Here is a 56,011-nt window from a genome sequence, read left to right on the forward strand (position 1 = left end):
CGCGGGCGCTGGCCGCCGCACCGACCGCACTCGCCCCCGCGCCGGCCCACGGGGCTCGCGCTCTGGCGGGCGCGCTTGCTCTCCTCGGGGCCGCGCCACCAGGCCTGTCGCCGCCACCGGAATCTGCAGGAGATCTCGCGTCACAGGCACGCATCTGGGTGCATGATCCGGAATCTCCTGCATTTCGAGAGTCGTGACGCTCGGACGAGGTGCAGTTCTCTCCACGCTGGTGTGCCCGACGAGGTGCAGCAGCTCTCCACAGCGCTGGCGAGGTCCTTCCACAGTCAAGGTGAATCCGAGAGCTACGGATGCCTCTGTGCGCGAGACTCGCCGCATGAACCCGACCTCTTCACCAGAGCGCGACGATCGCGTCGGCCCTCCGCGACCGCCCACCGGCGTCTCTCCGACGAAACGGGACCGGGTCACTCAACCCTCTCGGCGGTCGGCACGCGCAGCTCGACCCGAAGTCGGCGCGGTGGCGCGCCGTATCCGGGAGAACGGCGGTGCGCTCTCCTACGCGTCGCTCGATGCAGCAGGCGTCTCCCGTCATGACGTCGCGGCGGCGCTCCGTGCCGGCGCGATCGTGCGGGTGCGGAACGGATGGTTCGCGTACCCTGGGGCTCCTCTCGACGTGGTGCGAGCGGCACGCGTCGGCGGCGCGCTCACCGGGGCATCCGTTGCTCGACTGCACGGGCTCTGGCTGCTCGACGATCCTTTGCTGCACGTCCGCGTTCCGTCGTCGAGTGCCCGGCTGCGCGCCCCCGACGACCGTCGGATCTCGCTCGACCGCGGCGAGCACGGCGTCTGCGTGCACTACCGGCCGGACGGTGAGAGTTGTGCACGCGACCCTCTGCCTGTCGCGCTTGCCGAGATGTTCCCGTGCAGCGGACCGGTCGGTGCCATGATCGCACTCGACTCCGCCCTGAACAGCGGTGAACTCACGTCGGCGGGGCTGGCGCAACTTCGTGGGCTCGTCTCGGCAGCGCACAGTCGCCTTGTAGATCGCGCGGACCCTGGGTGCCAGTCGGGTCTTGAGACGATCGCTCGATTGCTGCTTTACCGTCGCCGGGTGGCGCACCGAACCCAAGTGTGGATTCCGGGCGTCGGCTACGTCGATCTCCTGATCGGTGATCGGCTTGTTGTGGAGCTCGACGGCAGGAGCTTCCACGAGGGCGAGGACTTCGAGACCGACCACCGGCGCGACTTCGAGCTCGCCCTGCGCGGGTACGTCGTCGTTCGGATCTCGTACCGCATGATCATCGACGACTGGGAGCAAGTGGAGGCCGGGATCCTCACCCTCCTCGCCCGTGGCGAGCATCGCTGGGGACACCGCGCGAGCGAAGTGACCGCCCCGGGACCGCTCGTAACGTGGAGCTGACGAGCTGGTTGGAAAGCGCAGGAGATATCGCTTCAGAGGCGCGCTAGCCGACCTATGGTGGAGGATCTCCTGCGTTTCGAGGCCCGTTCAGAAGGCAGACGTAACGCCCTGCGATACGCGTTGACCAGGCGGCCGTTCCGCCCTGCGACGACGAGCGGAGCAGGCGGCCGCGCCGCCCGCGACGACGCGCGAGCGGGCAACGTGCCGGCCGCGGCTACGCGCGGAGCCAGGCCGTGGCGTCGCCCGGCAGGCTGCGGCCGGTGAGCGCCTCGCTCGCGACCAGCACGTCGCCGGCGGGCAGCTCCACGGGTTCGGTGCCCGTGTTCGCCACGGCGATGACGTCGCCGTTGCGGAGGGCGAGCACGTCGTCGCGGAATCCGGGCAGCCATTCGACTGCGCCCGAACCGAGGTCGTGCTCACGCCGCCGGCGGAGCAGCGACCGGTAGAGCTCGAGCGTCGAGCCGTCGACGCCGCGCTGGCGGTCGCGGGCGAGTTCGCGCCACTGCGCGGGCTGCGGGAGCCAGGATGCCTCGCTGGGCCCGAAGCCGTAGGACGGCGAGTCGGCCTCCCAGGGGATCGGCACGCGGCATCCGTCTCGTCCGTAGCGCTCGCCGTTCGTGCGGAACCACGTGGGGTCTTCGCGTGCCTCGTCGGGGAGGTCGATGACCTCGGGCAGGCCGAGCTCCTCGCCCTGGTAGAGGTAGGCCGAGCCTGGGAGCGCGAGCATGAGGGTGGTGGCGGCACGTGCGCGGCGCAGCCCAGGCTCGTACGAGGGCAGGCCATTCGATCGGGGGCCGAGCCCGTGGCCCTGTGGGTTCGCCTCGGTGACCGAGAGGCGCGTCGCGTGGCGCACGACGTCGTGGTTCGAGAGCACCCACGTGCTCGGCGCGCCGACTGAGCCGAAGGCGTCGAGCGAGGCGTCGATCACGCCACGGAGGGCCGCGGCATCCCATGGCGTCTCGAGGTAGGCGAAGTTGAACGCCTGGTGCATCTCGTCGGGGCGCACCCAATTGGCCACGCGGGGGAGCGGGTCGACCCACGCCTCGGCAGCGAGGATGCGCTCGCCCGGATACGTGTCGAGGAGCGCACGCCAGTCGCGGTAGATCTCGTGTACGCCGTCTTGGCCCCAGTACGGTGCGAGGTCGCCGGGCTCGGAGCTGATCTCGGGCTCTAGGGGGACGCCGGCGGTCACCGCCGCGCCGCCCATGCTGCCGCCGTCGGCGGGCGGCGTGTAGTCGGGCAGGCCGTCGGCCTTGATCATGCCGTGCGCCACGTCGACGCGGAAGCCGTCGACGCCGCGGTCGAGCCAGAAGCGCAGGATGCCCCGGAACTCCTCGCGAACCTCGTCGTTCGTCCAGTCGAAGTCGGGCTGCGAGCTATCGAAGAGGTGCAGATACCACTGGCCCGGAGTGCCGTCGGCCTCGACGACGCGGGTCCATGCGGGTCCGCCGAAGACCGAGTCCCAGTTGTTCGGCGGCTCGTCGCCGGCGGGGCCGCGCCCGTCGCGGAAGAGGTAGCGCGCCCTTTCGGCGCTGCCGGGCCCGGCGGCGAGCGCCGCCTGGAACCACTCGTGCTCGTCGGACGAGTGGTTCGGCACGAGGTCGATGATCACGCGGATGCCGCGGGCGTGCGCCTCGGCGAGCATCGCGTCGAAGTCGGCGAGCGTGCCGAAGCGAGGGTCGACGTCGCAATAGTCGGCGACGTCGTAGCCGGCGTCGCGCTGGGGGGACGTGAAGAACGGCGAGAGCCAGATGGCGTCGATGCCGAGTTCGTGCAGGTCGTCGAGGCGCGAGGTGATGCCGGCGAGGTCGCCCATGCCATCACCGTTCGCATCGGCGAACGACCGGGGGTAGATCTGGTAGATCGCGGCGGTGCGCCACCAATCGGAAGTCATCTGGAAACTGTACGTCATCTGGACACCGCATGGAAACGCTTGCAGTATCGTGGCGTAACCTGATGGTCACGAACCTGTATCGATACTGCCCTCTTGGTTTGGGGATGGCGGCGCCGCAAGGTATACCTGTAATCGCTTGCATATCGCGAGCACTCCACACGGAAGAACGGCCTTTCGGGCACGGTGCGCGGTTCCACGGGAACCGGAACGGGGAACACAGCTCCCTCACCAGGCGAAGGCGCCGGACTCAAGCACACTGAGAAGGGCACACCAATGAGGGTGAACACGAAGAGCCTCCTCGCTGCCGGGGCCGTCGCGGTTGTCGCGACGCTCGGTCTCGCGAGCTGCGCCGCCGGCGACAGCGGCGACGGCGGCGATGCCGCAAGCAGCACGCTCACGGTCTGGGTCGACGCCGAGCGCGTCGACGCGCTGCAGGGTGCAGCCGACGCATACTCCGAGAAGAACGGCGTCAAGGTCGAGCTCGTCGGCAAGGACAACGCCGACATCAAGGACGACTTCATCCAGCAGGTTCCGACCGGCAAGGGCCCCGACATCACGATGGGCGCCCACGACTGGCTCGGCGAGCTCTCGACGAACGGTGTCGTCGCTCCGATCGAGCTCGGCGACTCGGCGGGCGATTACCTGCCGGTCGCGATCGATGCCTCCACCTACGAGGGCACCGTCTACATGCTTCCGTACGCGGTCGAGAACATCGCGGTGATCCGCAACACCGACCTCGTTCCCGAGGCCGCCACGAGTTACGACGACATGATCGCGAAGGGCCAGGCCGCCGGCCTCACCCAGCCGTTCGTCGTCGAGCAGGGTGCAGAGGGCAACCCCTACCACCTCTACCCGTTCCAGACCGCGTTCGGCGCTCCCGTCTTCGGCACGAACGACGAGGGCTACGACGCCACCGACCTGCAGCTCGGCAGCGCGGGCGGCGAGCAGTTCGCCACGTGGCTCGCCAGCCAGGGCAAGAACGGCACGGGCGTCTTCAACACCGACGTCGACGGTGACATCGCGAAGCAGGCCTTCCTCGACGGCACCGCCGCCTTCTGGCTCACGGGCCCGTGGAACGTGGGCTCGGCCGTCGACGCCGGCCTCAACGTCGCGATCGACAGCGTGCCGAGCCCGACCGCCGAGGTCGCCTCGCCGTTCGCCGGCGTGAAGGGCTTCTTCGTCTCCTCCGAGTCGAAGAACAAGGTCGCCGCGAACGACTTCCTCGTCAACTTCCTCGGCACCGAAGAGGTGCAGCTCGAGCTCTTCAAGGCGGGCAATGTGCTTCCGGCACTCTCGGCCGCCGCTGAGACCGCGTCGAGCGACCCGATCATCGAGGGCTTCGCCGCCGTCGGCGCCGAGGCCGTTCCGATGCCGGCCATCCCGGCCATGGGTTCGGTCTGGCAGTACTGGGGCATCGCCGAGGCCGACATCATCAACGGTGCCGACCCCGTCGCGACGTGGCAGAAGCTGACGGCCGACGTGCAGGCCGCGATCGGCTAACAACGACGAGTCATTCCGGGCCGGATGCCGCACCACGGCGTCCGGCCCGGAGCAGTCACGTTCGACAGGAAGAGCGAGCAGGATGAGCACCACGATCGACGACGAGGTCACCTCGGGGACTCCGAAGAAGCCGACGAAGCGGCAGCGCCAAGCGGCAGGCATCGCCGAAGCGGCATCCGGCGGGGTGAAGATGCTCCTCGTCAAGGTGCTGATGCTCGGCATCGTCGATGCGATCGCCGTCTACGCGATCTTCATCCTCATCACGAGCGACCAGTGGCTCGTGGCCGGCATCGTCGGCGTCGTCACGGCGATCGTGAACTGGATCTACTTCTCGCGCACGAAGCTCCCCGCGAAGTACCTCACCCCGGGCGTCATCTTCCTCGTGATCTTCCAGGTGTTCGTGCTCGTCTACACGGGCTACATCGCCTTCACCAACTACGGCACGGGGCACAACGGCTCGAAGGAGCAAGCGGTCTCGTCGCTCATGAGCTCGGCGCTCGAACGCGTGCCCGACTCGCCGACCTACGAGGTCACCGTCGTCGACCAGTTCGGCGAGCTCGGCCTGCTCGTCACCGATCCCGACGGCGAGGCGAGCGTCGGCACGACCGACTCGCCGCTCACCGAGGTCGACGCCGAGATGGAGGGCGGCAAGGCCGTCGCCGTCGACGGCTGGACGACCCTGAGCTTCGCCGACGTCATCGCCCGCACCGACGAGATCACCGAGCTCGCGGTGCCGTTCTCCGACGACCCGAACGAGGGCGCCATCCGCACGCCCGATGGGTCGAGCGGATACCTCTACCTCTCGAACCTCGAGTACGACGCCGCCGCCGGAACGATGACCGACCTCAGCACGGGCACCGTCTACTCCGACCTCGGCACCGGCGCCTTCACCTCCGACGACGGCGAGCAGTTGTTGCCCGGCTGGCAGATCGTGGTCGGCTTCGACAACTTCGTGCGCGCGGTCACCGACGAGCGACTGGCGGGCCCGCTCCTCTACGTCACGCTCTGGACCTTCGCCTTCGCACTCATCTCGGTCGCGTCGACGTTCTTCCTCGGCCTCTTCCTCGCGATCGTCTTCAACGACCTGCGCATGCGAGGCCGCAAGTACTATCGCGTGCTGATGATCCTCCCGTATGCGGTGCCGTCGTTCCTGTCGGCGCTCGTGTGGGCGGGCATGATGAATGAGAGCTTCGGATTCATCAACCAGGTGCTGCTCGGCGGGGCATCCGTTCCCTGGCTCACCGATCCGGTCGTCGCGAAGATCTCGGTGCTCGTCGTCAACCTCTGGCTGGGCTTCCCGTACATGTTCCTCGTGTGCACGGGAGCGCTGCAGTCGATTCCCGAAGAGCTGCAGGAGGCCGCGACCGTCGACGGCGCGCGGCCGTGGGCGGTGTTCCGGCTCATCAAGCTGCCGCTCCTGCTCGTGAGCGTCGCACCGCTGCTCATCGCGTCGTTCGCCTTCAACTTCAACAACTTCAACGTGATCTACATGTTGACCGACGGCGGGCCAAGAGACTCGAACGCACCCATACCCGTGGGCTTCACCGACATCCTGATCTCGATGGTCTACAAGGTGGCCTTCACCGGCCAGTCGCGTGACTACGGTCTCGCGAGCGCGTACTCGATCATCATCTTCATCGTCGTCGCGGTGATCTCGGTCATCGCCTTCCGTCGCACCAAGTCGCTCGAGGAGCTGAACTGATGGCCACCAAGGAGCACCGCTCGTGGGTCGAGGCCCCTGTCGTCGAGGCCGAGATACTCGCCGCGGGGCTCGACGCTGAAGCAGCGCGGAAGTCGCGCCCGCCGGGGCCGCTGCCGAAGCGTCCGTTCAACTTCGGCCGCTGGTTCGCGGCGACCGGCTGGCGCCACGTCGTGGGCGTGGTGATGGTGGCCTTCTCGCTGTTCCCGATCATCTTCGTGATCTCGTCGTCGCTCAATCCGCGCGGCACGCTCACCGGATCGAACGCGCTGTTCGCGAAGATCGGCCTCGACAGCTATGTGCGGATCCTCACCGACCCGCAGGTGCCGTTCACGACGTGGTTCGGCAACACCCTCCTCATCTCGGGCATCACGGCGGTTGCCACGGTGTTCCTCGGAGCGCTCGCGGCGTATTCCTTCTCGCGCATGCGCTTCACAGGGCGGCGCTTCGGCCTCATCTCGATCGTCGTCGTGCAGATGTTCCCGCAGATGCTCGCCGTGGTGGCGATCTTCCTGCTCATGAGCGGGATCGGCGACTGGTTCCCGGCGATCGGCCTCAACACGCACGTCGGCCTGATCATGGTCTACCTCGGCGGCGCGCTCGGCGTGAACACCTACCTGATGTACGGCTTCTTCAACACCGTGCCCGCGTCGATCGACGAGGCGGCCAAGATCGACGGCGCCGGTCATGCGCGCATCTTCTTCACGATCATCCTGCGGCTCGTCGCCCCGATCCTCGCGGTCGTCGCCCTGCTGTCGTTCATCGCCTCGGTGAACGAATTCCTCGTGGCATCCGTGCTGCTCATCGACACCGAGCAGCAGACGCTCGCCGTCGGCCTCACGAAACTCGTGTCGAACCCGCGCTATGCCGACTGGAGCGCCTTCTCGGCGGGCGCGGTCATCGCCGCGCTGCCGGTCGTCGCGCTGTTCCTCTTCCTGCAGAAGTACATCGTCGGCGGCCTGACCGCCGGCGCCGTCAAGTGACCGGTGGCGTTTTCACAATTCAGGAGCGGATGCCGCGGGGTGCTGCACAATTCAGGAGCGGATGCTGCGGGGTGCTGCACAATTCAGGAGCGGATGCCGCGAGCAGTTGCACAATTCAGGAGCGGATGCCGCGAGGTCGCAGGTGAAGCGCCAGATCGGATGACATCCCGAGCGCAAATCGCAAGACGTTCCTGAATTGTGAAATAGACGTTCCTGAATTGTGAAATGGGTGGTCCTGAATTGAGAACTGGAGACCGGAGAATGAGGGGATGCTGACGCCGCACCACGACGGATCCCCACTGCACGTCTCGACGCATACCCCGGCGCTCGGCGAGGTCGTTCGCGTGCGGCTGCGCGTGCCGGAGTCGTTCGCGCCGCTCACGTGGGTGGGCACGCGATCGAACCCGAACCGCGAGCCGCGGTTCTCCGAGGCATCCGTCGTCGCGACCGCCGACGGCTGGCAGTGGTGGGAGGCGCCCATCGAGGTCGAGAACCCCGTGCACGGCTACCGGTGGCTGCTTGTCGGCGCCGACGGCCGGCAGCACTGGCTCAATCAGATTGGCCTCTTCACGACCGAGACGCGCGACCACGACGACTTCCGCCTCGTCGCGCACGCACCGCCGCCCGAGTGGGCGGCGTCGAGCGTGCTCTACCAGGTGTTCCCCGACCGGTTCGCGAGGTCGGATGGCGCAGACGGGCGCGAGCTGCCGTCGTGGGCGATCCCGGCGGCGTGGAGCGACCCCGTCGACGCCGACCCGCCCGGCCGCTCGCAGCAGTTCTACGGCGGCGACCTCGACGGAGTGCGCGAGCACCTCGACCACCTCGAGCAGCTCGGCGTGAACCTGCTCTACCTCACGCCCGTGTTCCCGGCGCGTTCGAACCATCGCTACGACGCGTCGACGTTCGACGAGGTCGACGAGCTGCTCGGCGGCGATGACGCGCTCGTGCGGCTCGTCGAGGAGGCGCACCGTCGCGGCATCCGCGTCATCGGCGACCTCACGTCGAACCACTCGGGTGACGCGCACGAGTGGTTCACGGCGGCGCAGGCCGATCTTGCTGCGCCCGAGCGCTCGTTCTACTACTTCCGCGACGAGGCGCACGGCGGCGGCTACGAGTCGTGGCTCGGCGTGCCGAGCCTGCCGAAGTTCGACTGGAGCTCGAGCGAACTGCGGCGCCGGTTCATCGAGGGGCCCGACTCGGTCGTCGCGCGCTACCTCGCCCCGCCGTTCAGCCTCGACGGCTGGCGCATCGACGTCGCGAACATGACGGGCAGGCTCGGCGCCGAAGACCTGAACGCCGACGTGCGCCAGACGATCCGACGCACGATGCTCGAGGTGAACCCCGACACGATCCTGCTCGGCGAGTCGACGAACGACGCGGCGAGCGACTTCCAGGGCGACGCGTGGCACGGCGCGATGACGTACACGCCGTTCACGCGGCCGCTCTGGAGCTGGCTGCTCGAGCCCGGCAGCGCGGGCGGCGGCGGCATCGGATTCGCCAACGCCGCGGTGCCCTCGTACACAGGGCACGACTTCATCGAGGCGCACCTGCGTTTCAGCGCGGGGTTCCCGTGGCGCACCCGGACCGCGACGATGAACGCGCTCGACACCCACGACACGCCGCGCTTCCGCACGTCGGCGCGCCCCGGAACCGTACCCGTCGCACTCGGGCTCGCGGTGACGCTGCCCGGCATCCCGGTCGTGTGGGCCGGCGACGAATTCGGACTCACCGGTGTCGACGGCGAGGAATCCCGTACGCCGATCCCATGGGGGAGCGAGGCGTCGCCCGAGGTCGCGCCGGTGCTCGAGACGTACCGGTCGCTGCTGCGCTTGCGCCGCGACCACCCGGTGCTCGCGACGGGCGGCATCCGCTGGCTCGCGGTCGGCGACGACGCAGTGGCGTTCGTGCGAGAGTCGGCTGACGAGCGGCTGCTGGTCTTCGCCGCGCGGGGCGCTGCGACGCTCGCGCTCGCGCCCGAGTCGGTCTGGGCGACGGATGCCGCGACGCCGCTGTTCGGTGACGCCCGGCTCGAGGCATCCGCTGGTCTCCTGGCGCTCTCGGCCGCCGGGCCGACGTTCGCGGTCTGGCAGCTCGACGGCGTCACCGCTCCCGACTGGTGACGGACGCGCCTGGGGAACACGTATAACGCTTCGTCGCTCTGCACCGATAGCATGGCGCTCGCCGCCCTCGACGACCATCAGGAGAACCAGCGCATGGATGCCACCACGACGACGCCGACCGCCACCTACGTCGTGCCGGCGGCAGTGCCGGCCGAACCGCCCCACAACGTGCTCGCGTGGGTGAGTCTCGGCCTTGCGGTGGGGTTCGTGTTCTTCGGCCCGCTCACGTCGATACCCGCGATCATCACCGGTCACCTCGCGCGGAGCCAGATCCGGGCGAAGGGTGAACTCGGCGACGCCGCGGCCCTCACGGGCCTCGTGTTGGGCTATGTGTTCAGCGCGCTGAGCGTGCTGGGAGTGGTCGCCTTCGTCGTCTTCATCATCGGCATCGCCGCCGCCGCGAGCAACCCCTACATGTGGTGACACCGGTTCGGAGGAGCACCCGCGAAGTGATATCCTCGTACGGTTGCCGGTTGCGGCAGCGCGCCCCGATAGCTCAGTGGTAGAGCACTTCCATGGTAAGGAAGGGGTCGTCAGTTCAATCCTGACTCGGGGCTCTGGTTCTCTCGGCTCGCGCCGTGAAACCTGCCCGGCGGGGTAGCTCAGGTGGTTAGAGCACACGGCTCATAATCGTGGTGTCGCGGGTTCGAGTCCCGCCCTCGCTACCATTGAACTTCACCGTCCCTGAGCGGTGAACCACAGGGACATCCGGCGTGGTCGCCCAGCGCATCTCTGCGGTCGTCGACGGCATGCCGGGCGTAGCCGTGGCGCGACACCCGGTCGGCTAGCCCGCCGACAGGGGCGACATGCGCTCGAGCCGGACCGTCGTCGGACGCTCACCGACCTCGATCGTGCAGTCGGGAGCCGCCGCGAAGCGCTCGTGCGAGAAGCACAGCGTCTGGCGGTCGGCGGGCCCGAAGACCATGGTGCCGACGCGCCCGCTGCCGGTGATGAGACCGTGCTCCCAGCCGGGGGCCTCGTCGGTGCGGGTCTCGAAGACGGGCAGGGCCTGGGTGTGCGGCGCGGCCGGCGTGTTCTCCGCCGCGCTCATGCGCCGCCCACGGACGGCACTCGACGCAGGGCCGAGCCGCCGCCGGGAAGGTAGGCGCGCCGAGCCGTCTCCGCTGAGACCGTGGGCCAGTCGGTGTCGCCCACGACGCGCCGAACACGGTCGACCCAGTCTTCGAAGGCTCCCCCGATGCCGAAGGTGGCGCTGACGGGCCAGTCGCTGCCGATCATGGCACGCTCGGGTCCGAAGACGGCGAGCGCGTGCTCGATCCAGCCGTCGGCGTGGCGCGCGAAGGCGGCCGGGTCGGTGGACTCGGCCGTCATTCCGGAGAGCTTGACGAACGTGTTGGGGCGCTCGGCGAGCGATTGGATGCTGCGCGCCCAGGCACGCCCGGCCGTGCTGCCGATTCCTTCGTCGACGGGCGGCTTGCCCAAGTGGTCGAGGATCACGGTGAGGCTCGGGGCGACGGCCAGCAGATCGATCAGCGCGGGCAACTGCGCGTGCCGGATGCACGCGTCGAAACGCCCGCCGTGAGCCTCGAGCACGCGCAGTCCTTCGGCGACCGAAGGGAAGTCGTCGACTGGAGCGTCCTGCAGCAGATGCCGTACGCCGACCACGCGCGGGAATGCCGCAAGTGCGTTCAAGTGGTCGGTGACTGCGGATGCCTCGAGCGTCAGGTCTGCGCCGGCGACGATCGCGATGAGCTCGGGCCACTCGCTCTCGTCGACCCATCGCGCCTCGTCGAGCGGGTCGGAGCCGCCGGCCTCCACGAAGATCATGCCGGTCGTCGTTCCACCGGCGCGGTCGACCTCTTGGGGCAGCACCGGGCGGTCGAGCTCGGTCCCCGCGAGCCACGGGTACGGGAGTCGTCGCGGATCCCAGACGTGCACGTGGCTGTCGATGAGCGTCATCGGCCGAGCCATCGCCGTCGACCGGCAGCACGATTCCCGAGACGTAGTCAGATGCCGAGGATCTCTGATGTGTCGCTCCAGCCGCAAGATGGCCACGCTAGGACGGCACGGCGGCATCTTCCTCGGGAAGGCCCTGACCCTCACGCTCGTGGATGAACTCTTCCACAGCCAGCAGATGAGCACCCATCCACAAGCGCGCGGCTTCCGGATCATGTGCTGCGAGGGCACGAAGAACCGCGCGGTGCTCCGCATGAGTGGCGCGCGTTGCACCGTCTTCGGTAATGGCTCGCCACATCCGCGTGCGAACGGTCTTGCTCGCCAGTGCCTCGATGAGGGCCTCGAGAGCCGGATTGCCGGAGGCGTGAGCGACGATCCGATGGAATCGGATGTCGGCCTCCATGACCGCATCGTGGTCGATCTCCGCGGCGCTGAGAAGGGACTCGAAGTGGTCGAGTGTCTCGTCGGCCTCGAGAAGAGCCTTCTCGTCGATGACACATGCAGCCAACCCCGCCGCTTCCATCTCCAACACTCGACGAACAGCCTGCAGATGAACACTGCTGTGAGCGGCTTGCAGATCGACCATGAAACTCACCGGCGACAACAACAGGCTCGCCTCGAGCGATGTCACATACGTACCGTCACCCTGCCGCGTTTCCAGCACGCCCATCATGCACAATGCACGGACACCTTCTCGCAGAGGCCCGCGGGACACCCCGAACTGGAGCGCAAGCTCCTTTTCGATCGGCAATCTGGCACCCGGGGCCCATGCCCCCTCGACGATCATTCGTTTGATCTCATCGACGACCACATCGGTCTGCGCCCGCGGAACGTGGCCCGCCGAACGCGGCGACGAGGACGAGAGAACGCCATTCATGTGACCATCGTAGTTGGCGAGACTGATACGCCCTTGGATAACGACATCCACCATGCATGCTCTACCTGCCGAGCCAGACGCGCGACGCGATCACCGATGATCGAAGGAATTTCCCCCAGCGCACGCAGAGACTGCCTCGACGGTTCACGGTCGCCATGATCACCCCGGAGTCCCCTTGGTCATCCGGTCGATCTGCGCCTCGATACCGCCGGCATCGCGCACAATTTCCGTATAGATCCGGCCCGAGCGGAACCTGCCGTCCTGGACGTGAAAGATGTTGACCCCCACGAACTCCATGACCGCACCATCCCGGCGGGTTCCGCGCATGCCCCACTCCATCCACACCTCGTCGCCGTCTGATACCGTCCGGGAAATCTTCGCCGTGAGGTCAGGCAGGTCGCTGAGCAGTGTCTCGAAATTCTGCCGGACAGCGTCTTGCCCTTGGACGGATTCCCCGCGGCGTGCCGGAGCTTCGTCGGTGTAGGCCTTGTCGAAGCAATCCACCGCTGCTTCCAGGTCATGTAACGACAGGGCCCTGACCCACCGCTGCGCCACTGCCTCCGGATCGTTGCCCATGCACTCAATGCTGGAGGCCCGGAGTCTGTATGGCAACAGCCCGAACGTGCGGGCAGCTACTGTTCGACGCGCGACGGGCGGGAGATCTCGACGTGGATCTTGGGCCCGGATGCGGCGTCCGAGGGCCGTTCGCCGGCGAGCACGCCGGCCAGCTCGTCGAGGGCGACGGTCGCCGCGATGAGCGGGGTCGGGTCGACCCTGCCGCTCGCGTACGAGCGGATGGTCGGGGCGAGGCCAGCGGACGCGCCGAGGATGCCGACGGCAGTGAGGTCGCCGAGCACGAGCATGCGCGTGTCGATGAGGCTCGGGCTGCCCGCGAGCCCCACGTGCACGATGCGCTTGCCCGGCTCCACGAGCTCCAGCGCCTTCGCGGGCAGGTGCGGTGCGTTCGACGAGTCGATGACGGCGTCCCATCGCAGCGCCGGAAGATCATGCTCCGTCCAGACGCCGTCGAACCCGAACGTGCGGGCGAACTCGAGGGACCGACCGGCACGACCCATGAGGTGCACCTCGGCGCCGGCCGCGTGGGCGAACATCGCGCAGAGCAGCCCGATGGTGCCGGGGCCGAGGATCAGGACCCGGTCACCCTCTCTGAGCCCTGCCGCCTCGACGCTGCGCCACGCATTGCCGCCGGGTTCGACGAGCGCGCCTGCGGCATCCGTCACCGAATCGGGAAGGGCGTGCAGATAGCGGGCCGGGAACGCGAGCTGTTCGGCCAGCGCGCCCGGGCGTCCGCCGCGGATGCCGACTTCCGTGCGGAACTCGCACACCTGGTGGTAGCCGGTGCGGCAACGATGGCATTCACCGCAACCGAGCATCGTGTCGCCGGTCACGCGGCGGCCCAGCCAGGTCGTGTCGACGCCCTCGCCGACGGCGGAGACGGCGCCCATCCACTCGTGGCCGATGCGGATCGGGTACGACGCGTTCCCGTCATGCAGGTACTGCATCTCGCCGGTGTAGAACTCCACGTCGGTGCCGCAGACCCCGGCGCGCGCGACGTCGATGACGACCTCGCCCGGGCCGGCAATGGGCGGGTCGACGTCTACGACGCCCGCCTTCCGCGGACCGGAGATGACGAAGGCCTTCATGTGGCTTGCTCCTCGCTTGCCGACTCGCTTGGGTTGCGGATGAGGGGTGGCCGCCGCCCGGTGGCCACCTCATACGCTGTGCTTACAACGATTCACCAGTTCAACTGAAATTCTGAAAGTTGGAAAGCCGATGTCGTCCCAGCTTCGCAGTTCCGAGTGGTATTCGGGTGATGACCGCAACGCCTACATTCACCGCGCGTGGATGCGCAGGGGCCTGCCCGACAGTGCGTTCGCAGGGGCGCGGCCGCATATCGCGATCGCCAACACCGCGTCCGACCTGACGCCGTGCAATGCGCACCTCGACGAGGTCGCGCAGTCGGTCAAGAACGGGATCTACGAGGCGGGCGGCATCCCGCTGAACCTGCCGGTCGTGTCGCTCGGCGAGACGCAAGTGCGCCCGACGGCGATGCTGTGGCGCAACATGGCGGCGATGGCCACCGAGGAGATGCTTCGCGCGAACCCGATCGACGGGGTGGTGCTGCTCGGCGGATGCGACAAGACGATTCCGGCGCTGCTCATGGCCGCGGCATCCGTCGACCTGCCCGCCGTGGTCGTGCCCGGCGGGCCGATGAGCACCGGCACCTTCCGTGGCGAGGCGCTCGGCTGCGGCACCGACGTCTGGCGGCTGAGTGAGGAGGTGCGCGCTGAGACCCTCAGCGAGCGCGACTTCCTGAGATCCGAGTCATCGATGATCCGGAGCCGCGGACACTGCAACACCATGGGCACGGCGTCGACGATGGCGCTCGTGGCCGAGGCGCTCGGCACCGTCATTCCCGGCCTCGCCGGAACGCCCGCCGTCGACAGTCGCCTGCTCGAGGCGTCGCACGAGACCGGGCGGCTCGCGGTTGCGCTCGTCGAGGCCGAGCGGCGACCGTCGACGTTCCTCACCAAGGCGAGCTTCCACAACGCGATCGTCGCGCTCGCCGCGATCGGCGGCTCGACCAACGCGGTGGTGCACCTGCTCGCCATCGCCGGGCGCCTCGGCATCGACCTCACCCTCGACGACTTCGACCGCATCGGCGCGGACGTGCCGCTCCTCGTCAACCTGCAGCCGGCCGGTCGATACCTCATGGACGACCTCCAGCGCGCCGGCGGCTTCCTCGCCGTGCTGCGCGAGGTGCGCGACCTGCTCGACGCCGACGCCCTCACAATCACCGGGCGGCCGCTCGTCGACTACCTCGACGGCGCGAGGATCTGGGACCCCGACGTCATCACCCCCCGTGACACCCCGCTGCTGCCAGCCGCAGGAATCAGTGTGCTACGGGGGAGCCTCGCGCCCGGCGGCGCCCTCATCAAGCCCGCAGCTGCATCACCGCACCTGCTGAAGCACCGCGGCCGAGCCGTGGTGTTCGACAGCATCGAGGACTTCCACGCGCGCATCGACGACCCCGAGCTCGAGGTCGACGCCGACTCCGTGCTCGTGCTGCGCGGTTGCGGCCCCAAGGGCTACCCGGGCATGCCCGAGGTCGCGAACATGCCGCTGCCGAAGAAGCTGCTCGAACAGGGCGTGCGCGACATGGTCCGCGTTTGCGACGGTCGGATGAGCGGCACCGCCTACGGCACCGTCGTGCTTCACGTCACTCCCGAGGCTGCTTCCGGCGGACCGCTCGCGCTCGTGCAGACCGGCGACTGGATCTCCCTCGACGTTCGCGGCCGCCGCCTCGACCTCGACGTCCCGGCCGAGGAACTCGCCGCCCGCGTGCCCAACCAGGCGACGCTCGACGGGTTCGCGAAGCCCCGCCGCGGCTGGGAGCGACTCTACGTCGACCACGTCATGCAGGCCGACACGGGCGTCGACCTCGACTTCCTCGTCGGGTCGACCGGATCGAAGGTCAGCCGCGAGTCGCACTGAGGCGACGGCCTTTCTTCGGACCGGCCGAGCGAGAATCGGCTGAAGGCGGGCGTCGCGAGCTCGCCACTATGGGGTATTGAGCCGGAGCCTCCCGATCGCAAATCTCAGCGAGGACCACCTCGGTGCGATCCCGCGTGCGTCACGCGATACGCGAGATCTGCACACGCACCGTCGCGTCAGTATGTCCGGCCTCTTCGGCAGCACCACGCAACACGTCGGCGACCTCACGCGCGACGATCACGGATCGCGCGTCCCGGTCGGTGGCAATTGAGGTCTCTATGGAGACATGCCCGTCTTTCGTGTTCAGCTCGACAGCGCCTGATGGTTTGGCTGGAGTGCTCTTGATCCAGCGAGCCAGCGTTGCTGGGGTGCCTGTGAGGCTCGTCACGGGACGATAGACGTCTCGTACTCCGGGCACGCGAAGAACCCGCCGCGTCAGCTCATCTGCATCGACGGAGGCCAGCGTCCCTACCGAATCCGCCATCCCAGTCATGGTCGTTCCCCTTCACTGCTCGGCGCGTCGCCGCGTTCCGCGATATGGACGTCCTCGATGGCAACGTCGACGGAGACCACCCGGATCTGGGTGTGCTGAGCCAGGGCTCTGTAGACCTGGACTCGAACCTCATCGGCAAGGCCCGGAACGGACTCGCCCCACGCGATGCTCGCGGTGACACGAACGGTGATCGGCGCGTCAACGGTGTCGAGGTCACCGAGGAGTTCGCACCGGCCCACCAAGATTCCGGTGACCGCGTCGCCCGCGGCTCGGATCAGAGCACGTATCGCCCCCTCAGTGACGGTGACGGTGACGTGAGGGTCGCTGTGACTGATCGGCACGGATCGACCGGAGCGCATCTCCCGGTGGATATTGGTCATGATTCTTCCGATCCAAGAGTCGGAGAGGGGCGGGAGCGCTGCGGCGTCCTCGGCGAGCAGGTCACGTGAGAGCGGCCCGAGTCGTTCGAGCGCTTCGAGCGCGTTGAGGCATTCAGGGCACGTCTCGATGCTCTCGTCGTATGGTGTGCGGTCACGAGAGAGGTAGTCGCTCAACTCATCGAGGCTCTTCTCGCAGTCCAGCTGCGTCCTGGTCAGGTCGTTCACCGCCATGCCTCCATATCGGCCCCGACGCTGGCGCGGGCCCGGGCGAGCTTTCCCCGCACACTCGCGGGGCTGATGGCCAGCTCTTCGGCGATCTCGCGGTAGCTGAGCTCGGCCACTTCGCGGAGGAGCCAGCATTGACGTTGATCGTCTGGGAGTCTGTCAAGAGCCGCTGACAATGCGCTGAACTGAGCATTCCGCACAGCGACCTGCTCGGGTTGCCGACTATCCGTGGAGGATAGTGTCGCAAGCGGCAGTGGTACGTCGGCCCGCCGTCGGCGGAGGTGGGTGAATGCCTGCCGGCTCACGATCCGCATCAGCCAAGCACGTACCGCCGCACCGTCGCGGATGTCAGGCAGCCGCTGCCATGCCAGGAAGAACGAGTCTTGGACGACATCGTCAGCCTCCGCGGGTGATCCGACGATGCGGGCGGCGTACGCGCGCATGATCGGGGCGTAACGGCGGATCAGGGTTTCGAACGCGAGGCTGTCCCCATCGATCGCGCGCGCGACCAAGATCACGTCTCCGGCCGCCGTGAGCGACTGCGGCGAGGTCTTCCCGGTTCGTGCTCGCATGGCAACGATCATCTTGAAGATAGTTTGTGACGAACTCGACTTCGAATGCGTCTTAAGTCTAGAGCGACACAACCGCTCCGATGTGGTCGCCGATACCGGTTCGACCTCATCTCACGATCGAACGCGCGAGGAGTCACCTCATGGCCAGCGAAGAATTCTCCACCACACCCACCACCCCCGCCGGCCCGGCTGCGGCGACATCCCCCCTCGGTGCACCGCGCGTCGACCGCAGCACGAAGATGCCTGCGTCGGCCTCGGTTCCCAGCGCTGGCAAGACCACCATCGCAGACAGCGTCGTAGCGAAGATCGCCGGCATCGCCGCCCGTGATGTGCCGGGTGTGTACGCACTGGGCGGTGGAGGGGCGCGCGCCCTCGGCGCCCTCCGCGATGCCATGAACGTCGGCGACCTCTCGCAGGGCGTGAAGGTCGAGGTCGGCGAGACCCAGGCCGCGGCGGACATCACCATCGTCGTCGAGTACCCGATGCCGATCCAGGATGTCGCCGGCGGGGTCCGCGCTGCCGTTACCGGTGCGATCACCTTGCTCGTCGGCCTCGAAGTCGTCGAGGTCAATGTGGATGTCAATGACGTCCACGTTCCCGGCGCCGACGTGGACGAAGAATCGCGCGTGTCATGAGCAACACCCTCGCTGGCATCCTCATCGGTACCGTCTTGGCCGTGAGCATCATCCTGTTCGGGTTCTGGGGGTTCCTGCTTGTGGCGCTGTTCATGGCCATCGGGGCCCTCGTGGGCCGTATTGCCGACGGCAAGCTCGACCTACGTGGACTCGCGAATGCGTTCAGCGGAAAGCGAACCTCGTAAATGCATGGGGCGGTAGAAGGCTCACGTGGTGGCGGCACACATGCGGCCACCACCTCCGCCCCTGTACACCCTGGCCGCATCACGGTGACGGAGCGCGCGTTGACCCGGGCTGCCGAAGCGATCGCTGCCGACACACTCGGCGTGGGTCGGAAAGACCTGAGCGTGTCGCTCGCCGGGGCGCGCGGCGGGCTCGCCCTGCAGGTGGAGACACTGCTCAGTGTTCCCGATCTGGACGATGACGCCGCCGTGGACGCGGCCGGCTCGATTCTCGATCGTCTCGCTTCGGCGCAGGCCACGATCCGCGACCGCGCGGCAGAGGTCCTGGGGCGCGACGTGGTTCGGGTGAACATTCGCATTTCTGGCGCGCAAGTCAACGAACGGAGGCGTGTCCGGTGAGTTCCCCTCCCTACCGGCGCATCGTGCGTCGTGAAACTCATTCGCCACGCACCGCGGCGGTTCTCGTTGTCGTCACGATCCTCATTCTGGGGCTGCTCTACGCTGGCACTGAGATTGTGCTCGACCTCTTGGGGCAACCGGCGCTGCTCGTGGCGCCGGCCGACGTAGGTGACTGGATCGCCGAGCTTCCGCAGCTTCAGCCGGCAGCGGCAATCATCGCGGGCGGCGTCGCCATCGCGATCATCGGGCTCGTCCTGGTGATCTTGAGCCTCGCCCCGGGCCGGTTGGCGAAACACGAGATGCGCTGGGAGGACCGCGCCATCGTCGTCGACAACGACGTCATCGCCGCCGCCCTCGCCAGCCGGATCTGCGACGAGACCGGCCTCGCTCGCGAGCAAGTCACTGTGGGCGTCTCCCACCGGACCGTCCGGGTCGACATCGCACCCGGTGCTGGACTCCCCGTCGACGAGGGCCCCGTTCGCGGAATCATCGAGGCCGAGATCGACGCGTATGAACTCGCGCCGCGCGTGACCAAGAAGGTTCACATCGATCGTCGCCAGATCGTCGCACCATGATGGATCCCATCCGGCCGACCCGCCAAGCTATCGGAGAGGGGCAGCCATGAACAGCACCAACCGCTTCCTCAACCGGATCTGCCTCTTTCTCGTCGGCGTCCTGCTCATCGCACTTGGCGCATCGGTCGCCGCAGTCGTTCTGGTACCTGATCTCGGCCGAGCCTGGGCAGACGTCGCCGGGGCGGCACGAGCGTGGACGGACCAAGCTGTCGGCGCGACCTTGATCGGCGATTCGACCCTGAGCTGGGTCGCGATCGCCGCACTGGCCGTCATCGTCATCATCGTCATACTCCTCCTCGTCGTTGCGCTGACGGGGCTCGGTGGCGGGCGCACCTCGACGGTGCTCCGAACGTCGTCGCAGGCGGGTACCGGCGAAGCCGGATACATCATCGTGGACTCGGCCTTCGCCTCCGATGCCCTTCGCACCGCACTCGACCGGCGCCCAGATGTGCTGTTCTCGAGCGTGACGGCACATCGGATTCGCAAGACGGCGGTCATGGAAGTCAGCGTGACTCCCCGACAGAACACCTCACCGCTGGATGTCGCCCACGACGTCGACAAGCTCCTCAGGAACCTCGCGACCCTGACCGGCAGCACCATCCCCACCTACGTCTCGATCCACTCCGGGCTACGATCGCGACTCGCACACGACAAGGAACTCGCATGACCGAACGCCCGACGCCAGCGGGGTCCCAGACCTTGGTTTCTGACGCCGGTGCGGCTTACTGAGCTAACCCCGCCCATACTTGCCCGGGAGGAGCTCACTGATCGGGCGCTTCGTTCGCCGCCCATCGTCGTCGTGCATCAGCACGCTGGCGTGGGGTGCGTAATCGGAGATGAGCTCGCGGCACATTCCGCACGGAGGCAGCACGGTGATCCGCCCGTCGGTGTGATGGAAGACGGCGACGATCGTGTCGATGTCGGCGCTGCCATGCTCGGTCACCGCGCGACCGAGCGCCACGGCTTCTGCGCAGACCGCGATCCGGCCGACGTACGCCTCGAGGTGCACTCCTGAGACGACCGTTCCATCGCGGAGCCGCAAGGCTGCGCCCACCTCGTGCCAATCGGGAACGAATCGTGAGGCGATCGCGAGCTTCGCGGCCTCGATCAACGCCTCGTCCTCACTGGAGAGGTCGCTCGGTTCGCTCGTTGCCGACATCGTGTCCGCCTTCGTCTGCAGGTGCATCCATCATCCCTGCATCCGCGGTAATGGCGCTGGTACTGCATGGCCAGTAGGTGGAGGTGAGGATGCTTCACACTGACGGCGCCGGGGCAGGTACCGCGCTCGTTGCGGGCCCGCGCACCCCGACGAGTAGAGGTGAGCGACGCCGCCGGTTCTCATCGCAGGAGCTGTCAAGGCCCTAGGGGCTGTCGAGACGGGATGCTATTCTGCGCCTGCATCGGCTCCCCTGGACCCTGGGAACCCGCGAGCCCGAACACGTTCGATCGCAGGGAAAATCATGGAACGAATCCACTACGGAAGCCACGTCTTCTACACCGGAACCGAGATCGCCGGCGCCGTGCTCGACTATGCGGGATTGCTTGCCGCCTCCGGCAGGTTCGCGACCATCGACATGCCGATCGTCGATGCCGATGGCGGGCCGGCGAAGGCCCGGCTGCTCCTCGGCCCGTCGATGCCCATTGCGAGCGAGTCGATGCCCGACGACGGTGCGGAGTTCCGCGACGAGGGCGCTTTGGAGACCCTCCGCGGCGCCGCCCGGCAGCTGGCCGCTCCGAGGATGCGGACGGCGGCCCCCGCGGGGATGGATCCTCGGAAGACGTCGATGATCGACGATTGGCTCGAGCTCGACTCGTACTGAGCGGCCCGCCGACGCGTACTGGGCGGCGCCGCTCAGATGATGAGGATGCGGTCGACGAGCTGCCGCGCCACCACGGCGAGTGGCAGCTGGTTCGACCGGGCATGGTTGCGCAGCATCGTGAACGCAGCTTCCATCGACACTCCGTGCGTGTACGCGAGGATGCCCTTCGCCTGCTCGATCGCGACCCTCGAGTTCAGTGCGTTCTGCAGCTGCCCACGAGCCTCGTCGCTCGCCCTGAGCGTGCGCTCGTGAAGGATGCCGATGGTCGCGACATCCGCGAGCGCCCTCGCAGCCCGCAGGTCGCGGTCGCCCAGGGTGTCACCATCCTGCTGGAAGAGATTGAGCGCGCCGATCGTCGTCTCGCGCAGCCGCAGGGGAATCGCGTGCACCGCGGTGTATCCGTGTTCGCGGGCCGCCGTGCGGAACGGCTCCCAATCCGGGGGACCCTGCTCGAGGTCGGTGACGGAGATCACCGTGCCGGTGCGGAAACTCTCGATGCACGGCCCGGCCTCTGCGCTCAATTGCATCGTCTCGACGAGCCGGCTCTCTTCGCTCGTCGACACGAGCACCTCGAGGTCGCCACCGCCGTCGGAGAGGAGCAACCCGGCCGCTGCGACGTCGAATGTCGATACGCACGTGTCCACGAGCGTCTGGAGCAGGTCGACGACGTCGTAGTCGTCGATGAGCGTGTCGGCGAGGGTCGCGAACACGTCGACGAGTCGTTCCTCGCGCGTGAGCTCGCTCATCGTTCCACCTCGATCGAGTTGTCGTTGAGTTCGAAGGTGAGACGGCGCTCGATCAGGTCTTCGGCGATCTCGCGCATCGAACGGCCGTGGGAGAACGCCCGGCCCTGGATCAGGAGTTGCGCGTCTTCGGCGGAGATCCCCAATTGGGCGATGACGAACCCTGTGGCCTGATGGATGATCCGGCGCGAGTTGGGGCCGCTGTCCTCTGAATCGGTCGCGCCCGACTCGCGCAGAGCGCGTCGCAGCACGTGCCGGCTCACGATCGAGGCGAACACCTCGGTGCGCTTCGCATCCCGCGATCCGAGTTCCATGGGTTGCACGGCGTACAGGTCGAGCGCGCCGATGCGCAGGGGGCCGATGATGAGGGGGAATGCGAACAGCGAGCCGACTGGCTGCGCAGACACGGCATCGGAGAACGCCGGCCAGCGAGCCATCGTTGACCGGAGGTCGGGCTCGAGCATCGGCACCCCGCCGGCGAGTGCGTCCCAGCAGGGGCCCTCGCCGAGATCGAACTGCATCTCGTCGATTCGGGCGGCAACGGCGTCACTCGCGGTGATCGTCTCCGACCCGAGGAAATCGCCGAGGGTGGAGACGGCCGCGCCCGTGACGGGGATGATGTCGAGGATCGGCGTAGTCAGCGACGAGCTGTCGCCGTCCATCTGTGACAGGGCGTCTGCCGCGGCGGCGAAGCGATCAGCCATGAGCGCCACCGATCCTGATCTCAGTGATGCGCGAGGACATGGTCACGTCGCGATCGTCCATACGGAAGACGTTACTCCGCGGATCGGCCGGGAAACCGGCAGGTTACCGCGAATCCCCGGGTTTGATGCACGCGCACTCAGACGAATGCGAGGGAGCCGTCAGGGCGGAGCGGTACGCGTCGATCCCAGCGGACGTAGTCGTCGGTGGCCAGTGCTTCCTCATCGATTTCGACACCCCAACCGGGGCGATCGGGTCGCAGGTCCAGGTGACCGTCGACGGGCACGTACGGGTCGGGGCACCACCTGGTCGGGTCGGGCTTGTACTCGAGCAGGGCGAAGTTGCTGCACGCCGCTGCGAAATGCACGTTGTGCGCGGTCGCCAAAGGGCCCATGGGGTTGTGCGGCGAGACCGTGACGAAGTGGGCCTCGGCGATCGTCGCGATCCTGCGCATCTGGGAGAGGCCTCCGACCACGCAGATGTCGGGTTGCACGATGTCGGCTCCGCCGGCGGCAAGGAGCGCCAGAAACTCGTTCGGCGAGTACAGGCTCTCTCCAGTGGCGAGCGGCACCGTCAACTGGGATCGCAAGCGCGACCACGCGGGAACGTGCTCAGGGCGGATCGGCTCCTCGATGAACAGCGGATCCCACGGAGCGAGGGCGTTTCCGAGCTGAATCGCCTTGATCGGCTCGAAGATCTTCGCGTGCGCGTCGAAGGCGAAGTCCCACGCGTTGTTGCAGGTCTCGCGGACGGCGCGGAAGTAGTCGGCCGACTCCCGCACCACGTCACCCCAGCGCCGCGTGTGGAGGTCGCCGCGATACGGGTGCAGCTTGAACGTCGTGAAACCGTTCGACTCGTGGAGTTCGTCGGTGAGGTCGCGACACTCCAGGGGATCGGGCGCGGCGTACAGTCCGCAGTAGAGAGGGACGCGGTCACGTACGGCACCGCCGAGCAACGCGTAGACGGGAACGCCGAGCGCCTTGGCGGCGATATCCCAGAGGGCGTGGTCGACGGCGGCGATCGCCGCCAGACCGATCGCGCCCTGAGGGAAGCGCATCGTTCGCAGAAGCAGCTGGTTCAGGTACTCGACGCGCGTCGGATCCTTGCCCACGAGGAAGTCGAAGAGGTAGTCGAGGTAGGGGACCAGGGCGTGGTCGGGGCCGTGATTGTACGCCTCGCCCCATCCGTCGATCCCCTCATCGGTGCGAACGCGCACGAGGAGACGCGGCCGGTCGCCGACGCGCTGCATGTAGGTGGAGAGCCCGACGATCCTCATGCCGGCATCGGCTCCGTCAGTCTCGGGGTACCGCAGTCGAGATCGAACTCGCTGCCCCAATCGACGAGGATGCCCGCAACCTCGGTTCGGCCGTCGGCATCCAGTTCGCTGCTGGGCGCCCTCACCTCTCTGGAGCAGAGCCCGAGCTGGTACAGCGCTTCTTTGATGACGCTGACATTGTTGGCCGAAGTGTGCTCAGCGCGAAGCTGCTCGAATCGATCGATTCGCCTGCTCAACTGCGCTGCGCGAACGAGGTCACCACGTTTCAGGCTGGCGAGCAGCTCGAGCGACAGGCCGGGATTCACGTTCACGAGTCCGGAGGTGAAGCCGACCGCACCGTGCACGGTGTACGAGAGCGCGTATGGCTCAGCGAGGCCAGCGATCCATGTGAGCTCGTCGGCGCCGGTGGCCTGGCGAATGCGGGCGAAGGCGACGGCATCGGGCACGGCGTACTTGATGCCGACAAGATTGGGTACCCGGTCGAGCAGTTCGCGCAACATGTCGGCTGTGACCCACGGATTGCGGACGTATAGGACGATACCCATCGGGCGGAGTGCCGCGGCGATGGTCGCGTGATAGTCGACCCAACCCGCCCTCGAGACATACGGATGCACCGGCTGGTGGATCATGGCGAACGCGGCCCCGTGCTCGGCTGCGAGGGTGCCCTCCGCGATTGCGGTCGGGATGTCGTGGCCGATGCCGGCGACGATCGCGGTCGTCGCGCCGAGCACCTCGGCGGTCACGCGAAGGAGGTCGCGCCGCTCTTCGGGGGTCAGCGCGTAGAACTCGCTCGTGTTGCCGTTGGGCGTGACCACACGAACGCCGGCGTCGACGATCCTGCGCAGCAGCACCCCGTATCGATCGAGGTCGACGTCGCCTCGGTGGAAGGGAGTGACCGGTATCGCGACGACGTCGGCGAGCACCGACGTACTGTCGGTCATCGCTTCCTCGCCAGTTCGGCGAGCGCCCGCTCTTCGAAGGAGCGGATGTGCTGCAGCACGAGGGCGGCGGCGGCGGGCCCGTCGCCGGCTTTCGCGGCCGACAGGATCGCGGCATGCTCGGCCGCCTCGGGCTCCCAGGTCGGCCGAATCGTCCACGCGGTGATCGTGATCAGGGTGACCTGATCACGCAGCCCGTCGAGCATGCTGGTGAGGAGCGGATTGCCGCTGTTGGAGTACAGGAGCTGGTGGAAGTCGCGATTCGCGATGCTGCGATCCGTGCCGTCGACGGCGCCGTCGGCGACTGCCAAGCTCTGCTCCGCGGCGGCGACGTCGAAGCCGTTTGCAACCGTGCGTTTCACTGCCACTGGCTCGAGCAGTGCGCGCACGTCGAAGACACTGTGGGCGGTGGCCTCGTCGACCACGCGCACCACGGCTCCTCGGTAGTCGCTCATGGTCACGAGCCCTGCGCCGGCGAGGATCTTGAGGGCCTCGCGAACGGGGGTCTTCGACAAGCCGAACGAGCCGGCGAGGTCGGCCTCGATGAGTTGTCGACCGGCAGGAAGCTCGCCGGAGAGGATCGCCCGCCGTAGGGCGTCGACCACCATTCCCGTGCGTGAGATTGGTGTGATGGTCCCGACTGCGCCGTCAGAGCTCATGTGCTGCCTTTCCTCGAGTAGACGTTACCATCTTACTTCATATCTCATATATGATCGACCCGTGCCTCAGCCAAGTTGGGGCTGCCTTGCGGCTACGACAGCCGGAAGCCGACCGAAAGGAAACGCAATGAAGCGTCGCAGCAACCTCCCGGAGCCTCGGTCCCGGATGGCGGGCCGCCGTGCCCGATCGGCCATCGCCGCGTTCGCCCTCGGCGCCGTCACCCTTGGCGCCGCGGGGTGCGCGGCTCCGTCACCCGCGGACGACGAGAACATCGTCTTGGAACTCTGGGACACCGACACGCGCCCCGCCCGCGCCGAGAACCTCGAGAAGCTCATCGACATGTTCGAGGCGGAGAACCCGAACATCACCATCGAGTACCTCGGCCTGCCGACCGACTCATACATGCAGAAGATCAGCACGGCGATTGCGACCAACTCCACGCCCGACCTGCTGACCCCGAAGGCGTCGGACATTGCCGCGCTCGTGGCGCAGGAGGCCCTCGCGTCGCTCGACGAGCGCTTCGAGGAGGGCGGCTGGGGGGACGAGATCGACCCCTCGATGGTCGAGTCCTCCAAGGCGGCCTCGCCAGACGGCTCCCTCTACCTGACCCCCGCCACGAGTCTTGCCGACGTGATCTACTACCGCCCCGATCTGTTCGAGGCTGCCGGCTTGGATGCCCCTGAGAGCTGGGATGACTTCTTCGCCGACGCGGTCGAGTTGACCGATCCGGCGACCGGGCAGTTCGGCTACACCATTCGCGGCGGTGCGGGATTCTTCTCGCAGTTCGTGCAGATGGTGTATCCGCAGGCCGGCATCGACACCTTCTTCCTGGAAGACGGCACGTCGACCCTCGACGACCCTGCGGTCGTCGAGGCCACGCAGCGGTACGTCGATCTGTACCGGAAGGCGACGGCCGAGAGCGACCTCACCGCGGACTTCAAGGTCATGGTCGCCCAGTTCGGCTCCGGCAGCACAGGGATGCTGAGCCACAGTGTCGGTTCCTACCCCGACCACGTCAAGGCGCTGGGCGCCGACGCCGTCGCCGCAGTCGTACCCTTCCCGTCGGAGGACGGCGAGTACGTGCTCACCGGGCGTATGACCACAGGCTTCGCCATGTTCGAGGCCAGCGAGCATCAGGATGCCGCGTGGAAGTTCCTCGAGTTCACGATGAGCGAAGAGGGCAACAGCTTCTGGGCCGAGGCCTCGGGATACATTCCGGGCAACCTGGCAGTGCAATCCGAGCCGTGGGTGGCCGAGAACCCGGCCATCGCAGTCGCGGCCGAGGCCGGATCGAGTCCCGACGCGACGGTTCTGCAGCAGCCGTTCCATCTGCCCGAGTTCAACTCGATCACCTCCACCGACATGCTGCCCCAGTGGCAGGCCGTGCTGCAGGGCGACCTCTCGGTCGAGGACTTCCTCGGCGACGCGGCAGAAGCGCTCACCGATGCCCAGCAGCGCTACCTTGCCTCCCAGTAGCCGGCCCCAGCGGGGCGGCGACCACACGCCGCCCCGCTGCCCGATCCGAAAGTCGTCATGACAAGTTCCATACTTACGAGGTCCCCCCTCTCCGAAGCGCCCACGCGCAGGCGAGCGCCGGCGACCCGCTGGTACCCCTACCTGCTCATCGCGCCGGCCGCGCTACTCGTGCTCGTGTTCCTGGTGTACCCGGTCGGCAGCGTCTTCTACTACAGCCTCCAGCACTACAACATCACGCAGCCGTGGGCCGACGGCTTCGCGGGACTCGACAACTTCATCGCGATGGGCCAGGACCCGCTCTTCTGGCGCAGCCTCGTCTTCACCGGACAGTGGGTGCTCGTCGAGGTCGCCCTGCAGTTCGTCCTCGGGTTGGGGCTCGCCCTGCTCATCAACCAGACGTTCGTCGGGCGTGCCGTGGTGCGGTCGCTCGTCTTCTCGCCGTGGGCGGTGTCCGGCATCCTCACGACCACGATCTGGATCCTGATCTACAACCCGTCCACCGGAGTGGGGCGCTACCTCGCCGAGGTCGGCCTCGTGCCGTTCGGCACTTCGCTGCTCTCCGGCGCCGGAACGACATTCTGGGCCGTCATCCTCGCCGAACTCTGGAAAGGCGCACCGTTCTTCGCGATCCTCATCCTCGCCGACCTCCAATCGGTGCGCACCGAGCTCTATGAGGCGGCGGAGGTCGATGGTGCCGGACGGATACGCAAGTTCGCTTCGATCACGTGGCCGCACATCCGCTCGGCTGTCGTCATCGCGACCCTGCTGCGTGCTGTGTGGGAGTTCAACAACGTCGATCTGCTCTACACGCTGACGGGCGGTGGACCGGCAGGCTCGACGACCACCCTGCCGCTCTACGTCGCGCAGACTGCCATCCACGACCGGGACTTCGGCTATGGCTCGGCCCTGACCGTGGTCGCCTTCATCATCCTGACCGTGTTCTCGGTCGTCTATCTGCGGGTCAACCGCTTCGGGAGGGACGACGCATGACCGGCCTCGTATCTGCCACGACGGCGCGTTCCGGCGTCGCGTCTGCAACGACCACGCTTCAGAAACGCCGCAGCAGGACATCGGCGACAGATCGCGCACTGCTCGTCGTGCCCCTGGTGCTCTATCTTGCCTTCACGCTGGTGCCGTTCTACTGGATGCTGCTGTTCGCCTTCCGCCCCGCGGGCTCCACAGCCCTGGTGCCATGGCCGATCACCTTCGACAACTTCGCCACGGTGTGGAACGGTTCGGGGTTCGGCATCTACTTCCAGAACAGCATCATCGTCGCAGTCGCGAGCCTCGTCGTCTCGACCGTCATCGCCTTGCTCGGCGGCTATGCACTCGCTCGATTCCCGTTCCGTGGGAAGGCGCTGTTCGTGCTGGCGATGCTGTGCACCCAGTTCATTCCGGGCGCGATGATGCTCATCCCGCTGTTCCAGATCTTCAACGGACTCGGCCTCACGGACAACCTCTGGAGCCTCATCATCTCCGACACGGTGTTCCACCTGCCGTTGTCGCTCGTCCTCATGGCCGGCTTCATCCGGAACGTGCCCATGGAGTTGGAAGAGGCGGCATGGGTCGACGGATGCAGCCGCGTCGACGCGTTCCGGCTGGTCATCCTCCCCCTGCTGAGGCCTGGAATCGTCGCGGTCGGCTCGTTCGCCTTCATCAGCGCCTGGAACAACTTCCTGTTCGCCATCATGTTCCTGAGCAGCCAGGACCAATTCACCATCCCGGTCGGCCTCAGCTACCTGCTCGGCGAGTTCGGAACCGACTTCGGTGCGCTCGCTGCTGGAGGCGTCATCGCCATCGTCCCGGTGGTCGTGATCTTCGCCTACGTCCAGCGATTCCTGGTCCAGGGTCTGAGCGCCGGTGCGGTGAAGGGGTGATCGAGACTCACGATGCGTTCGCCCCTTCCACCGCGGCACTCGTGGAGGTCGAGCGCGCCTGCGCAGCGTCGGCGGTGAGCTGGGCGACCCTCCGCTCGCTCCCACGACTGCGCCGCGCTGAGCTGCTACGTGCGATAGCGGCCGCCATCCGCGAGGACGGCGACACGATCCTTCCTCTCGCCGCGGAGGAGACTCGGCTCCCGCTGCGCCGGCTCTCGGCCGAACTCGAGCGCACTGCAGCGCAGGCGGAGTTGTTCGCGGCAGTGGTGTCCGAGGGCTCCTACCTCGAAGCTGCGATCGATCACCGCAGAGACGGTCTGCCCGAACTGCGGCGGATGCAGGTTCCCCTGGGCCCGGTCGCGGTGTTCGCCGCCGGCAACTTTCCCCTGGCGTTCAGCGTCATGGGCGGCGATACCGCCTCCGCGTTGGCGGCCGGTTGCAGCGTGGTGATCAAGACGCACCCCGACCACCCGCGGACGAGCCGCGCGGTACTCGCGAGTGTGCATCGAGCCCTCCGAAGTACGGGAATCCCGTCCTCGGTTGTCGCGGCGGTGTCCGACCCGTCGGCCGGGGCGGCACTCGTGGCAGATCCGCGCATTGCGGCCGGCGGATTCACCGGTTCGCTCGCCGGTGGGCGTTCGCTCTTCGACATCGCGGCGCGCCGGCGGCATCCGATTCCGTTCTTCGCCGAGATGAGCAGCATCAACCCGGTCATCGTCGCACCCAAGGCGGCGAGGAACGACCCCGAGGGGATCGGCGGATTGCTCGCCGATGCGATTCTCGGGAGCGCCGGCCAGCTGTGCACGAAGCCGGGCGTGCTGCTCGTGCCTGAAGACGCTCACGAGCTCGTTGACGTCATGAGACGGCGCCTCGAGATCGCCGATGCGCAACCGATGCTCTCGCCGGGCATCGCCAGTCGATTCGCCGACCGGCTCGCCTCGTGGCAGTCGGAGCGTGTTCGGCCGCTGACATCGGGGATGGTCGACAGCAACTGGGCTGCGACCGCGACCCTCGCCGAGACGACCTTGAGCGACCTCGACGGTCCGGTGCTCGAAGAAGCCTTCGGCCCGGCTGCTGTGATCGCCCGCTATGCCGACCTGAAATCGGTGCCGCCCGTGCTCGAGCGCATGGGCGGACAGCTCACGACCACGTTCCACCTCGACCGCGAGGAGATCGAGGAAGTCCGGCCGCTCCTGGCGGTGGCCGAGGTGATGAGCGGACGCGTCCTCGTCGGCGGAGTGCCGACCGGCGTGCGCGTCGGGTGGGCGATGACCCATGGCGGCCCCTACCCGGCGACCACCGCACCGTCTTCGACCTCAGTCGGCGCGGCGGCGATCGGGCGCTGGCTTCGGCCGGTGACCTGGCAGGACGCACCGCAGGAGTTGCTTCCCGACGAGCTGCGTGACGCGCCGCGGCATCCGCTGCCTCGCCGGGTCGACGGGCGGCTCATCGCATGACCCGCACGATTCGGATCCGATCGTGCATCGACGCGGCGGCTCAGCCGCCCGTGACCTCCGCCGAAGTCGACGACGCCCTGACGTGCAGCTCGGGCAGCACCTGCACCCGCTGCATCGGGCGCTTCGGTCCCTCGGAAAGGCGCGCGAGCAGGGTCTCGACCGCGAGCCGCCCGATGTGCTGCTTCGGGGGCCGCAGCGCGGTGATGGGCGGTTCGCCGTTCTCGGCGATCTCGTCGTCGTAGGCGACGATCGCGAGGTCTTCGGGAATCCGGATGCCGCGATCGAAGCAGCGGTGCTCGAGGAGGATCGCCTGCGGGTCGGAGTGGATCATGATCGCCGTCGTGCCGGTGGCGAGGCACCGGTCGAGCACCTCGTCGAGGCGGGCGTCGCGGTGCCCGTTCTCGATGTCGTCGAGTACGGTGTCGACCGTGAGCGAGGAATCCAGCCCGAGTTCGGAGTGCGCACGAGCCCACCCCCGGCGCAAGTGTCCTGAGGTGGGGGAGTGCCGCGCGATGGCGATGCCGATGCGGCGGTGACCCTGCTGGTAAAGGTGGTGCACGGCGAGGATCGCGCCGAACTCGTGGTCGGTGGTCACCCACTCGAGCTTCCGCAGCGCGAGCGCCGTCGGGGCGCGCCGCTCGGCGAGCACCACGGGGATCGGCAGCGAGTCGAGCCAGGCGAGCAGGGAGTAGCCGTCCTGGCCGCTCGTCTCTGGCGCGGCGATGAGTCCGTGGATGCCGCCGGCCTCCACGAGCGCCGCGATCTGCCGGCGCTGGTCGGCCGGGTCGTAGGTGGAGCCGCGCAGCACAAGCTGCGAGCGACTGAGTGCTGCGGTCGCCCGCGCACCGTTGACGATCTGCGGCCAGTAGTAGCTGAGCGAGGGCACGACCATGCCGAGCCGGAATCGGGACGGACCGGATGCGTCGGCCGCGCGCGCGACGCTCGTGTCGAGCGAACTGCGCAGGGTGGCGCCGCCGTGCACCCGGGTCACGAGCCCGCGGTCGGCGAGCTCGGCGATGTCACGCCGGATGGTGAGCTCGGTGACGCCCAGCAGCACGGCGAGGTCGCGCACGACCACCTTTCCCGCGCGACGGATCTCGTCCATGATCCGCTCGCGGCGCTCGATCCCGAACGCCGGGGCCGCCCTGCCGTCGCGGCTCATCGCGCAGCCTCGGCGGTGAGACGGATGCCGGAGGCATCCGGTGCCGGACGCAGCACGAGCCGCGCGACCTCCGAGCCCCAGGAGCGCATCATGACCGGATCGTCGAGCCGCCGCACCTCGATCGTGTGACGCGCTGCGTCGTGGTGCAGCACGAGGTCGCGCACGCCCTCGACGGGCCGGCGCAGCACGAGGCGACCGTCGCCATCGTCGGAGAGCTCGCCCCACACGAGGTACGTGACGGTCGTGCCGGCAGGGTCGTCGAGCGCCCAGGAGTCGTCGACCGTCACGCGGCGAGCACTCCGGTCGAGGCTCACGCCTCGCTGCCACGTCTCGTCGGCGTCGAGCCCGTACGCCCCGCCGATCTCGACCTGCCAGGCGGCGACGTCGCCGTCGTCGCCGCCCCTGAATGCACGCGCTGCGAACTCGGCGCCGACCCCCTGCATGCGACCACCGGGCGAGGCCGTGCTGTGCCACTCGCTGCGCATCGACCAGATGTCGTAGCGGTCGGGACCGAAGGTTCGGGCGTCGTAGGTGGGCCGTCCGACATCGATCACGGCCGGCACGCCGTCGAGTGCGACGATCACGCTGCCGACGTCGTTGTGATTGTGGTTCTCCCCGTTGTGTCCGCCCTTCAGCGTGACGGCGAGGCCGCGGTCGGAGCCGGACGTCTCGCGAGCGAGCGCGAGCTGCACCGACGGGAGCTCGACGCTGGCCGGCAACGGCGGCTCCGCCGGAGTCGCGGCGCGCCAGTCCTCGTCGAGCAGCGCGGTCAGGATCCTGCCCGTGCCCATGCCCGTGGAGACGACGGTCGTTCCCGGCCGTCGGTGAGCGGCGGCGTAGGAGGCGACATCCGTCAGACCCAATCGGCGCGCCCAGCGGTGCAGCACGTGCCAGGGGCGTTCGTCGTCGGCGCGAGCCTGGGCATCGGCGACGTTCACGTACCACTCGGCGGACAGCTGCATCCGCTGGGGGAAGCGCAGCAGGGCGGCGAGGCCGGGCATGCTGCCGAGGTCGAGGGGCGCGCCGCCGATGCGGTCGAGCACGTCGAGCGCCTCGAGGACCCGTGCTGCGCCGTTCCACCAGTACTCGTAGCCCTCGTCGATGGCCCCGTCGGCCGGCATCGCGGCGAGGTAGCGATCGATCCCCGCGACGGCCCGGTCGACCACGCGACGAGCTTCGTCGGGCTCGGCGAGCGTCGCGGCCGCGACGATGACGTTGCCGAGGATCCACGGGTTCCAGTTGTGCAGGCGGCCGTCGAGTCCCAGCCAGTGCCAGTCGTCGCGATCGAGGAACGGCCGGAACACCCGGATCTCCGCCTCGTCGCGGATCCGATCGGTCAAGCCGGGGAACCGCTCGTCGAGCTCGACGCCGATAGCGGCGACCGCCCAGCCGATCGTGGCGACCGATTCGCCCGCGCCGAGATCGAGGTACGGCGACGACCGCGACGGGGTGACGGTGCCGAACCGGGTGAAGGCGTCGTCGTGGGCCGGCCAGCACCACGTCGACTGCTCGCAGAGGAGCCAGAGCCCGTCGGCCGCCTCTGACAGCCAGCGCTCCTCGCCCGTCGCGGCGGCGAGGGCGACGGCACGGGTGAGGCGGTCGCTGTGTGCGAAGACCGGTGTCTCGTACGTGACGCGGTCGCCGCGGAGCGGGTATGCCGCGTACTGGGAGAACAGCGGCTGCGGCCACGGGGTGCCGAGCTCAGCGAGGGCGGCGCTGGTGAGGGCGTCGATGAGGGCCGGGTCTGCGGATGCCCACGTCGACCGGTCGGATGCCAGCGGTGAGCGGAGCCGATCCACGTCGAGAGCCGCCCATGCTCGAACGAGGGCTCCGGGCTCGGCGACCGTGGGCACCGTCTCGTCTCGGACTGTCACTGCCGCCTCCGTGATCATCTGCGATCAAGCGTGTTCGAATCGGTTCGTTTGCTTTGACTGGGATCGAAGGGGAGTATTCACTATCTCTCAGCCCGCCGCAACACCGGGCGCACCACTCGAAGAGGAGACCACCGGATGACTCACGGATCGCGACCTTCCGCGTTCGTCGCGATGTGGCCCGACTCGTTCTCCGCCCTCTTCGACGAGAGCCGGCTCGCCCGCCTGCGCACGCTATGCCGCGTGGCCGACCCCGTGACCTCCGGCGACCTCGACGACCCGGCCCTCGCCGATCGACTCGCCTCGGTCGAGGTGCTCATCACCTCGTGGGGCACGCCCACGCTCACGGCGGAACGGCTCGACCGAATGCCGAACCTGAAGGCTGTGTTCCATTGCGCCGGCACCGTGCGGCCCATGGTGAGCGAGGCGTTCTGGGATCGCGGCATCCTCGTCACGTCGGCCGCTGAGGCGAACGCGATCCCCGTCGCGGAATTCACCTTCGCGTCGATCGTGCTCGCCGGGAAGCGCGCACAGTACTTCGCCCGCGACCCCCGCGCGCACCGTCGCGAGTGGCGTTCGCTGCTCGACTCGCCGCGCATGTCGAACTTCCAGCGCAGCGTGGGCGTCGTCGGCTTCTCGCGCATCGGGCGCCGAGTGGTCGCGCTCCTGCAGCAGCTCGACGGAGCCGACGTGCTCGTCGCCGATCCCTATGCGGATGCCGCGGCCGTCGCCGCTGCCGGCGCCCGTCTCGTCTCGCTCGACGAGCTGCTCCCCTCGGTCGACGTGCTCTCCCTCCACGCACCCGCCCTGCCCGAGACGATCAACATGATCGGCGAGCGTGAGCTCGGGATGCTGCGTGACGGTGCCACGGTGATCAACACGGCTCGCGGCACCCTCCTCGACACCGACGCCCTCGCGGTCGAGTGCTCGAGCGGCCGGCTCGACGCCATCCTCGACGTCACCGATCCAGAACCCCTTCCGCTCGACTCGCCGCTCTTCGACCTGCCGAACGTCTCGATCACGCCCCACATCGCGGGCTCCCTCGGCACCGAGACGTTCCGGCTCGCCGACGCCGCCCTCGACGAGCTCGAGCGCTTCCTCGACGGCCGTTCGCCGCTCTCCGCCGTCACGTTCGACGACCTCGGAGTCAGCGCATGAGCGCCACGACCCTGCAGTTGCCCGCCCTCGATCGAGAACTCTCGCCGCACACCGGCTGGACCCGCGAGCACTGGACCGCGCTCGCCGACCGCATCCTCTCGTCGGCACGCCCGTTCGCCTCGCCGAGGCACGCCCTCATCTCCTTCCCGGGCGCTCCGGGCGGCTACGGCAGCGCGGTCGACGGCCTCGAGGGCTTCGCTCGCACGTTCATGCTCGCCGCCTTCCGCATCGCCGGCTCGCCCGGCGACACCGGCTCGCTCGCCGAGTGGTTCAGCGAGGGACTCGACGCGGGCACCGATCCCACGTCGCCCGAGCGCTGGCTGCGCCCCGACGAGGTCGACCAGGCGAAGGTCGAGGCCGCGGCGCTCGCGATCGGCCTGCACCTCACCCGCGGCGTCATCTGGAATCGGCTCGACGCACGCGTGCAGGGCAACATCGTCGGCTACCTCTCCACGGTCATCGGCCAGTCGTACCCGCCGATCAACTGGGTGTGGTTCCGTATCGTCGTCGAGCAGTTCCTCGCGAGCGTCGGCGGGCCCTACCGCCGCGACGACATCGAAGAGGACCTCGCCATCGCCGATGGGTTCTTCCGGGCCGACGGATGGTTCTCCGACGGCTCCTCTCGTGCGTTCGACCACTACACGGGCTGGGCGCTCCACCTCTACCCGGTGCTGTGGGCCGGCATGGTCGGCGGCGACCCTCAGCATGAGGAACGCATCGCCCGGTATCGCGCGCACCTCGACCGCTACCTCGACGACGCAATCACCCTCGTCGGGGCCGACGGCTCACCCCTCATCCAGGGCCGCAGCCTCGTCTACCGGTTCGCCGCCGCTGCCCCGTTCTGGGCGGGCGCGCTCGCCGGGTCCGAGACGCTCGCGCCCGGACTCGTGCGCCGTGCGGCGAGCGGCATCGTCTCGCACTTCGCCGACCGCGGGGCGCCCGACGCCCGCGGCATCCTCACCCTCGGCTGGCACGGCGAATGGCGTGCCATGGCGCAGTCCTACTCGGGGCCCGGGTCGCCGTACTGGGCGTCGAAGGGCATGCTCGGCCTCGCACTGCCCGCCGACCATCCCGTCTGGACCGCGGTCGAGGAGCCGCTTCCCGTCGAGCTCGGCGACGTGCAGCGAGTGATCGCGGCACCCGGCTGGCTCGTCAGCGGCACGCGTGCCGACGGCCTCGTGCGGGTCGTCAACCACGGCACCGACCACGGCCACGAGGGTGAGGCCCAGATCGACCCGCCCCTCTACGCGCGATTCGGCTACTCGACCGCGACATCACCCCTGCTGCGCGGCATGGGAGCGGAGCATCCGCTCGACGGTTCGGTCGCAGCCCTGCGCGACGGCGTTCCGAGCCATCGATCCGGTTTCACCCGCGGGCCGCTCGAGTCGCTGCTCGGCGACGAGGGGGCGGAGTTCGGCTTCGGGGCATCCGTGGCCCGTGCCCACTGGATCGACGACGCGCCGACCGGTCCCGATCACGGCGACGGGAGGGCCGCGAGCGCGGTGACCCGCGGCCAGCCCATCGAGACGTGTTCGCTCGTGCGCGGCGCGTGGGAGGTGCGGTTCGTGCGCGTCTCGACGACGGGCGACGAGGACGTGGCCGCCGTCCCCATCCGCGTCGGAGGGTGGACGCTGTCGGGCGACGCCCGGCCGCTTGTCGAGGGAGCCGTCGCGAGCTGCAACGGCCTCACGAGCGCCCTCGTTCCGCTCGCCGGATTCGAGGAGTCAGGGGTGCGCGACGACCTCGACGCGACGCCGCTCGGCGCCCACTCGGCGACGCCGTGGTGCAGCACGGCCGATCCGGTGACGGATGACGTGTGGCGCATCGTCGCAGTCCTGCTCTCGGGCGACGCCAACCCGCCGTCGCCGGCTCCCCAGGTCGATCTCCTCGGCGCCGACCGGTTCCGCGTGGAGTGGCCCGACGGAGCCGTGATCTCGATCGACCTGCCGGAGGTGAACCGAGCCCGAGAGCCCCACCAACCCTGAATTTCGCGGCCGCCCGGTCGCGAACTAGCATGCCCCCGAATGAGGAGTACAACGCAATGAAGCGAACATCGGTCTCAGCGGCCGCGATCACCGCGGCCATCGGACTCGCACTCACCGGCTGCTCGGGCGCCCCCGCCCAGCAGGAGGACGAAGGTCCGGTCACCTTGAGCGTCTCGGTCTGGAACATGGAGCAGACGCCCGAGTTCCAGGCGCTCTTCGACGCCTTCGAGAAGGCGAACCCCGACATCACCATCGAGCCCGTCGACATCCTCGCCGACGACTACTCGGAGAAGGTCACCACGATGCTCGCCGGTGGTGACAAGACCGACGTGCTCACCATGAAGAACGTCACCGACTACGCGCGCTACGCGAACCGCGGGCAGCTCCTCGACGTGAGCGATGTCGTCGAGTCGCTCGGCGCCGACAACCTGGCCGGCATCGAGCCGTTCGACCTCGACGGCAAGTACTTCTCGGTGCCCTACCGCCAGGACTTCTGGCTGCTGTACTACAACAAGGGCCTCTTCGACGCGGCGGGCGTCGACTACCCCGACCACATCACGTGGGACGAGTACCGGAGTCTCGCCGAAAAGCTCACGGGCGAGACCGGTGGCCAGAAGGTCTACGGCACCTACCAGCACTACTGGCGGTCGGTCGTGCAGGCGATCGCGGCGGCACAGACCGGCGGCGACCTGCTGAGCGGCGACTACGACTTCATGGAAGACCAGTACAAGCTCGCGCTCGAGCTGCAGAACGGCGGGTACGCGCTCGACTTCGGAACCGCGAAGACGCAGCAGATCAGCTACCGCACGATGTTCGAGACCGGCCAGGCCGCGATGATGCCGATGGGCACCTGGTACATCTCGGGGATCGCCGCAGCGATCGCAGATGGCAAGTCGACCGTCGACTGGGGCGTCGCGCCGATGCCGCAGATCGATTCCGGTGACGACACCGTGACCTTCGGCTCGCCGACCGCCTTCGCCGTGAACAAGAACTCGGAGCACGAGGCGGCGGCCAAGAAGTTCCTCGAGTTCGCCGCGGGCGAAGAGGGTGCCAAGGCGATCGCCGCGATCGGCGTCGTGCCGGCCTTCTCGTCCGACGACGTGACCGCGGCCTTCACGGCCCTGCCCACCGACGACCTGTCGGTGACCACGTTCAACGAGCCGAAGGACGTTGTGCTCGAGATGCCGGTGAGCGAGAACTCCTCGGACATCAGCACCATCCTGGATGAGGAACACGAGCTCATCATGGTCGGCGACTCGGACATCGCCAGCGGCATCGCCACGATGGACGAGCGCGTCACGCGCGACGTCCTCGAGTGATCCAGTGGGGACCCCGCCACCCACGGCGGGGTCCCCGCATCCGCTCGCACCCGAACCACACCCCGGAGGAACCGCCATGGCGATCGCCGCAACGCGCGCACCGATGCGCCAGGAGTCCAGAGCCCGAGCGCGACGCAACGCACTCGTGGGCTGGAGCTTCATCCTGCCCAACTTCATCGGGTTCGCTGTACTGACCCTCGTGCCGATGGGCGCCGCCTTCGTCGTCGCCTTCATGGAGTGGGACTCGTACTCGCCGCCCGAGTGGGTCGGCTTCGACAACTTCGAGCGGATGCTGCGCGACCAGTCCTTCTGGATCGCGCTCGGCAACACGGCGTACTACGCCGCCGGCCACATCCCCCTCACGATGCTCGCCGCCCTCGGCCTCGCGCTCCTGCTGAACAAGCGGATCCGCGGCCTCGGCTTCTTCCGCACGACCATGTTCTTCCCGTACATCACGTCGCTCGTGGCCGTCGCGGTCGTCTGGAACATGCTGTTCAACCCGACCATGGGCCCGATCAACCAGTTCCTCGAGTGGATCGGCGTGCAGGACCCGCCGGGCTGGACGACCACCTCGGCGTGGTCGATGCCCGCCGTCATCATCACGAGCGTCTGGCGCGACATGGGCTACTACATGGTGCTCTACCTCGCGGGCCTCCAGGCGATTCCGCAGGAGTACTACGAGGCCGCCCACGTCGATGGTGCGAATGCGTGGCAGCGATTCTGGAACATCACGATCCCGTCGCTGCGGCCGACGACGTTCTTCGTGCTCATCATGGTCACCATCGCGAGCTTCAAGGTGTTCGACCTGATCGTCGTGATGACCGACGGCGGCCCCGGCCGATCGACGCTCGTGCTCTCGCAACTCATCTATCGGGAGGGCATCAAGGAGAACCGCTTCGGCTACTCGTCGGCGATCTCGCTCGTGCTCTTCCTCATCGTGCTCGTCTTCACCGTCGTGCAGTTCCGCATCCAGAAGAGGAAGGAGGACTGATGTCCGTCACCAGTACGCTCCCCGAGGTCGACCGGCTGGCCGACGAGCTGACACCTCCGGCCGCCGGCCGCCCGGTGACCGCGAAGCGCCGCGGGCCGAGGCTCGATCCGGCGAAGCGCGTCATCCTGTACGTGCTGCTCGCGGCACTGACGCTGCTGATCTTCGTGCCGTTCTTCTGGATGGTCTCGTCGTCGCTCAAGCACGACAACCAGGTCTTCTCGATTCCGGTCCAGTGGATCCCGACCGAGTTCGTCTGGTCGAACTACGTCGACATCTGGACCCGCATCCCGCTGCTGACGTACCTGAAGAACTCGCTGTTCCTCTCGGTCACCATCACGTTCCTGCAGGTGCTGACCGGCAGCTTCGCCGCCTACGGCTTCTCGAAGATGCGCTTCAAGGGCCGCGACGTGCTGTTCGTCATCTACATCGCGACGATCGCGGTGCCGTGGCAGGCCTACATGATTCCGCAGTACATCATGATGCAGAACGCCGGCCTCGTGAACACGCACCTCTCGATCATCCTGCTGCAGGCGTTCGGCGCCTTCGGCGTGTTCCTCATGCGGCAGTACTACATGACGATCCCCGACGAGCTGAGCGAGGCTGCCCGCATCGACGGCCTCAACGAGTACCGGATCTGGTGGCGGATCATCCTCCCGCTCACGAAGCCGGCGCTCGCGAGCCTCGCCCTGCTGACCTTCGTGGGCACCTGGAACGACTACATGGGTCCGTTCATCTACTTCACGAGCAATGACCTGTGGACCGTGCAGCTCGGGCTGCGGTCGTTCGTCGGCCAGTTCGATGCGGAGTACGCCATGATCATGACCGGGTCGGTGATCTCGGTCATCCCGATCGTGATCGTGTTCCTGCTCGGCCAGCGGTTCTTCATCCAGGGCATCGCGACGAGCGGCATGAAGGGCTGACTGTGGGCACCGACCAGCGTGTGAGCATCGACCGGCGGCCGAAGTCGGGCATCGCCCGTCTGCTGTCGCCGAGCCGCGAGACGTTCGAGAACGTGTTCGACACCGCCTACCAGGCGCTCGCAATCGCGTTCTCGGTGGCCCTGGCGGGCGTGCCGCTCGTCGCGGCGCTCACCGTCGTCGCACAACCGTTCGCGGCATGGCCGTTCCTGCTGCTGTGCGCCGTGCCGCTCGGCCCGGCGATCACCGCGGCATTCAGTTGCTTCGAACGCGCCCGGCACACGGGCGAACTTCGACCGATGCACGACTTCTGGATCGCCTACGCCGGCACTGCCAGGCGTTCGCTCGCCGTCTGGGTCGCGACGCTCGTGCTGGGGGCGATCCTCGTGCTCGACGTCGTGTTCCTGTGGGGCACGGAGTTCGCCGCGATCGTCGGTCCGCTCCTCGCGGTGGTCGGGGCGCTCCTCGTCGTCACGGCGCTCGGCTCGTTCACCGGCATCGCGCGGCATCCCGAGTCGCGGGTGCGCGACATCCTGAAGGCCGCGCTCTTCCTCGCCGTCAGGCGCTGGCCGGTCTCGCTCGTGACCCTCGCCATTCTCGTGGCATGGGTTGCGATCATCCTGGCCCAGCCGGTGGTCGGAGTGCTCGGGCTCGGCGGCTTCGCGCTCTACCTGCTCTGGAGCAATTCCGCGGCCGGCTACGCGTCGCTCACGCGTGAGTCCGAGGGCACCCCGACCACCAGATAGCTCAGGCCTGCTGCGGCACGACGTCGAATGCGACGCTGCCGTCGGGGGAGACGCTCGCGTCGAGCGTCTTGTCGGCGAGCGCGATGACCGCGTTCTCGCCGAGATAGACGCGGGCGCCGGCCTGTTCGACGATGGCGTCGCTCTCCTCGGGGATGGGGACGATCTCGACGGCGAACTCCGTGCCGGCCGGATCCTCCGCGTTGATGCGGAGCCCGGTGCCATCGGGGCCACCGCTGCGGTCGACGATCTCCTTGACGACCATGGTGGCCGTGTCGGTCAGTGTGAGCATGCGATTCTCCTCCTCGATCACGAAGTGTCCACCCTTCAGCATCGCGGCCGACTCGACAACCCCTTGAGATCGAGCCGCGGATGCCCCAGACTGGGCGCCCCTGGGGGCCTCGTCGGCTTCCCTGCATACAGTTCGATACGTGGCCGGCTGCGCCGGGCGCTACTCAACCACCGGGAACGAATCCGGCGACAGCGTGGCTGCATAGCGGCTGACGAGCTCGTCGAATCCGAAGGTCGCGTTGACGATCAGGATCCCGGATGCCGCGACCGCGGGCGTGAAGAACGCCAGGCTCGGCCCGATGAGGGGGATGAGGGTCGCCGCGTACGCGATCACGACGAGCAGGAGCCACGCGAGCCCGACGTGCGGGCGGGACGCCACCGACCGGGCGGCCACGACGAGGAGCGCCGACGGGCGACCCGAGGCGCCCGACGCGACGGCACACGAGAGCGCCACGGCGAACACGATCGCGATGACCGCGAGGAGGATCGCGCCGACGAGGACCATCGCCGTGTCACCGGTCAGGATGACGTTGTAGGCCATCAGGACCGCGAGCAGCGCGACGAGCCCCCAGTACCAACCCAGCGAGGTCGTTCCCGACGCGAAGGCACGCCAGAACCGGTGGAATGCGGCGCCGGGGGAGCCGCCGCGCTCGAGGAGGAAGGCCCGCGCCGTGGAGAGTGCAGCGAAGAGCGCCGGGCCCAGGGGCAGCATCGAGACGACGCCGAAGACGACGGCCAGGTGGGTGGGCTGCCATCCCACCAATTGCTCGAACAGCGCGTAGGGAATCGCGCACACGACGACGCTCACGGAGACCGCGAAGAGACACGCGACGTTCAGCAGCGCCCGCGCAAGGGGCCCGTCGTGCGCGAAGCCCTTCATCATCCCTTGACCGCTCCGATCGACATCCCCTTGATGAAGTATCGCTGAAACGCCGCGAAGATGATCACCGAGGGGATGATGGCGAGGATCGCGCCGGTGTAGATGAGTTCCCACTGCGACGTCAGCAGGCCCATCATGCGGCTGAGGGCGACGTTGATCGTGCCCGCCGACGAGGAGTCGAGGAACACGAGCGGGATGAAGAAGTCGTTCCAGAGACCGAGCGCCTGGATGATGATGAACGCCGAGGTCACGGGCATCAGCATGGGGAAGACGATCGACCAGAACGTGCGGAACCGGCCGGCGCCGTCCATGTGGGCGGCTTCTTCGACCTCAGTGGGAACGCCCTTGATGAAGCTGCAGTAGAGGAGCACGCCGAAGGATGCCGCACCGCCGAGGTGCACGAGGATGACGCTCGCCAGGGTGCTGTAGAGGCCCACGTCGTCCATTGCCGACACGAGGGGGATCATTCGCACCTGGAAGGGGATCATGAGCCCCGCGATGAACAAGATGTAGATGAATCGCGACGCGCGTCCGCCGATGCGCTCGATGCCGTAGGCCGCCATCGGCACCAGCGCGATCAGCAGCACGATCGTGCCGACGGTGATGACGAGGGTGTTCCAGAGCGCCTCGCCGTATTGCGTGTCCTGGAACAGCCGAACATAGTTGTCGAACCCGAACGACGTGGGCAATCCCATCGGATCACGCGTGATCTCCGCATAGTTGCGGAAGGAGTTGAGCAGCGCGTAGACGACGGGGAACGAGACCACGATGACGAGCACCGCGAGCACGACCATCGAGACGATCTCGCCGCGGCCCAGCCGCATCCGCTCGGCCTTCCTGATGCTGCTGCGCGAAGCCGGGCGCTGTGCTTTCGTGGAGTGCGTGCTCATGCCTGGATCTCCCGTTTGCGCATGTACCGATTGGCCAGGACCGTGCTGACGATGACGACGATGAAGAGCACGATGGCCGCGGCGCTGCCATAGCCTGCGCGGTACTCGCCGAATCCGACCTTGTAGATGAAGAAGGCCATCGTCTCGCTCACGAATCCTGGGCCACCGCTGGTCAGCACCATGACCTGGTCGAAGATCGTCCAGCCGGCGATCACCGCGAGGGTCATGTTGACGGTGACGGCGCCGGCCAGCATCGGCCAGGTGACGTAGCGGAAGACCTTCGCGTTGCTTGCGCCGTCGATCCTGGCCGCCTCCACGAGCTCTTGCGGAACGGATTGCAGGTTCGCGAGGTAGATCAGGGTCGTGTTGCCGCCGAGCGTGAAGCAGACGATGAAGAGGAGCACACCGACGACGAGATCGCTGTCGCCCAGCCAGTCCTGGGCGACGTCGCCGAGGCCCAGGTCGCGGAGCAGCGTGTTCACGGAACCGAAGTTGAAGTTCAGCATGTACTTCCAGATCGTTGCCGCGATGAATCCGCTGACGAGCGCCGGCAGGTAGACCACCGTGCGGAAGAACCCCTGCCCTCGATTGAGCTTGTCGAGCAGCAGCGCGACCACGAGGGAGATGACGTTGATGATGACGGCCGAACCGAGGCCGAGGAGGAGGGTGTTCCTGACGGCGTTCCAGAATCGGCCGCTGCCGAGGATCTCCTCGTAGTTGCGCAGCCCGATGTAGTCGTAGGAGCTGTTGACGCCGTCCCAGTCGGTCAGGCTGAGCTGCAGCGATTGCAGCGAGGGGAGGACGACCATCACGAGGTAGACCACGAGCGCCGGCAGGATGAACATGAACATGCCCCAGCGCTGCCTGCGGAATCGGCGCGAGACGACGCGGACCGGCGCGATGTCGGCGTCGGGTCGGTCGCCCCCGGTGCCTCGCGGTTCCTCCAGCGGTTTCAGCGGTCCGTCGCCCGCCAGGCGCACGGCCGTGGCGACAGCCGCGGTCTGTCCCTCTTGATCACTCATGATGTGTCTCTTCGCTCCCGGTCGGGTGGGCGTGTCGCGCCCGAGCGTATGGTGGGCGGATGACCCGGTGATCCGCGTTCGACCGGGCAGGTCGGCGGATCACCGGGTGCTCCGATCAGCCGGCGGCCGCGATCTTCTCGAACTCGGCCTGCGCCTTCTCGATGGCCTGGTCGATGGTCGTCTGGCCGTCCTGCATCTCGATCCGGGTCTGGCGGAAGAACGTGTTGAAGCTGCTGAAGGTGGCCAGCTTCGGCTCGTTCGAGTACCAGTTGAGGTTCGGGTTCTCCAGCAGTCCGAAGAAGTCGTCGGCGCCGGGGATGGAGGTGTTGCGCTTGACCTTGTCGGAGTCTGCGATGTTCGGGGCGATCATGCCCAGCTTCTCGATGAGGTTCGCCGTGTCGACAGAGAAGTAGAACTCCAGGAAGTCGACGGCTGCCTGGTACTCCTTCTTGTCCTCGGCGGCCTGCGAGGAGATGGCGATGCCGGTCGCCGTGTCGCCGTTCACCGCGTTCTTGAGCACGTCGATGTTCCCGTCCTCGTCGGGGATGATGAACAGCCCCGCCTCGAAGTCGGGATCGACCTTGTTGATGTCGAGCAGTCGCCCGAGACCTGCCGACGACGTCGCCATCACGGCCTGGCCGTTCACCAGGAGGGTGGTGGTCTGTGCGTCGGCCGTGGACTGCCATCCGTCGAGCACGTAGGTGTCGGTGATGCGCTTGAGCTCCTCGAGCGGCTTCCTGAGGTCATCGATGGATGCCTCACCGGCCTGCACTGCATTCCAGAAGCCGCCCTCATCGCCCCACTCGGCGAACACGGGCGCTGCGAGCGGCTTCCAGAGCTGGTCGCTCGGCCAGACCTCGCCTGCGGCTGTCGCCAATGGCACGTCGCCGTTGCTCTTGATCTCGTCCATGAGGTCGATGAAGTCGTCGTACGTCTCGGGCACCTCGAGCTTGTGCTTCGTGAAGTACGCCTTGTCGTAGACGATGTTGATGCCGATCTCGCCGTTCAGCGCGGTCGTCGGCACGACGTAAACGTTCCCGTCGCTGCTCTCGCCGTAGACGTTCTTGTCGAGGAGCGAGGTGACCGACTCGGGGATCGGGGCGAGCTTGCCCGCGTTGATGTAGGTCAGGGTGTCGCGCATGTCGATGAGGGCCGGCCAGTTGCCCGTCGCATCCATCGTCTTCACTGCGGTGGCATAGTCGCTGCCCGCGGGCAGGGGGTCGAGCTGCACGGTCGCCGTGTCGCTCTGCTCGTTGAAGGCGTCGACGACGCCCTCGACGACGGAGTTCCAGGTCTCGTCGCCGGTCGCGTACGTGAACCGGATGGTCGTCTTGTCGGCAGGTCCGGTGTCGGCTCCGGCTGTCGTGCTGCAGCCGGTGAGCGCCAGCGCCGCGACCGCCGTCATCGCGAGCGCGATGCCGGCTTTCCTCCTCGCACCACGCCCGGTGGGCTTCGCCGCCCCGACGCCTCGCGACGAGGGTCGCGCCATTGCGTATGTCATGTCTTCTCCTTTGAGATCACGTCGCCCACTCGGGTCGCGGGACACTCTACGTGACTGGAGAACGTTTGCCAACACCGTGCTGCGCAATGTTTCACGAACCGCGTCCGGCGATATCGCTGACTATGGTCATACAGTGGATATCGGTGTCCGTCACGCTTGTCGTGGACGAGTGGACGGCCCCGAAGGGGAGGATGGATCGTGGGCGACGCATCACGTTCGAAGCCGGTGACGCTGACCGATGTGGCGCGCCTCGCTCGCGTGTCCGTTCCGACGGCGTCACGCGTGCTGAACGGCGGCGTGCGTGGGAAGGCGAGCGGCACTCCCGAGCTGCGCCGGCGCGTCGAGGACGCCGCCAGCGCACTGGGGTACTCGGTGAGCACCGCGGCCCAGGCGATCAAGGACGGGCGCGCGAGAACCATCGCCCTCATCGTGAGCGACATCGACGACTTCGGCTCGGCCACGGTGATCGCGGGCGTCATGCACGCGGCCGAGGAGCGCGGGCTCTCCGTGGCGGTGCGCACCACCCGCGACGACGCTCGCCGCGAACTCGATCTCCTCACTCAGTTGCGCGGTGAACGCCACCGCGCGATCGTGCTCGCCACGAGCCGCACCACCGACGCCGAGCGGGAGGCCGTGCTCGACGAGCACTTGCGTCTCCTTCAGGCCCAGGGTGCGAGCGTGGTGCTCATCGGCGACAGCGACCTGCCCTATCCCGCCGTGACCGTCGACAACCGCGGGGCGGCGGCGCGACTCGCGATGGGGCTCGTCGATGCCGGACACCGGTCGTTCGCGGTGATCTCGGGTCCGACCGACCAGGTGACCTCGCGCGACCGCGTGGAGGGCTTCCTCGAGGGGCTCGCGCAGCGGGGCATCGCAGTGCCCGACGACGACGTCATCCACGAGCCGTTCGCCCGTGATGGCGGATACCATGCGGTGGAGCGACTCGGCGATCGCGTGGCTGAGTTCGACGTGATCGCCGCCATGAGCGATGCGATGGCGGTGGGCGCGATCGCATCGCTGCGCGACCGCGGCATCGAGGTGCCGAACGGCGTCGAGGTGACCGGCTTCGACCACGTGCCGATGCTGGGCGACGTGATGCCGGGGTTCAGCACGGTCGAGATTCCGCTCGAGGCCTTCGGCGAGGCTGCGCTCTCCCTTGCTCTCGACGAGGACGAGGACGAGGACGAGGACGAGGACGAGGGCGATGAACGGCCGTCCCGCATCAGCCTCTCGGCCGAGACGATCGTCAACGGCTCCGTCTACTCCGGCTGACGCACCCGCGACGTGCGATGCTCGTGTCTCGATGTAAGGTGGGATAACGATATCCGCACAGTTGCGTCACCGACGTGACGATCTCGGGACGAAGGAGTCAGCCATCACGAACGAACTCATCGACGCCACCCAGACGGCGGCGTCGCTGTCCTCCGTCGCGCGAATGGGTTGGGACGATGACCACGCCGTTTCGCTCATCGGAATCGACGACTCCACCTTCCTCGGCCGCCGCGGCGTGCCGCTCGTGGAGATCTTCACCGCCGACGAGCAGCGCTCGCGTACGAGCCAGGCCTACGTGCGCTCCGCGATCGGGGCGCGTCTTCGCTACGTCGAGCATTCTGAGCAGGCGACCGACTCCGAGACATCCGTCTGCGTCACGCAACGCGACCCCGAGACCGGGCTGGTCGTGCGTTCCTGGATCACGCGCCCCCGAACGGCCCGCGTGATCAGGGTGCGCACGACGATCGAGAACACGTCGAGCACGACGATCGTGCTCACCGCCGCCTCGACCGCGACCTTCGGCTTCGGCGCGACGGACGACGACCTCGACGACGTGCTGCTCGCGGTCGCCGACAGCGAATGGCTCGCCGAGAATCGCTGGCAGGAGCACTCCCTGAGGTCGTGGCTGCCTCGACTGAACCTCGGCCTGCACGGGCAGGATGGTCGCGGTCACCATGGCATGACCAGTCACGGGGCATGGTCGACGGGCGAGCACCTGGGTGCCGGAATCGCGACGAATGTCATGACGGGCGAAGCGCTCGGCTGGCAGTTCGAGACGAGCGGGGCGTGGCACTGCGACCTCTCCCAGGCGCGAGACGGTGGCACGATCAGCCTCCTCGGGCCGACCGACCTCCACCACCAGTTCGCCCACGAACTGCAGCCGGGGGAGACCTTCGAAACCGTCCCGGTCGCCGTGGCGACCTCCGATCATGGGCGCGACGGCGTCGTCGCCGAGTTCACGCGGTACCGTCGCTGGCTGCGTGCCGACGCGCCGGATCGCGAGCAGCTGCCCGTGATCTACAACGACTTCATGAACACCCTCATGGGCCAGCCCACGACCGAGGCCCTGTTGCCGCTCATCGACGCGGCGGCGGAGGCGGGCGCGGAGTACTTCTGCATCGACGCCGGCTGGTTCGCCGACCCCGCGATCGGCGACTGGTGGTCGACCGTCGGCGAATGGCGCGAAGCACCTGGTCGCTTCACCGGCGGACTGGCCAAGGTCATCGACCACATCCACCGCCGTGGCATGAAGAGCGGGCTGTGGCTCGAGCCCGAGGTCGTCGGCGTCGACAGCCCGGCTGCCGCGGTCCTGCCCGACGACGCGTTCTTCACCCGCCTCGGGCGCCGGGTACGAGAGCACGACCGCTACCACCTCGATCTGCGTCATCCTGCAGCTCGTGCTCATCTCGACGAGACCGTCGACCACCTCGTATCGGCGTTCGGCGTCTCCTACCTCAAGCTCGACTACAACATCAACCCGGGCGTCGGCACCGACTGGCGCGCGACCGCGGCGGGCGACGGGCTGCTCGGGCACACCCGCGCATTCCGCACCTGGCTCGTCGACGTGCAGGAGCGGCATCCGTACCTCCTGATCGAGAACTGCAGTTCGGGAGCCATGCGCGCCGACTACTCGCTGCTCTCGGTCACGCACCTGCAGTCGACAAGCGACCAGCAGGACTTCCGGCTCTACCCGCCGATCGCGGCATCCGCACCCGCGACGATCCTTCCGGAGCAGTGCGGCAACTGGGCCTACCCGCACCTCGAGATGACCGACGAGGAGACGGCGTTCACGCTCGTGACGGGCCTTGCCGGCCGGCTCTACCTGTCGGGATTCCTCGACACGCTGCGCGGCTCGCAGTTCAGCCTCGTGCGCGAGGCGGTTCGCATGCACAAGGAGTTGCTCGGCGGGCTCGGCGGGCTCGAGCCGTTCTGGCCGATGGGTCTTCCCGGGTGGGACGACTCCGCGATCTGCCTCGGCCTTCGCGGCCCCGATGCGAGCTACCTCATCGTCTGGGACCGCAGCGACGTCGCCGCCTCGATCACCGTGCCCGGTGTCGCGGGCACGGTTCGCGAGGTCTTCCCGCGGAGCCTTGCCGAGTGGCGCACCACCCCTGAGGGAGACGGCATCCGCTTCGAGACGGTGCCCGGACTGACCGCTCGCGTGTTCGAGCTCGGTTGAGGAGCATGATGTCCAACGTGCCGGTCATCGCCAAGAATCCGATCCTCCGGGGGTTCAACCCCGACCCCTCGATCGTGCGGGTCGGCGACGAGTACCTCATCGCCACGAGCACGTTCGAGTGGTTCCCCGGGGTGCGCCTCCACCGGTCTCGCGACCTCGCGAACTGGGAGGTCGCCGGGCACGCGCTCGACGAGTCGAACGGCTTCGATCTCCGCGGCATCCCCGACTCGGGCGGGGTGTGGGCACCGAGCCTCACCTGTGTCGATGGCGAGTTCTGGCTCGCGTACTCCGTCATCCGCACGATGGACGGCGACAACAAGGATCTCGACAACTACCTCGTGACGGCTCCGGATGTCTCGGGGCCGTGGAGCCACCCGATCCATCTCGGCTCCCGGGGCTTCGATTTCTCGTTCTTCCACGACACCGACGGCACGCACTGGATCGTCGGGGTGCAGTGGGACCAGCGCCCCGAGCACCCGAGCTTCAGCGGGATCGTGCTCGAGCAGTACTTCCACGACCGGCAGCGCGTGTCGGGCGAGCCCGTGCAGATCTACAGCCAGCCGTCGCTCGTCGAGGGGCCGAACCTCTACCACGTCGACGACGGCTACCACCTGTTGCTCGCCGAGGGCGGCACGGGCTGGAACCACGGCATCACGATGGCGCGGTCGCACTCCCTGAAGGGGCCGTTCGTGCGCGACGAGGCGCCCGCCGTACTGACCAGCCGCGACGACCCGGGCACGCCGCTGCAGAAGGCCGGCCATGGTGAGCTCGTCGCCCTTCCCGGCGGCGGATGGGCGCTGGTCCACCTCGCGAGCCGCCCCGCGCTCCGGCTCGGCGAGCGCTACTCGACGCTCGGACGGGAGACCTGCATCCAGCGCGTCGTCTTCGACGAGGAGGGGTGGCTCCGGCTCGAGGGCGGCGGGCACCACGGCCGCGTCGAGGTCCCGTTCCCCGAACTCGAGGCGGCGCCCGTGGCGATGCCGCCGGCGCGCGACGACTTCGAGGGCGGCAGCCTCGACCATCGCCGGTGGTCGACCCTGCGTGCCGGTGCTGATCCGGCCGTCTTCGATCTCGCCGCCAGGCCCGGATGGTTGCGGCTTCGCGGCGGGCACTCGACGGCGAGCGTCTTCGAACAGTCGATGATCGCGCAGCGCGTCGAGGAGCTCGACGCCACCGTCGAGACCTTCGTCGATTCGGAGCCGACGTCAGTGCGCCAGGCGGCCGGCCTTGTCGCGTGGTACGACCGATCGGCGTGGATCTGGCTCCAGCTCACGTGGGATGCCGAGAACGGGCGACACCTTCGGGTCGTCACCCGCGATCGCACGACGACGAGATCCGAGCCCTACGCCGTCGGCCCCGGTCCCGTCGGCCTGCGGATGTCGATCGTCGGCGGCGACCTCCACTGCTCGGCGACCGGGGCCGATGGAGCGTGGCGTGATCTTCCCGGGGTGTATCCGGCTCACGCGCTCTCCGACGACCACGGTGGCGGCCTGCGCTTCACCGGGATGTTCGCCGGCGTGCGCGCTGAGGACCTCGACCGACAGGGCTGGTTCGCCGACTTCGACTACGTCGACGCCGTCTTCCGAGGGGCCTGAATGGCGCTCGCGGACCCCTCCGCCTATCCTCGAACCGGGGGTGGTACGACGGATTCGAGCTGAGGAGAGGTGAGCATGCCGGAGACCGACGAGAATTCGAGCCCCGGATCCATGCGCCCGCGAGGCCGCCATGCCGCGCCATCCGTGAGCCCGATGACCACCGCGCACCCGCTCAGCGCGCGCGCCGTCGCACTGGTCGGCGCCGTGATCGAGTGGGGTTCCCCGCGCGTCTCCGCGATCGCCGCGTGGGTCATGCGGCATCCTCGGAGCGTCTTCGCCGGAGTCGTCGGCGTCACCGTGGTGGCGGCACTCGGCGGCACGCTGGCCCTGCTCCAGTCGACGAATCCCGTGCCCCCCGAAGGCAGCGCCTCCTCGATCGTCGACCAGCCGCGGCCGACGTCGACCCAGGCTCCCACTCCGGCCCCCTTCGGGCCGATCCTCCCCACGCCGAAGCCGCCGTCGTCGTCGCCGCCTCCGACGACCCCCGCTCCCGAACCCGGCGACGAGGTTCCGGCGGTCGGCGACGGCACCGTCGCGGAGCCGACGCCGTCGCCCACCGAGGCGGGGCATCCGTCCGACAACGCGCCCGGCGCGAGCAATCGACCCGACAAGGGAAAGGGCTGAGCGAACCCACCCGTGGGAGTCGGCCGCGCGACGGACTACCGTGGGAGGATGTCATCCCTCGATTCCACGGCGCAGACCGAGGCGGCCGACGAGGCCCCCGTCACGCCGACATTCTCAGACCTCGGTCTCTCGGAACCGGTGCTGAAGGCCCTCAGGGACATCGGATACGAGACGCCCTCGGCAATTCAGGCCGCAACCATCCCCGCGTTGCTCGCGGGCCGCGATGTCGTCGGGCTCGCCCAGACCGGCACCGGCAAGACCGCGGCGTTCGCGCTGCCCATCCTCTCTCGCCTCGACGTCTCGCAGAAGACCCCGCAGGCGCTCGTGCTCGCCCCCACGCGTGAGCTGGCGCTCCAGGTCTGCGAGGCGTTCGAGAAGTACGCCGCTCACGTGCGCGGCGTGCACGTGCTGCCCGTCTATGGCGGGCAGGGCTACGGGGTGCAGCTCTCGGCGCTCCGCCGCGGCGTGCACGTCATCGTCGGCACGCCGGGCCGCATCATGGACCACCTCGACAAGGGCACGCTCGACCTCACCGAGCTGAAGTACCTCGTGCTCGACGAGGCCGACGAGATGCTCAAGATGGGCTTCGCCGAAGACGTCGAGACGATCCTGGCCGACACCCCCGACGACAAGCAGGTCGCGCTCTTCTCCGCGACCATGCCCGCGCCGATCCGCCGCATCTCGAAGCAGTACTTGCACGACCCCGAAGAGATCACGGTCAAGAACAAGACGACGACGTCGGTGAACACGACGCAGCGCTACCTGATCGTGTCGTTCCAGCAGAAGGTCGACGCCCTCACCCGCATCCTCGAGGTCGAGAACTTCGAGGGCATGATCATCTTCGTGCGCACGAAGAACGTCACCGAGGAGCTCGCCGAGAAGCTCCGCGCCCGCGGATACTCCGCGGCGGCGATCAACGGCGACGTCGCACAGGTGCAACGCGAGCGCACGGTCAACCAGTTGAAGGCGGGCAAGCTCGACATCCTGGTGGCCACGGATGTCGCGGCGCGCGGTCTCGACGTCGAGCGCATCAGCCATGTCGTGAACTTCGACATCCCCACCGACACGGAGTCGTACGTGCACCGCATCGGACGCACGGGCCGCGCGGGCCGCAGCGGCGACGCGATCAGCTTCGTGACCCCTCGCGAGCGCAACCTCGTGTCGGCCATCGAGCGCGCCACCCGCCAGCCGCTCACCCAGATGCAGCTCCCGAGCGTCGACGATGTCAACGTCACGCGCCTGGCTCGCTTCGACGACCAGATCACCGAGGCCCTCGGCCAGAGCGAGCGCATCGAGCGGTTCCGCGACATCATCGGGCACTACGTCAAGGAGCACGACGTGCCCGAGGTCGACGTCGCCGCGGCGCTCGCGGTCGTCTCCCAGGGCGAGACGCCCCTGTTGCTCTCACCTGAGGCCGACCGCCTGGCGCGCCAGGAGCGCGACCGCGGCGAGCGTGCCGACCGCCCGGCACGGGGCGAGCGCCCCGAGCGAGGCGACCGCGGCGACCGGCGGGGAGCGAGTGACCGGCCCGAGCGACCCGAGCGACGCGCGCGCCCGGGCGACACGCCGATGTCCACCTACCGCATCGCGGTCGGCAAGCGCCACAAGGTCGAACCCCGCCAGATCGTGGGTGCGCTCGCGAACGAGGGCGGACTCAGCCGCGGCGACTTCGGCGCGATCCAGATCCGGCCCGACTTCTCGCTCGTCGAGCTGCCCGCCGATCTCGGCCCCGAGGTCTTCGAGAAGCTCGAGAGCACCCGCATCTCGGGCAGGCTCATCGAGCTGCGTCCCGACCGCGGCGGCCCCGCCAGGCGTTCAGACGACGAGAAGTCCTACCGGAAGCCGCGGCACTAGGGCCGCAGCGGGCGACCCGCCGCGTCAGCCCGTGACCCGGCCCAGGAAGTCGATCGTCTCGGTGAGCGCCTCCTGTGCCTCCTCGGAGTCGAGGTGGAACTGGTACTCGTGCGGCAGCGCGGGCTCGTGGTTCGCCGGCCAGAACAGCGCCGTGACGTCCACGCCCTGCGCCTCGAGGGCGCTGCGCATCGGCACCGACTGGATCCAGGTGAGCGCGTCGCCGTTGCCGCCCGAGATGAACGTCGCCGGGAAGTCCTCGCTCACGAAGTCGATCGTCGACATCAGCGCGCCTGACGAGCTCTGCGACCAGTCCTGCGTGCCTGTGTAGCCCCAGAGCGCGATCTTGAACCCCCACGCGCCGATGCCGGTGAGCTCCGACATCGCGTCGAGGTCGTATACGCCGCAATTCAGGATGGTGCCCACGAGCTGGTCGGCGTCGAGCGCCGGGTCGATGCCCACGAGGTCCGCGTAGTCGGGGTTCGTCGACATCGCGGCGACCTGGCTTGCGAGCTGGGAGCCGGCGGAATCGCCGGCGATCACGATGCGGTCGGCGTCGATGCGATAGTCCGCAGCGTTCGCGTCGAGGAAGGCGAGGGCGTCGTTCAGTTCGTGCATGGCTGTGGGGTAGGTCGCTTCGGGCCCGACCGTGTAGTTGAGACCGACGGTCGTGTAGCCCTCGGCCGCGAGGATGCGCAGGTAGGGGTCGACGTCGGTCGAGCTTCCCGAGATCCATGCACCGCCGTGGATCCAGATGACGGTAGGCAAGGGGTCGTCGCCGCCGGCGGGGGAGTACACGTCGAAGGTGATGCCCGTGTCGTCGGCATCGTCTCCGAACGGCACGGCGAGCTGCTCGGTGAGGGCCGTGTCGGGCACGTGCTTCTGCATCTCGGCGGCGGTGGCCCGTCCGCCCTGCTCGAAGACGGTGCGGATCAGGAGCGCCGACGGCCAAGCAGTCAGCGTGAGGATCCACGTGACGATGAAGCTGATGACGGCGATGCTCGCGATCGTGCCGACGAAGCGGCGTTGACCCCGCTTGAGCCAGATCTCGTTTCCCCACCACGAGGGCAGCCTGGTCGGTCGCTTCCGTGACGACAACAGCGTCTCCCCTCGACGTTGTACCGCAACGACGTTCCTCCACGTCGTTCCGCAACGACATCCTGTCCGAGAACCGGTCGCCCAAGCCGCGTGACGCACCGGGCGCGGCGAGACACACCCGTGAGTTCGCCGCGCTGCATGCCCGCGGAGTTCCGCGCGCCATCGAATGCCGACACAGGCATTCGACTTCGTCACACCCCGCGTTCACGTCACGTTCAGGTCGAGATGTTCGGCTAGTGTGCAAGCCAGATGCCCAGTGCTGCGCATCGACAACCGAATCGATGGGACGAATCGTGACCACCCGTACGGCCGAGTACCCCCGGCCGGACCACTTCCTCCTCCACATCAGCGACACCCACCTGCTCGCCGGAGGTGGTCTCCTCTACGACCGCGTCGCAAGCGAGCAGCACCTGCAATCGCTCTTCGACGAGTTCGAGGCATCCGGGGGCCGACCCGAAGCGATCGTCTTCACGGGCGATCTCGCCGACCGCGGCGAGCCCGACGCCTACGACAGCATCCGCCGCATCGTCGATCCCGTCGCCGATCGGCTCGGCGCGCAGGTCATCTGGGTGATGGGCAACCACGACGAGCGCAGCGCGTTCCGCCGGGGCCTGCTGGGCGAACGCGGCGGCTCACGCCCCGTCGACCGCGTCGACGAAGTGAACGGCTTGCGGGTCATCACCCTCGACTCCACCGTGCCGGGCCATCACCACGGCGAGGTCACGCCGTCGCAGCTCGACTGGCTCGCCGAGGAGCTCAGCATGCCGGCGCCGCACGGCACGATCCTCGCGATGCACCACCCGCCGGTGCCGAGCGTCCTCGACCTCGCGGCGAGCGTGGAGCTGCGCGATCAGGCGGGGCTCGCCGAGGTCGTCGAGGGCAGCGACATCCGCTCGATCATCGCCGGCCACCTGCACTACTCCTCGACGGCGACGTTCGCGGGCGTGCCGGTGTCGGTCGCCTCGGCGAGCTGCTACACGCAAGACCTCAACGTGCCGGCCGGCGGCACGCGCGGCCGCGACGGCGCCCGGGCGTTCAATCTCGTGCACGTCTACCCGACGACGGTGCTGCACTCGGTCGTGCCGCTCGGCTCGTTCCCGACGCTCGACTGGGTCGACGCTGACGAGAGCTGGCGCCGCATCGACGCGTCGGGCGTCAGGATCGCGGATGCCACGACGCCGGCGCACACGGCCGAGCCGCCGTTCACCATGCCGATCCCGGTGCTCGCCGGCTGACCTGCGCGAAGCCTTCAACGCAGGTCGGGTGGCGGTCGCTGCGACTCTGGCTTGACGGGGTGCATTCCGGGGGCGTAGACCGGATTTCGTACGACGCCTGAGAGTCGGACCGCAGGACGTGTGACAGGTGCTGACGAGCAGTGTGTCGGGTCGGCAATCCCGAAGGAGTACACCATGTCCAATATCGAACTCGGAGGGCTTCGCGAGAATGTGCGGGGACGCGTCATCGACCGCGACGACCCCGACTACGATGATGCCCGATCGGTCTTCAACGGGATGATCGACCGGCGACCTCTCGCCGTCGTAAGGGTGTCCCAGGTGGCCGATGTCATCGCCACCGTCGGCTTTGCAAGGGACAACGGCCTCGACCTCGCCATCCGCGGCGGCGGGCACAGCGCGCCCGGTTTCGGCACCGTCGATGACGGGATCGTCATCGACTTCGCCGATCGGATCGGCGTGCATGTCGACCCTGAGGCCCGAACGGCTCGTGCCGAGCCGGGGGCGACGTGGGCCGACTTCAACCATGCCACGCATGCCTTCGGCCTCGCGACGACTGGAGGAATCATCGGCTCGACGGGCATCGCGGGGCTCACCCTCGGCGGCGGAATCGGATATCTGGCCCGGAAGTACGGCCTGTCCTGCGACAACCTCATCTCGGCGGATGTCGTGACCGCCGACGGTGGGTTCCTCACAGCCGACGAGAACCAGAATGCGGACCTGTTCTGGGCGCTGCGCGGTGGCGGCGGGAACTTCGGGGTCGTGACATCGTTCCGCTACCGACTTCATCCCGTCGACATCATCTATGGCGGGGTGATCATCTACTCCGCAGAACACGGCGAGACGGTCGGAAAGTTCTACCGGGACTTCATCGCGGCAGCGCCGGAGGAGTTCGGCGCCTTCTATGGCTTCCACCAGGGCCCGCCCGTGCCCTTCCTGCCGGAACAGTGGCACGGGACGCCCGTATGCGTGATCGTGGGGGCCTGGACGGGACCCCTCGACGAGGGCGAGAAGGCGTGGCAGCCGCTCCTCGATGCCGCACCCGTGCTCGGCTCGTTCCTCGGGCCACTGCCGTATCCGGCACTCAACACGCTCTTCGATCCGCTCCAGCCGAAGGGGATGCAGGCGTACTGGAA

Annotated in this window: 53 protein-coding genes and 2 tRNA genes (1 of these 55 cut by a window edge); 32 read left to right on the plus strand and 23 right to left on the minus strand. The window is 68.0% G+C overall.

The window, feature by feature from the left end:
• Window positions 1-475: 475 nt before the first annotated feature.
• Window positions 476-1,378, plus strand: a complete 903-nt coding sequence (locus J7E25_RS18380) for an endonuclease domain-containing protein (protein WP_214871149.1) — start codon at window positions 476-478, stop codon at window positions 1,376-1,378.
• A 214-nt stretch (window positions 1,379-1,592) separates the two neighbouring features.
• On the opposite strand, the gene J7E25_RS15910 is transcribed toward J7E25_RS18380, so the two are convergent.
• Window positions 1,593-3,272, minus strand: a complete 1,680-nt coding sequence (locus J7E25_RS15910; RefSeq protein ID WP_251039183.1) for a glycoside hydrolase family 13 protein — start codon at window positions 3,270-3,272, stop codon at window positions 1,593-1,595.
• Window positions 3,273-3,545: 273 nt separating this feature from the next.
• Here J7E25_RS15910 and J7E25_RS15915 point away from each other — a divergent pair, with 273 nt between their 5' ends.
• The 7 genes from J7E25_RS15915 to J7E25_RS15945 all read left to right on the plus strand — a co-directional run bounded on the left by J7E25_RS15915 (window position 3,546) and on the right by J7E25_RS15945 (window position 10,242).
• Complete coding sequence (locus J7E25_RS15915; RefSeq protein ID WP_214871151.1) at window positions 3,546-4,772, plus strand: maltose ABC transporter substrate-binding protein; 1,227 nt, start codon at window positions 3,546-3,548, stop codon at window positions 4,770-4,772.
• A gap of 82 nt (window positions 4,773-4,854) precedes the next feature.
• The gene (locus tag J7E25_RS15920; protein WP_214871152.1) at window positions 4,855-6,474 is read left to right on the plus strand and encodes an ABC transporter permease subunit; all 1,620 of its coding nucleotides are present in this window, start codon (window positions 4,855-4,857) and stop codon (window positions 6,472-6,474) included.
• On the plus strand, window positions 6,474-7,454 hold the full coding sequence (locus tag J7E25_RS15925; protein ID WP_214871153.1) for a sugar ABC transporter permease: 981 nt from the start codon (window positions 6,474-6,476) through the stop codon (window positions 7,452-7,454). The genes J7E25_RS15920 and J7E25_RS15925 overlap by 1 nt, the downstream gene beginning before the upstream one ends.
• Window positions 7,455-7,723: 269 nt before the next feature.
• Window positions 7,724-9,574: an alpha-amylase family glycosyl hydrolase gene (locus J7E25_RS15930; protein ID WP_214871154.1), complete on the plus strand. Its 1,851-nt coding sequence runs from the start codon at window positions 7,724-7,726 to the stop codon at window positions 9,572-9,574.
• 51 nt (window positions 9,575-9,625) lie between these two features.
• Window positions 9,626-9,997: a DUF4190 domain-containing protein gene (locus J7E25_RS15935; RefSeq protein WP_214871155.1), complete on the plus strand. Its 372-nt coding sequence runs from the start codon at window positions 9,626-9,628 to the stop codon at window positions 9,995-9,997.
• Between the two features lie 62 nt (window positions 9,998-10,059).
• Window positions 10,060-10,131: transfer RNA gene (locus J7E25_RS15940), tRNA-Thr, on the plus strand.
• Window positions 10,132-10,165: 34 nt separating this feature from the next.
• A tRNA-Met gene (locus J7E25_RS15945) sits at window positions 10,166-10,242 on the plus strand.
• Window positions 10,243-10,358: 116 nt separating this feature from the next.
• On the opposite strand, the gene J7E25_RS15950 is transcribed toward J7E25_RS15945, so the two are convergent.
• The 5 genes from J7E25_RS15950 to J7E25_RS15970 form a co-directional block, all read right to left on the minus strand.
• A complete protein-coding gene (locus J7E25_RS15950; protein ID WP_214871156.1) occupies window positions 10,359-10,625 on the minus strand; it encodes a hypothetical protein in 267 nt (88 codons plus the stop codon).
• The gene (locus J7E25_RS15955; RefSeq protein WP_214871157.1) at window positions 10,622-11,494 is read right to left on the minus strand and encodes an amidohydrolase; all 873 of its coding nucleotides are present in this window, start codon (window positions 11,492-11,494) and stop codon (window positions 10,622-10,624) included. The genes J7E25_RS15950 and J7E25_RS15955 overlap by 4 nt, the downstream gene beginning before the upstream one ends.
• Window positions 11,495-11,591: 97 nt before the next feature.
• Window positions 11,592-12,368 carry a FadR/GntR family transcriptional regulator gene (locus J7E25_RS15960; protein ID WP_214871158.1) on the minus strand — a complete coding sequence of 259 codons (777 nt, stop codon included), beginning with the start codon at window positions 12,366-12,368 and terminating at the stop codon, window positions 11,592-11,594.
• Between the two features lie 159 nt (window positions 12,369-12,527).
• A complete protein-coding gene (locus J7E25_RS15965) occupies window positions 12,528-12,944 on the minus strand; it encodes a nuclear transport factor 2 family protein (protein ID WP_214871159.1) in 417 nt (138 codons plus the stop codon).
• A gap of 56 nt (window positions 12,945-13,000) precedes the next feature.
• A complete protein-coding gene (locus J7E25_RS15970; RefSeq protein WP_214871160.1) occupies window positions 13,001-14,032 on the minus strand; it encodes a zinc-binding dehydrogenase in 1,032 nt (343 codons plus the stop codon).
• 130 nt (window positions 14,033-14,162) lie between these two features.
• Here J7E25_RS15970 and J7E25_RS15975 point away from each other — a divergent pair, with 130 nt between their 5' ends.
• A complete protein-coding gene (locus J7E25_RS15975; RefSeq protein WP_214871161.1) occupies window positions 14,163-15,884 on the plus strand; it encodes an IlvD/Edd family dehydratase in 1,722 nt (573 codons plus the stop codon).
• 139 nt (window positions 15,885-16,023) lie between these two features.
• Here the strand turns inward: J7E25_RS15975 and J7E25_RS15980 are convergent, their stop codons facing one another.
• The 3 genes from J7E25_RS15980 to J7E25_RS15990 are packed head-to-tail and all read right to left on the minus strand — an operon-like array spanning window position 16,024 to window position 17,566.
• Window positions 16,024-16,368, minus strand: coding sequence for a hypothetical protein (locus J7E25_RS15980; RefSeq protein ID WP_214871162.1), 345 nt, complete (start codon window positions 16,366-16,368; stop codon window positions 16,024-16,026).
• 5 nt (window positions 16,369-16,373) lie between these two features.
• On the minus strand, window positions 16,374-16,988 hold the full coding sequence (locus tag J7E25_RS15985; protein WP_214871163.1) for an Asp23/Gls24 family envelope stress response protein: 615 nt from the start codon (window positions 16,986-16,988) through the stop codon (window positions 16,374-16,376).
• A complete protein-coding gene (locus J7E25_RS15990; RefSeq protein WP_215005895.1) occupies window positions 16,979-17,566 on the minus strand; it encodes an RNA polymerase sigma factor in 588 nt (195 codons plus the stop codon). Before J7E25_RS15990 ends, J7E25_RS15985 begins: the two co-directional genes overlap by 10 nt.
• Before the next feature lie 128 nt (window positions 17,567-17,694).
• On the opposite strand from J7E25_RS15990, the gene J7E25_RS15995 reads away from it, so the two are divergent.
• The 5 genes from J7E25_RS15995 to J7E25_RS16015 all read left to right on the plus strand — a co-directional run bounded on the left by J7E25_RS15995 (window position 17,695) and on the right by J7E25_RS16015 (window position 20,012).
• Window positions 17,695-18,189 (plus strand): Asp23/Gls24 family envelope stress response protein, encoded by a 495-nt coding sequence (locus J7E25_RS15995; protein ID WP_214871164.1) that lies wholly within the window; start codon window positions 17,695-17,697, stop codon window positions 18,187-18,189.
• Window positions 18,186-18,374 carry a DUF2273 domain-containing protein gene (locus tag J7E25_RS16000; RefSeq protein WP_214871165.1) on the plus strand — a complete coding sequence of 63 codons (189 nt, stop codon included), beginning with the start codon at window positions 18,186-18,188 and terminating at the stop codon, window positions 18,372-18,374. Before J7E25_RS15995 ends, J7E25_RS16000 begins: the two co-directional genes overlap by 4 nt.
• Window positions 18,375-18,473: 99 nt before the next feature.
• On the plus strand, window positions 18,474-18,770 hold the full coding sequence (locus J7E25_RS16005) for a hypothetical protein (RefSeq protein ID WP_214871166.1): 297 nt from the start codon (window positions 18,474-18,476) through the stop codon (window positions 18,768-18,770).
• Entirely contained in the window at window positions 18,767-19,345 is a 579-nt protein-coding gene (locus J7E25_RS18230) for a DUF6286 domain-containing protein (protein WP_214871167.1), read from the plus strand. The genes J7E25_RS16005 and J7E25_RS18230 overlap by 4 nt, the downstream gene beginning before the upstream one ends.
• Before the next feature lie 46 nt (window positions 19,346-19,391).
• The gene (locus J7E25_RS16015; protein WP_214871168.1) at window positions 19,392-20,012 is read left to right on the plus strand and encodes a hypothetical protein; all 621 of its coding nucleotides are present in this window, start codon (window positions 19,392-19,394) and stop codon (window positions 20,010-20,012) included.
• A gap of 63 nt (window positions 20,013-20,075) precedes the next feature.
• Here the strand turns inward: J7E25_RS16015 and J7E25_RS16020 are convergent, their stop codons facing one another.
• Complete coding sequence (locus J7E25_RS16020; protein ID WP_214871169.1) at window positions 20,076-20,531, minus strand: cytidine deaminase; 456 nt, start codon at window positions 20,529-20,531, stop codon at window positions 20,076-20,078.
• Between the two features lie 274 nt (window positions 20,532-20,805).
• On the opposite strand from J7E25_RS16020, the gene J7E25_RS16025 reads away from it, so the two are divergent.
• Window positions 20,806-21,165, plus strand: a complete 360-nt coding sequence (locus J7E25_RS16025) for a hypothetical protein (RefSeq protein ID WP_214871170.1) — start codon at window positions 20,806-20,808, stop codon at window positions 21,163-21,165.
• Between the two features lie 32 nt (window positions 21,166-21,197).
• Here the strand turns inward: J7E25_RS16025 and J7E25_RS16030 are convergent, their stop codons facing one another.
• From J7E25_RS16030 to J7E25_RS16050, 5 genes are all read right to left on the minus strand, one after another.
• A complete protein-coding gene (locus tag J7E25_RS16030) occupies window positions 21,198-21,911 on the minus strand; it encodes a GAF and ANTAR domain-containing protein (protein ID WP_214871171.1) in 714 nt (237 codons plus the stop codon).
• Entirely contained in the window at window positions 21,908-22,612 is a 705-nt protein-coding gene (locus tag J7E25_RS16035; protein ID WP_251039185.1) for a GAF and ANTAR domain-containing protein, read from the minus strand. The genes J7E25_RS16030 and J7E25_RS16035 overlap by 4 nt, the downstream gene beginning before the upstream one ends.
• 137 nt (window positions 22,613-22,749) lie before the next feature.
• Window positions 22,750-23,886 (minus strand): mandelate racemase/muconate lactonizing enzyme family protein, encoded by a 1,137-nt coding sequence (locus J7E25_RS16040; RefSeq protein ID WP_214871172.1) that lies wholly within the window; start codon window positions 23,884-23,886, stop codon window positions 22,750-22,752.
• Window positions 23,883-24,827, minus strand: coding sequence for a dihydrodipicolinate synthase family protein (locus J7E25_RS16045; protein WP_214871173.1), 945 nt, complete (start codon window positions 24,825-24,827; stop codon window positions 23,883-23,885). Before J7E25_RS16045 ends, J7E25_RS16040 begins: the two co-directional genes overlap by 4 nt.
• Entirely contained in the window at window positions 24,824-25,483 is a 660-nt protein-coding gene (locus tag J7E25_RS16050; protein ID WP_214871174.1) for a GntR family transcriptional regulator, read from the minus strand. The genes J7E25_RS16045 and J7E25_RS16050 overlap by 4 nt, the downstream gene beginning before the upstream one ends.
• 166 nt (window positions 25,484-25,649) lie before the next feature.
• Here J7E25_RS16050 and J7E25_RS16055 point away from each other — a divergent pair, with 166 nt between their 5' ends.
• Genes J7E25_RS16055 through J7E25_RS16070 form a run of 4 tightly spaced genes read left to right on the plus strand, consistent with a single transcriptional unit; the run spans window position 25,650 to window position 30,294 of the window.
• Window positions 25,650-26,960, plus strand: a complete 1,311-nt coding sequence (locus tag J7E25_RS16055; RefSeq protein ID WP_214871175.1) for a sugar ABC transporter substrate-binding protein — start codon at window positions 25,650-25,652, stop codon at window positions 26,958-26,960.
• Window positions 26,961-27,017: 57 nt separating this feature from the next.
• Entirely contained in the window at window positions 27,018-27,950 is a 933-nt protein-coding gene (locus tag J7E25_RS16060; RefSeq protein ID WP_214871176.1) for a carbohydrate ABC transporter permease, read from the plus strand.
• Window positions 27,947-28,837 (plus strand): carbohydrate ABC transporter permease, encoded by an 891-nt coding sequence (locus J7E25_RS16065; RefSeq protein ID WP_214871177.1) that lies wholly within the window; start codon window positions 27,947-27,949, stop codon window positions 28,835-28,837. Before J7E25_RS16060 ends, J7E25_RS16065 begins: the two co-directional genes overlap by 4 nt.
• Complete coding sequence (locus J7E25_RS16070; RefSeq protein ID WP_214871178.1) at window positions 28,834-30,294, plus strand: aldehyde dehydrogenase family protein; 1,461 nt, start codon at window positions 28,834-28,836, stop codon at window positions 30,292-30,294. The genes J7E25_RS16065 and J7E25_RS16070 overlap by 4 nt, the downstream gene beginning before the upstream one ends.
• A 40-nt stretch (window positions 30,295-30,334) precedes the next feature.
• Here J7E25_RS16070 and J7E25_RS16075 read toward each other — a convergent pair whose 3' ends face one another.
• Entirely contained in the window at window positions 30,335-31,456 is a 1,122-nt protein-coding gene (locus J7E25_RS16075) for a substrate-binding domain-containing protein (RefSeq protein ID WP_214871179.1), read from the minus strand.
• Window positions 31,453-33,330 (minus strand): heparinase II/III family protein, encoded by a 1,878-nt coding sequence (locus J7E25_RS18385; RefSeq protein ID WP_214871180.1) that lies wholly within the window; start codon window positions 33,328-33,330, stop codon window positions 31,453-31,455. Before J7E25_RS18385 ends, J7E25_RS16075 begins: the two co-directional genes overlap by 4 nt.
• A gap of 135 nt (window positions 33,331-33,465) precedes the next feature.
• On the opposite strand from J7E25_RS18385, the gene J7E25_RS16085 reads away from it, so the two are divergent.
• The 6 genes from J7E25_RS16085 (at window position 33,466) to J7E25_RS16110 (ending at window position 40,443) form a co-directional block, all read left to right on the plus strand.
• Window positions 33,466-34,485 (plus strand): hydroxyacid dehydrogenase, encoded by a 1,020-nt coding sequence (locus J7E25_RS16085; protein ID WP_214871181.1) that lies wholly within the window; start codon window positions 33,466-33,468, stop codon window positions 34,483-34,485.
• Window positions 34,482-36,470 carry a DUF2264 domain-containing protein gene (locus J7E25_RS16090; protein ID WP_214871182.1) on the plus strand — a complete coding sequence of 663 codons (1,989 nt, stop codon included), beginning with the start codon at window positions 34,482-34,484 and terminating at the stop codon, window positions 36,468-36,470. Before J7E25_RS16085 ends, J7E25_RS16090 begins: the two co-directional genes overlap by 4 nt.
• 56 nt (window positions 36,471-36,526) lie before the next feature.
• Window positions 36,527-37,789, plus strand: coding sequence for an ABC transporter substrate-binding protein (locus tag J7E25_RS16095; RefSeq protein ID WP_214871183.1), 1,263 nt, complete (start codon window positions 36,527-36,529; stop codon window positions 37,787-37,789).
• A 76-nt stretch (window positions 37,790-37,865) separates the two neighbouring features.
• On the plus strand, window positions 37,866-38,780 hold the full coding sequence (locus tag J7E25_RS16100) for a carbohydrate ABC transporter permease (protein ID WP_214871184.1): 915 nt from the start codon (window positions 37,866-37,868) through the stop codon (window positions 38,778-38,780).
• Window positions 38,780-39,700 carry a carbohydrate ABC transporter permease gene (locus J7E25_RS16105; RefSeq protein ID WP_214871185.1) on the plus strand — a complete coding sequence of 307 codons (921 nt, stop codon included), beginning with the start codon at window positions 38,780-38,782 and terminating at the stop codon, window positions 39,698-39,700. Before J7E25_RS16100 ends, J7E25_RS16105 begins: the two co-directional genes overlap by 1 nt.
• A 2-nt stretch (window positions 39,701-39,702) precedes the next feature.
• On the plus strand, window positions 39,703-40,443 hold the full coding sequence (locus J7E25_RS16110; RefSeq protein WP_214871186.1) for a DUF624 domain-containing protein: 741 nt from the start codon (window positions 39,703-39,705) through the stop codon (window positions 40,441-40,443).
• Window position 40,444: 1 nt separating this feature from the next.
• Here the strand turns inward: J7E25_RS16110 and J7E25_RS16115 are convergent, their stop codons facing one another.
• From J7E25_RS16115 to J7E25_RS16135, 5 genes are all read right to left on the minus strand, one after another.
• Window positions 40,445-40,732 carry an iron-sulfur cluster assembly accessory protein gene (locus tag J7E25_RS16115; protein ID WP_214871187.1) on the minus strand — a complete coding sequence of 96 codons (288 nt, stop codon included), beginning with the start codon at window positions 40,730-40,732 and terminating at the stop codon, window positions 40,445-40,447.
• Window positions 40,733-40,891: 159 nt separating this feature from the next.
• A complete protein-coding gene (locus J7E25_RS16120; RefSeq protein ID WP_214871188.1) occupies window positions 40,892-41,614 on the minus strand; it encodes a hypothetical protein in 723 nt (240 codons plus the stop codon).
• Entirely contained in the window at window positions 41,611-42,501 is an 891-nt protein-coding gene (locus J7E25_RS16125; protein ID WP_251039186.1) for a carbohydrate ABC transporter permease, read from the minus strand. The genes J7E25_RS16120 and J7E25_RS16125 overlap by 4 nt, the downstream gene beginning before the upstream one ends.
• On the minus strand, window positions 42,498-43,523 hold the full coding sequence (locus J7E25_RS16130) for a carbohydrate ABC transporter permease (protein WP_214871189.1): 1,026 nt from the start codon (window positions 43,521-43,523) through the stop codon (window positions 42,498-42,500). Before J7E25_RS16130 ends, J7E25_RS16125 begins: the two co-directional genes overlap by 4 nt.
• Before the next feature lie 115 nt (window positions 43,524-43,638).
• Window positions 43,639-45,024, minus strand: a complete 1,386-nt coding sequence (locus tag J7E25_RS16135) for an ABC transporter substrate-binding protein (RefSeq protein ID WP_215005847.1) — start codon at window positions 45,022-45,024, stop codon at window positions 43,639-43,641.
• A gap of 198 nt (window positions 45,025-45,222) precedes the next feature.
• Here J7E25_RS16135 and J7E25_RS16140 point away from each other — a divergent pair, with 198 nt between their 5' ends.
• The 5 genes from J7E25_RS16140 (at window position 45,223) to J7E25_RS16160 (ending at window position 52,548) form a co-directional block, all read left to right on the plus strand.
• Window positions 45,223-46,296 carry a LacI family DNA-binding transcriptional regulator gene (locus J7E25_RS16140; protein ID WP_214871190.1) on the plus strand — a complete coding sequence of 358 codons (1,074 nt, stop codon included), beginning with the start codon at window positions 45,223-45,225 and terminating at the stop codon, window positions 46,294-46,296.
• Between the two features lie 61 nt (window positions 46,297-46,357).
• On the plus strand, window positions 46,358-48,475 hold the full coding sequence (locus tag J7E25_RS16145; RefSeq protein ID WP_251006797.1) for a glycoside hydrolase family 36 protein: 2,118 nt from the start codon (window positions 46,358-46,360) through the stop codon (window positions 48,473-48,475).
• A gap of 8 nt (window positions 48,476-48,483) precedes the next feature.
• Entirely contained in the window at window positions 48,484-50,070 is a 1,587-nt protein-coding gene (locus tag J7E25_RS16150) for a family 43 glycosylhydrolase (RefSeq protein WP_251039187.1), read from the plus strand.
• Window positions 50,071-50,145: 75 nt separating this feature from the next.
• The gene (locus J7E25_RS16155; protein ID WP_214871191.1) at window positions 50,146-50,694 is read left to right on the plus strand and encodes a hypothetical protein; all 549 of its coding nucleotides are present in this window, start codon (window positions 50,146-50,148) and stop codon (window positions 50,692-50,694) included.
• 48 nt (window positions 50,695-50,742) lie between these two features.
• The gene (locus tag J7E25_RS16160) at window positions 50,743-52,548 is read left to right on the plus strand and encodes a DEAD/DEAH box helicase (protein WP_214871192.1); all 1,806 of its coding nucleotides are present in this window, start codon (window positions 50,743-50,745) and stop codon (window positions 52,546-52,548) included.
• Between the two features lie 24 nt (window positions 52,549-52,572).
• Here the strand turns inward: J7E25_RS16160 and J7E25_RS16165 are convergent, their stop codons facing one another.
• Window positions 52,573-53,643, minus strand: coding sequence for an alpha/beta hydrolase (locus J7E25_RS16165; protein ID WP_215005835.1), 1,071 nt, complete (start codon window positions 53,641-53,643; stop codon window positions 52,573-52,575).
• A gap of 293 nt (window positions 53,644-53,936) precedes the next feature.
• Between J7E25_RS16165 and J7E25_RS16170 the strand changes: the two genes are divergently transcribed.
• Both J7E25_RS16170 and J7E25_RS16175 read left to right on the plus strand, forming a co-directional pair.
• Window positions 53,937-54,878, plus strand: coding sequence for a phosphodiesterase (locus tag J7E25_RS16170; RefSeq protein ID WP_308164617.1), 942 nt, complete (start codon window positions 53,937-53,939; stop codon window positions 54,876-54,878).
• A 174-nt stretch (window positions 54,879-55,052) separates the two neighbouring features.
• Window positions 55,053-56,011: the 5' portion of an FAD-binding oxidoreductase gene (locus J7E25_RS16175; RefSeq protein WP_214871194.1), read on the plus strand. The gene runs 421 nt beyond the window's last position; 959 of the gene's 1,380 nt are visible here — the first part of the coding sequence; it begins with the start codon at window positions 55,053-55,055; the stop codon falls past the right edge of the window.

Source organism: Agromyces sp. ISL-38, from assembly GCF_018613935.1.
Classification (GTDB): domain Bacteria; phylum Actinomycetota; class Actinomycetes; order Actinomycetales; family Microbacteriaceae; genus Agromyces.

What these genes read in the sequence shown, in the direction of transcription:
- J7E25_RS15910 (WP_251039183.1), bottom strand. Translation starts at nt 3,272, where the DNA reads ATGACTTCCGATTGGTGGCGCACCGCCGCGATCTACCAGATCTACCCC.
- J7E25_RS15915 (WP_214871151.1), top strand. Translation starts at nt 3,546, where the DNA reads ATGAGGGTGAACACGAAGAGCCTCCTCGCTGCCGGGGCCGTCGCGGTT.
- J7E25_RS15920 (WP_214871152.1), top strand. Translation starts at nt 4,855, where the DNA reads ATGAGCACCACGATCGACGACGAGGTCACCTCGGGGACTCCGAAGAAG.
- J7E25_RS15925 (WP_214871153.1), top strand. Translation starts at nt 6,474, where the DNA reads ATGGCCACCAAGGAGCACCGCTCGTGGGTCGAGGCCCCTGTCGTCGAG.
- J7E25_RS15930 (WP_214871154.1), top strand. Translation starts at nt 7,724, where the DNA reads ATGCTGACGCCGCACCACGACGGATCCCCACTGCACGTCTCGACGCAT.
- J7E25_RS15935 (WP_214871155.1), top strand. Translation starts at nt 9,626, where the DNA reads ATGGCGCTCGCCGCCCTCGACGACCATCAGGAGAACCAGCGCATGGAT.
- J7E25_RS15950 (WP_214871156.1), bottom strand. Translation starts at nt 10,625, where the DNA reads ATGAGCGCGGCGGAGAACACGCCGGCCGCGCCGCACACCCAGGCCCTG.
- J7E25_RS15955 (WP_214871157.1), bottom strand. Translation starts at nt 11,494, where the DNA reads ATGACGCTCATCGACAGCCACGTGCACGTCTGGGATCCGCGACGACTC.
- J7E25_RS15960 (WP_214871158.1), bottom strand. Translation starts at nt 12,368, where the DNA reads ATGAATGGCGTTCTCTCGTCCTCGTCGCCGCGTTCGGCGGGCCACGTT.
- J7E25_RS15965 (WP_214871159.1), bottom strand. Translation starts at nt 12,944, where the DNA reads ATGGGCAACGATCCGGAGGCAGTGGCGCAGCGGTGGGTCAGGGCCCTG.
- J7E25_RS15970 (WP_214871160.1), bottom strand. Translation starts at nt 14,032, where the DNA reads ATGAAGGCCTTCGTCATCTCCGGTCCGCGGAAGGCGGGCGTCGTAGAC.
- J7E25_RS15975 (WP_214871161.1), top strand. Translation starts at nt 14,163, where the DNA reads ATGTCGTCCCAGCTTCGCAGTTCCGAGTGGTATTCGGGTGATGACCGC.
- J7E25_RS15980 (WP_214871162.1), bottom strand. Translation starts at nt 16,368, where the DNA reads ATGGCGGATTCGGTAGGGACGCTGGCCTCCGTCGATGCAGATGAGCTG.
- J7E25_RS15985 (WP_214871163.1), bottom strand. Translation starts at nt 16,988, where the DNA reads ATGGCGGTGAACGACCTGACCAGGACGCAGCTGGACTGCGAGAAGAGC.
- J7E25_RS15990 (WP_215005895.1), bottom strand. Translation starts at nt 17,566, where the DNA reads ATGATCGTTGCCATGCGAGCACGAACCGGGAAGACCTCGCCGCAGTCG.
- J7E25_RS15995 (WP_214871164.1), top strand. Translation starts at nt 17,695, where the DNA reads ATGGCCAGCGAAGAATTCTCCACCACACCCACCACCCCCGCCGGCCCG.
- J7E25_RS16000 (WP_214871165.1), top strand. Translation starts at nt 18,186, where the DNA reads ATGAGCAACACCCTCGCTGGCATCCTCATCGGTACCGTCTTGGCCGTG.
- J7E25_RS16015 (WP_214871168.1), top strand. Translation starts at nt 19,392, where the DNA reads ATGAACAGCACCAACCGCTTCCTCAACCGGATCTGCCTCTTTCTCGTC.
- J7E25_RS16020 (WP_214871169.1), bottom strand. Translation starts at nt 20,531, where the DNA reads ATGCACCTGCAGACGAAGGCGGACACGATGTCGGCAACGAGCGAACCG.
- J7E25_RS16025 (WP_214871170.1), top strand. Translation starts at nt 20,806, where the DNA reads ATGGAACGAATCCACTACGGAAGCCACGTCTTCTACACCGGAACCGAG.
- J7E25_RS16030 (WP_214871171.1), bottom strand. Translation starts at nt 21,911, where the DNA reads ATGAGCGAGCTCACGCGCGAGGAACGACTCGTCGACGTGTTCGCGACC.
- J7E25_RS16035 (WP_251039185.1), bottom strand. Translation starts at nt 22,612, where the DNA reads ATGGCTGATCGCTTCGCCGCCGCGGCAGACGCCCTGTCACAGATGGAC.
- J7E25_RS16040 (WP_214871172.1), bottom strand. Translation starts at nt 23,886, where the DNA reads ATGAGGATCGTCGGGCTCTCCACCTACATGCAGCGCGTCGGCGACCGG.
- J7E25_RS16045 (WP_214871173.1), bottom strand. Translation starts at nt 24,827, where the DNA reads ATGACCGACAGTACGTCGGTGCTCGCCGACGTCGTCGCGATACCGGTC.
- J7E25_RS16050 (WP_214871174.1), bottom strand. Translation starts at nt 25,483, where the DNA reads ATGAGCTCTGACGGCGCAGTCGGGACCATCACACCAATCTCACGCACG.
- J7E25_RS16055 (WP_214871175.1), top strand. Translation starts at nt 25,650, where the DNA reads ATGGCGGGCCGCCGTGCCCGATCGGCCATCGCCGCGTTCGCCCTCGGC.
- J7E25_RS16060 (WP_214871176.1), top strand. Translation starts at nt 27,018, where the DNA reads ATGACAAGTTCCATACTTACGAGGTCCCCCCTCTCCGAAGCGCCCACG.
- J7E25_RS16065 (WP_214871177.1), top strand. Translation starts at nt 27,947, where the DNA reads ATGACCGGCCTCGTATCTGCCACGACGGCGCGTTCCGGCGTCGCGTCT.
- J7E25_RS16075 (WP_214871179.1), bottom strand. Translation starts at nt 31,456, where the DNA reads ATGAGCCGCGACGGCAGGGCGGCCCCGGCGTTCGGGATCGAGCGCCGC.
- J7E25_RS16085 (WP_214871181.1), top strand. Translation starts at nt 33,466, where the DNA reads ATGACTCACGGATCGCGACCTTCCGCGTTCGTCGCGATGTGGCCCGAC.
- J7E25_RS16090 (WP_214871182.1), top strand. Translation starts at nt 34,482, where the DNA reads ATGAGCGCCACGACCCTGCAGTTGCCCGCCCTCGATCGAGAACTCTCG.
- J7E25_RS16095 (WP_214871183.1), top strand. Translation starts at nt 36,527, where the DNA reads ATGAAGCGAACATCGGTCTCAGCGGCCGCGATCACCGCGGCCATCGGA.
- J7E25_RS16100 (WP_214871184.1), top strand. Translation starts at nt 37,866, where the DNA reads ATGGCGATCGCCGCAACGCGCGCACCGATGCGCCAGGAGTCCAGAGCC.
- J7E25_RS16105 (WP_214871185.1), top strand. Translation starts at nt 38,780, where the DNA reads ATGTCCGTCACCAGTACGCTCCCCGAGGTCGACCGGCTGGCCGACGAG.
- J7E25_RS16115 (WP_214871187.1), bottom strand. Translation starts at nt 40,732, where the DNA reads ATGCTCACACTGACCGACACGGCCACCATGGTCGTCAAGGAGATCGTC.
- J7E25_RS16120 (WP_214871188.1), bottom strand. Translation starts at nt 41,614, where the DNA reads ATGATGAAGGGCTTCGCGCACGACGGGCCCCTTGCGCGGGCGCTGCTG.
- J7E25_RS16125 (WP_251039186.1), bottom strand. Translation starts at nt 42,501, where the DNA reads ATGAGCACGCACTCCACGAAAGCACAGCGCCCGGCTTCGCGCAGCAGC.
- J7E25_RS16130 (WP_214871189.1), bottom strand. Translation starts at nt 43,523, where the DNA reads ATGAGTGATCAAGAGGGACAGACCGCGGCTGTCGCCACGGCCGTGCGC.
- J7E25_RS16135 (WP_215005847.1), bottom strand. Translation starts at nt 45,024, where the DNA reads ATGACATACGCAATGGCGCGACCCTCGTCGCGAGGCGTCGGGGCGGCG.
- J7E25_RS16150 (WP_251039187.1), top strand. Translation starts at nt 48,484, where the DNA reads ATGTCCAACGTGCCGGTCATCGCCAAGAATCCGATCCTCCGGGGGTTC.
- J7E25_RS16155 (WP_214871191.1), top strand. Translation starts at nt 50,146, where the DNA reads ATGCCGGAGACCGACGAGAATTCGAGCCCCGGATCCATGCGCCCGCGA.
- J7E25_RS16160 (WP_214871192.1), top strand. Translation starts at nt 50,743, where the DNA reads ATGTCATCCCTCGATTCCACGGCGCAGACCGAGGCGGCCGACGAGGCC.